Source organism: Amycolatopsis antarctica (assembly GCF_002262875.1).
Lineage (GTDB): Bacteria > Actinomycetota > Actinomycetes > Mycobacteriales > Pseudonocardiaceae > Amycolatopsis > Amycolatopsis antarctica.
Genome location: NZ_NKYE01000003.1, coordinates 111,609 through 167,112, shown reverse-complemented (window position 1 = coordinate 167,112; position 55,504 = coordinate 111,609). Strand labels below are relative to the sequence as shown.

Here is a 55,504-nt window from a genome sequence, read left to right as displayed (position 1 = left end):
ACTGCTACGGTCGAACGGTTTCCAGGTGGAACTGCTGCACGGCCTGCACCACGGCCCGGCAGTGCGCGAACTGGACCGGCGGCACGGCGGGTCGATCATCGACGCGCAGCTCGCGGTCGTCATGGGAAACCTGCCCGGGCAGACCCGCTGGCCGCCGGAGCTGCTGGCCGAGATCACGGCCATCCGCGCGGAGGACTTCACGGTGCACGGCGAGAACCTGGACGAGAGCCTCGACCTGGTGGCCGTGGCGGTGCGTCCGTGAGCGGATCCGAGGGCACCTTCTGCCTGGTGCTGCACAGCCACCTTCCTTGGCTGCCCCATCATGGCCGGTGGCCGGTCGGCGAGGAGTGGCTGTACCAGTCGTGGGCACACTCGTACCTGCCGGTGCTGGACCTGGTGCGCCGCTTCGCCGACGAGGGCCGCCGGGACGTGCTCACCCTCGGGGTGACGCCGGTGCTGGCGGCCCAGCTCGACGATCCGTACTGCCTGCGCGCCTTCCACGACTGGCTCGGCGACTGGCGGCTGCGCGCCGAGCACGCGGCCACGCTGTGGCGGGGCGACGGGGTGCTGCGCTCGCTGGCCGCCGAGGAGCACCGGGCCGCGACGACCGCGCTGACCGATTTCGAAACCCGCTGGCGGCACGGTTTCTCCCCGATTCTGCGTTCCTATGTGGACTCCGGAACGATCGAGCTGCTCGGCGGTCCGCTGACGCACCCGTTCCAGCCGCTGCTCGATCCGCGGGTGCGCTCGTTCGCACTGCGCGGCGGACTGGCCGACACCGCACAGCGGATCGGCAGCCGCCCGGCCGGCATCTGGGCCCCGGAGTGCGGGTACGCCCCGGGAATGGAGACCGCGTACGCCGCCGAGGGTGTCGAGCGTTTCCTGGTGGACGGGCCCGCGCTGCACGGCGACACCTCGGCGGCGCACACCGTCGGGCAGTCCGATGTGGTCTGTTTCGGGCGGGACCTGGAGGTCACCTACCGGGTGTGGTCGCCGAAGGCCGGTTACCCCGGGCACGCGAACTACCGCGACTTCCACACCTGGGCGCACGAGGTCGGGCTGAAGCCGTCCCGGGTCACCGGCCAGCAGGTGGAACCGGCGGACAAGGCACCGTACGAACCCGCGCTGGCGGCGGGCACCCTGCGCACGCACGTGGCGGACTTCGTCGACACCGTCGTCGCGCGGCTGCGCTCGCTGAAGGCCCGGCACGGCCGTGAGTCGCTGGTGGTCGCCGCCTACGACACCGAACTGTTCGGCCACTGGTGGCACGAGGGCCCGGCCTGGCTGGAGGGCATCCTGCGCGCGCTGCCGGAGGCAGGCGTGCGGGTCACCACCCTGCGCGGCGCGCTCGATGCCGGGCACCTCGGCGCACCCGTCGACCTTCCGGCGTCGTCCTGGGGGTCGGGGAAGGACTGGCGGGTCTGGGACGGCGAACAGGTGGCCGACATGGTCACGGCGAACTCGGCGCTGCAGCAACGGCTGCTGGGTGTCGCCGGGCGGGCCGGGCAGCGCGACGCGATGCGCGACCAGGCCGTGAGCGAGGCCCTGCTCGCGCTGTCCAGCGACTGGGCGTTCATGGTCACCAAGGACTCCGCCGCCGACTACGCGCGCAGGCGGGCGCTGGCGCACACGGAACGGTTCGACGAACTGGCCGGGCTGCTCGGCCGCGAGGACCCGGCGGCCACCGCGCGCCTGGCCGAACTGCGCGCCCAGGACAGCCCGTTCGGCCACCTCGACGCCCGCGACCTGTACTTCCCCTGACCCCGGCGACCCACTCCCGCCGCGGCACTCGTGCTGGGCAGGGCGACGGCGTCCACGGAGGGCAGCGCGCTGCACCCGGACGGCGATCCGTGCCGTTCCTGATTCCGCACCGTGCGTGGTTCCGGTCCCGGGGAGAACCGGAACCACGCACGGAAGCCTCCCGGCGCGACCCGGATCAGCGGACGCGCAGGCCCCAGGTTCCCTTCCACTCGTCGCCCGCGGCGATCACGGTCAGCCCGTCGCCGGTGTTGAAACTGTTGGGAGCACAGCTCACCGGTTCCACGGTCAGTCCGGAACGGGGCTCGTGGCCCTGCGGGTCGTCGTCGGTGTAGACCTGCAGGTAGCCGTAGGAGGAATCCAGCCACAGCTCGACGTCCCGGCCGCCGGGGCGGGTGAATCCGACCACGGCCAGGCCGTCCCGGTCGCGGGCGAGGTCACCGAACGCGGTGTCCATCACCGTCGCCCCGATCGGGGTGCGCTCACGGAAGTCGTACTCGGTGCCCTCCACCGGCGCGGTGCCGGTGGGGATCAGGTTGTCGTCGACGAGGTAGTACGTGCTCGCCCCGAGACGCAGGTCCATCGTGTCGATCGTGCCGGCGGCGGCGGCGATGTAGGTGTGGTTGGCGGTGCCGAACGGTGCCGGGCCGGATCCAACGTTGCGCGCGGTCAGCGTGCTGCGAACCCCGTTGCGGTCCAGGGAGAACTCGATCCGGAACACGAGGTGGAACGGGTAGCCGTAGTTGGGGTGCTGCTGCGCCTCCAGCACGACGCTGTCCTTGCGGTGCCGGACCGGCTGCCACTCGACGAAGCTGAGCAGGCCGTGCAGCGCGGTGCCGCGGTCGGGCTCGTTGATCGGTACCTGGTACTCCTCGCCCTCGAAGGTGTACTTGCCGCCCTCGATCCGGTTGGGCCACGGAACGATGGTCTTGCCCTGGTATCCCTCGCCGACGACGTCGGGGGAATGTGTCAGCAGCATTTCCTTGCCGTCGACCTGCCAGTTCAACAGCGTCGCCGACACCCCGGCGACGACGGCGCGCTGGTTGCCGCGCCGCAGTTCGTACAGCCTGCCGACGGCGGTCTGCCGCCGGTTGCCGCCGTGGCCCTCGGTCTCCGGCGTGCCACCGTCCCCGGTTGCGGTGGTCCCCGCGGGGTCGGCTTTGGCGATTCCCGCCATCGCCGTCATCGCGCCCGCGGCGACGGCCGCTCCCAGCGCTCCCCTGCGCGACATCGTTGTCCAGCGCTGCGTTTCGTCCGACACTGGTCGTCCCTTTCTCCGTTGTTGCCCGCTTCATCGCGAACCGGCGGCGATCACCGCGCGGTTGTGTTCGGCGACCGTCGCCGGATCCATCTTCGGCACGCGGCGGTCGTAGGTCCAGAAGCCGTTGACCTCGTTCTCGACGTCGGTGGTCTGGGTGTAGATGGCGCCGGAGAGTCCCTTGTCCCGCACCACGTCCAGCAGGTCCCGGCTCACCTCGATATAGCGCCGGGTGAGTTCTTCCTGGCTGCCGGTCATCTCGTACGCCTGTGGCTCGCCCGGCCACAGATGGCCGTCGACGATCAGGCCGAGCCCGCCGTACTCACCGTCCACCGTCACCCTGTCGCCTGTCGCCTCCGGACGTCCGGGGCCGACGTAGGTGTGGTCGTCGTAGACGTCACCGGCACCGGAGTCGGGATGGGAGTGGCAGCAGTTCACGCCGCTGTCCGCGTTCACCATCCGAGTCGGGTCCGCGGCGGCCGTGTCGGCGGCGATGCGGGCGGTGTCGTACTCGCCCCAGCCTTCGTTGAAGGGCACCCAGCCGACGATGGAGGTGACGCTGCGGAGCTGGTCGATCAGCTCGGCCCATTCGGCCTCGAAGTGCTGTCGCGCCTCGGGAACGGGCGGCGCCTGCGGTCCTGGCGGGTTGTCCAGCAGCACCGCCGGGGACGGCATGTCCTGCCACACCAGCAATCCCAGCCGATCCGTCCAGTAGTACCACCGAGCCGGTTCGACCTTCACGTGCTTGCGGACGAAGTTGAAGCCGAGTTCCTTCGTCTTCTCCAGGTCGAAGCGCAGCGCCTCGTCGGTCGGCGCGGTGAACACGCCGTCCGGCCAGTAGCCCTGGTCGAGCGGTCCGTGCAGGAAGGTGATCCGCCCGTTGAGCGCGATCCGCGGCCTGCCCTGTTCGTCGGAGACGGTGCCGATGGTGCGGAGCCCGGCGTGCCCGCGGACCTCGTCGGCCGCCGCGCCCTCGGCGTCGAGCAGGCGCACGGTGAGCTCGTAGAGGTACGGATCGTCCGGTGTCCACAGATGCGGTCCGGGTATCGGGATCCGCAGCGGTTTTCCCGCAGAACCGTTGACACGGGCCACTTCCGCACCGTCCGGAGTGGACACGATGACCTCGGTGCGCGGGTCACCGCCGGACACCGCCGGGGTGACGGTGAGACTGGTCAGGTCGGGCACGATGTCGAGCTTGGTGATGTGCGCGGCGGGAACGGGTTCGAGCCACACGGTCTGCCAGATTCCGGAGGCGCCGGTGTAGAGGATGCCGCCCGGCTCGTTGCGCTGCTTGCCGACGGGGAAGGTGGCCGTCTCGTTGCGGTCCTCGGCGCGGACCACGATCTCCTGCACACCGGTGGCCCGCAGCGCGCCGGTGATGTCGGCGCCGAAGGCGGTGAACCCGCCCTCGTGGGTGGCGACCTTCCGGCCGTTGATCCACACCGTCGCCGTCTGGTCCACCGCACCGAAGTGGAGCAGCACGTGCTCGCCCGCCCACTCGGGCGGCACCTCGAAGGTCCGGCGATACCACATCAGGTCGTCGTGCCTGCCGATCCCGGACAGCGCCGATTCGGGCGGGTACGGCACCAGGATCCGTTCGGCGTAGCCCTCGGTACCGGGCGGACGTGAGCCGTCGATACCGCGGACGGTGTACTCCCAGAGGCCGTTGAGGTTCTGCCAGCGCGACCGGCGGAGCTGCGGGCGGGGGTAGTCGGGCAGGGCGTTGCCGGGGGTGACCTGGTCGGTCCACGGTGTGGTCATGGCGGCGGGCTGCGCGTGGCGCCGCGGTTCGCCCGCGTCGGCTGAGATCGTCATCGCCGCGATGCTCGCAAGGGACGCGCGTCTACGCGAGGGCACGTCCAGTCCGGTCCGCTTCGCACGGAACTCAACACCATTCAACAAGAGTGACCAGATTCACCCGAATAGTCAATAAGTCACCCAGCGGTACCGGGACCGCCGCGCGCGAACCGCTCACCCGGACGGGCCGAAGCCGACTGGTGAGTAACCTCGGCTCATGCGCGTGCTCATGCTGTCCTGGGAGTACCCGCCGGTCGTGGTCGGCGGGCTGGCCCGGCACGTCCACGCGCTGGCCCGGCATCTGGTCCGGGACGGGCACGAGGTGACCGTGCTGTGCAGGCATGTGGCGGGCACGGACGCCGAGACGCATCCGGCGACGGATCGCGTCGTCGAGGGGGTGCGGATCGTCCGGGTCGCCGAGGATCCGATGCACGTGACGTTCGAGCGCGACCTGGTGGCCTGGACGCTGGCGATGGGGCACGCGATGGTCCGGGCGGGGCAGGGTCTGCTGCGCGCGGGCTGGCGGCCCGATGTGGTGCACGCGCACGACTGGCTGGTGACGCACCCGGCGATCGCGCTGGCCGAACACGCGGAGGTGCCGCTGGTCGGCACGATCCACGCCACCGAGGCGGGCAGGCATTCGGGCTGGTTGTCGCATCCGCTGAACCAGCAGGTGCACTCGGTGGAGTGGTGGCTGGCGAACCGGGTGGACTCGCTCATCACCTGTTCGCAGGCGATGCGGCGGGAGGTGGCGCACCTGTTCGAGGTGTGCGGTGAGGACATCGCCGTCATCCACAACGGCATCGAGGAGCGGGGCTGGCGGGTTCCGGCGGACGAGGTGGCGTCGGCTCGCGCAGCGCACAGTCCGAGTGGTGCGCCGCTACTGCTTTACTTCGGCAGGCTGGAGTGGGAGAAGGGTGTGCAGGACCTGCTGGCGGCGTTGCCCGGGATCCGGCGGGAGCATCCGGGGACGCGCCTGGTCGTGGCGGGCGAGGGCAGGCATCTGGAAGAATTGCTCGAGCAGGCACGGCGGTTGCGTATCCGGCGGGCCGTGGAGTTCGCCGGGCACCTGTCGGACCGGGACCTGCGGGCCGTGCTGGCCGCGGCGGACGCCGTGGTGCTGCCCAGCCGGTACGAGCCGTTCGGGATCGTGGCGCTGGAGGCGGCCGCGGCGAAGGCCCCGCTGGTCGCCTCGACGGCGGGCGGTCTCGGCGAGGTCGTCATCGACGGGGAGACCGGCCTGGCGTTCACTCCGGGGGACGTCGATGCGCTCGGCGCGGCGGTCGGGAGGGTACTGGCCGATCCGGCGTCGGCGACGATTCGTGCCGCGGCCGCCCAGTCCCGGCTGGCTGGCGACTTCGACTGGGGCCGGATCGCCGAGTCCACGGCGGAGGTCTACCGCAGGGCGAAGCCACGCGTGCCGGAGACGCTCGGCAGGCCGAAGATCGCCACCGGCAACACCTTCGACGTCTGACGTTGCGCCTCCGGAACGGCATCGGCAGGGAACGTCGCCCGCTGCGGGGCAGGGCGGTACCCGATTCGGCAATGTTCGCGAATGCGCCGACCCGCGAGGTGTTGCCGTGGCGAGGTCCCTGCCATCCGCGCCATGCGGCGCCACCGTCAGGACCCGTTTTCGGCTGCCCACAACAGGTCCTGACGTTCGCGGCGCCGATTGGCGGGCCGGCGCGGCGGCGTGCGTGCCCGGACGGCCGGGCCTGGTACCGCTCAGAACGGTGGCGACGGGTGGAGTGGTTCGGCCTGACTTCGGTGCCGCTCTCCGGTGGGGGTGGTCACGTGGAGGGTCCCGGTGTCGTCGGTTCCGAAATGCCAGCCGGGTACGTCTTTGAGGCGGTGGTGGCGGCGGCATAGTCCGGTGAGGTTGTCGGCGTTGGTCGGGCCGCCGTGGTGCCATTCCGTGGTGTGATCGATGTCGGATCGGTGTGCTGGCCGGTGGCAGCCTGGCATGCGGCATTCGCGGTCGCGGACTTGGACCAACTCGGCCAACGCTGCGGGTGGGCGGTATCGGGTGCGTCCGACGTCGCGCACGGTTCCGTGGACCGGGTCGGTGACGACTTTGCGCAGTACGGAGTTCGGGCTCTGGGCGAGGTGCCGGACGAGCCAGGCGGGGATGGGTCCGTGGCCGGACAGTTCGGCGGGCCGGTCGTCGGCTCCGGCGAGGGTGGTCGCGGCGACGTGGACGAAGATCTCGGTCCGGGCTTCGCCGGCACGGTGGCCGAGACAGAGTTCGGCGAACACATCGGCACGGAGTTGTTCAAGCGTGCGGGATTCGGCCTTGCCGCGGAGGGTTCTGGCGATGCGGTCCACCCGGGCGTAGATCGCGGTCGCCGCTTCTGCCGGCAGATCGGCGATGAGGGTGCTCATGGCGTCGTCCTGATGCACCAACTGCACACTGCGATCCAGACGCCGTTTCCGCGCACGCTCGGCGTGGCCGTCCGGGTCGACATGCGCGACCTGCCGCGCAACAGCACGACGAAGACCGGACGGGTTCTTACCGTCGAGACGATCGGCCATCGCCGCGTCGACGGCGGCGGCGTGCTCATCCGACAACGGCCCGGTGGCGTCGACGATCTTGGATGCCTTGAAGCTGTCGATGACACCGGATTCCATCGCCGCCAACGTTTCCGGCAGACGGGTCGTCAACGCCCGCGCCATCGCCACCGTCCGCTGCGCACGGTGTTCGGTGGTAGCCAACGTCAAAGCCACCTCCGCGGCCACACCACGCGGCTCCTCGGACAGGGCGGCGAACCGAGCCATGGCCCGCAACTGCACAGCCTCAGCACGAGAACGTGCCGCTTCAGCGTCGCGCATGACACGGAGCAACCCACGCTGAGACAACGAGGACAGCCGAACACCAGTCAACCCGCCATGATCCACGCGCACAGTTTCACGGGATTCGAGATCAAGAATCCCTGCCAACCGAACTTCTACAGATCCCCCACCGATCATGAAACCGTTCTATACAACGATTAGGACAATTCCAATAACACCATCGAGTACGCTCACCGAATGAACGGACCATTCGCACGCAAAGCCAGAGCCGCACGCCCTGAACGCGAACCTCGCAACGACGAAGCACTCATCAACCGCACACGACGGGAACCGGCCCATTCCAACCCGGCCAGAACATCGCACACCATCAAGCAAGAAACCGAAGGACGACCGGACGCAGCAGCAGGGGCACGACGCTGAACTCGACATGCGAAACCGCACGCGACAACCCTCCCGCGCCGAGGAAAACGCAACCGAGAAACCCGTTCCGTGGGGAACTGTCGCTGGTGACCGACAATGAGATCCGCCCCGAGGAGCGGCAGTTCCACACGGCCCGCCGCAGGCGTAGCCTGAAACCCGAGAATGCCACCTCGATCATACGGTGTGCAAATACGACAAACACCCACCAGTCGAGCCACAACACCGCAGCACCCTCGTCCTCGGAATCGACCAACACCGCGATACCGACGTGAGCAGAACCCGCAGGGCGGCGAAGAGTCCGGTCCCGATACTGCGATTCTGCCGACCCGGCGGTCCGCTGACACCCACCAACCGCCTTGCCGTAACCATTATCCGCCATCCGCACCCGCCCATTCGCCGGGCGGAACCCGCCGGAACGCCCGACACGACATGCCGCACCGCGCGACACGGGGTGCCGGAACGCACGACACGACATGCCAGAACGCACGACACGGCGGATCGGGTACTTTCCTGTTACCCGCTATGACCGTTACGTGGTACGACAGGCGGGCCCACGGACGGGGTGACTGCCCGCGCCCTCGAGTCGAGGATCGCCCGCCGCTTCGCCAGCCGGTGTTCCCGGCGGATCTGCGCTTCGCGGTAGCGGCGTTCGTCCTCGGGCGTCTCGGGCAGCACCGGCGGCACGGGCCGGGGCGCGCCGTCGGCGTCGGTGGCGACGAACGCGAGGTACGCGGTCGCCACGCGCACGGGCGGCACGGACTCGTCCCAGCGGTCGGCGAGAACCTGGACGCCGATCTCCATCGACGACCGGCCCGCCCAGTTCACCTGCGAGTTGACGTGCACCACGTCGCCGACCCGCACCGGGACGAGGAAGGCCATCTCGTCCAGCGCGGCGGTGACGGCGGGGCCGTTCGAGTGCCGGGCGGCGACCACGCCGGCCACCGAGTCGACGAGCTTCATCACGACACCACCGTGCACGGTGCCCAGCAGGTTCGTGTCGTGGCTGTCCATGATCTGCGAGAGCGTGACCCGGGCCGCGGAGGTCGGCTTGCCGTCCGGTACTGCGCTGTGATCCACAACCGAACCGTACCCAACGCGGTGGACGCCGGCGGGCCCGGCGCTTCGCCAGACCGAAGCGCCGGGCCCGTTCCCACGCCATCCCACCCGGCGTGCCCGGTCCCCGTAGTCAGGTTGGGAGACCGGGAGTCTCAGCTCACCGCAGGTCGGTCAGGTAGCGCGCGTACGCCCCGGTGGTGAGGAAACTCGGCAGTTTCTCGCCGAGCGCGGTCTCGACGAGGATGGCGCACGCGTCGTCGAGCCGGTTGCCCTCGCCGAGGTCGGCGCGCACCCGCACGATCTCCTCGTCGAGGAAGCCGTGCACCAGTTCGGTGGTGACGGCGGTGCCGTCGTCGAGCTTGGTGCCGTTGTGGATCCACTGCCAGAGCTGGCAGCGGGCGATCTCGGCGGTCGCGGCGTCCTCCATCAGGCCGAAGATCGCCGCCGCGCCGGTGCCGCGCAGCCAGGCGTCGACGTAGCGCAGGCCGACGTTGATGTTGGCGCGCACACCGTTCTCGGTGACCTCGCCACCCGCGGAGGCGAGGTCGAGCAGGTCGGCGGCGGTCACCGAGACCTCGTCGCGCCGCCGGTCCACCTGGTTCGGCCGTTCGCCGAGAATGCCGGTGAAGACCTCCTCACAGACGGGCACCAGGCCGGGATGTGCGACCCAGGAACCGTCGAAACCGTCGGCGGCCTCCCTTTCCTTGTCCTGGCGCACCTTCTCCAGGGCGTTGGCGTTCGCCTCCTGGTCCTTGCTCGGGATGAACGCGGCCATCCCGCCGATCGCGTGCGCACCGCGGCGGTGGCAGGTACGGACGAGGAGTTCGGTGTAGGCGCGCATGAACGGCACGGTCATGGTGACGTCCGCGCGGTCCGGCAGCACGAAGTCGGCGCCGCGCGAGCCGAAGTTCTTGATCACGCTGAAGATGTAGTCCCAGCGGCCCGCGTTCAGTCCGGCGGCGTGCTCACGCAGTTCGTAGAGGATCTCGTCCATCTCGAAGGCCGCGGTGATGGTCTCGATCAGCACGGTCGCGCGGATGCTGCCCTGCGGGATACCGAGTTCCGACTGTGCCAGGCGGAAGACGTCGTTCCACAGCCGCGCCTCAAGGTGGTTCTCCAGCTTGGGCAGGTAGAAGTACGGGCCGCTGCCGCGGGCGAGGAGCTGGCGGGCGTTGTGGAAGAAGTACAGGCCGAAGTCGACCAGGCTCGCCGAGACGGGCCTGCCGTCGATGCGGATGTGCTTCTCGACGAGGTGCCAGCCGCGCGGCCGGGCGACGATCGTGGCCGGGTTTTCCCCGATGCTGTAACGCTTTCCGGCCTCGGTGGTGAAGTCGATGTCGCGGCGGATGGCGTCGTAGAGGTTGCGCTGCCCGCCGATGACGTTGTCCCAGGTCGGCGAGGTGGCGTCCTCGAAGTCGGCCAGCCACACCTTCGCGCCGGAGTTGAGCGCGTTGACGGCCATCTTGCGGTCGACCGGCCCGGTGATCTCCACCCGGCGGTCCTCGAGCCCCTCGGCGGCACCGGCGACCTGCCAGGAGTCGTCCTCCCGGATCGACCGGGTCTCCGGCAGGAAGTCGAGGGTCTCCTCCCCGGTGGCCAGGTTCTCCCTGCGGAGCCTGCGCGCGTCGAGCAGTTCACGGCGGCGTCCGGCGAAGGCGTTGTCCAGTCGTGCCACGAACTCCAGTGCCGCGGGGGTGAGGATCTTCGCGGTCTCCTCGTCCGAGGGGCCTGCGATGTCGATGCGCCCGGTGCGGGTGAAAGCGTTGTCGGACTTGCCAAGCATGTCGGTACCTCCGGGGGCGGAGAAGAAACGGGACGACGGGACGAGTGGACGGCAGTGCCGCGGTTCGTCGACGTATCGCGCAGCGCGATTCCGCGACACGTCGACGAATCGCGTGGGGTTACCGGGTCAGAACTGCGCTTCCTCGGTGGAGCCCTTGAGTGCGGTGGTGGAGCTCTCCGGGTTCAGTGCCGTGGACACCTGGTCGAACCAGCCGGTGCCGACCTCACGCTGGTGCTTGGTCGCGGTGTAGCCGCGCTCCTCGCTGCCGAACTCGCGCTCCTGCAGGTCGACGTAGGCGGTCATGCCCTCGCGGGCGTAACCGTGCGCCAGGTCGAACATCGAGTAGTTCAGCGCGTGGAAACCGGCCAGGGTGATGAACTGGAACTTGTAGCCCATGTGGCCGAGTTCGCGCTGGAACTTCGCGATGGTCGCGTCGTCCAGGTGCTTCTTCCAGTTGAACGACGGCGAGCAGTTGTAGGCGAGCAACTGGTTGGGGTGCTTGGCCTTGATGGCCTCGGCGAACTCGCGGGCGACCTCCAGATCGGGCTCGGAGGTCTCCATCCAGAGCAGGTCGGCGTAGTCGGCGTAGGCGAGCCCGCGCTGGATGCAGGGCTCGATGCCGTTGCGCACCTCGTAGAAGCCCTCGGCGGTCCGGCCGCCGGTGAGGAACTGCTGGTCGCGCTCGTCGACGTCGCTGGTGAGCAGCGTGGCGGCCTGCGCGTCGGTGCGGGCGATGACCACGGACGGGGTGCCCGCGACGTCGGCGGCGAGCCGCGCCGCGTTCAGCGTGCGCTCGTGCTGCTTGGTGGGGATGAGCACCTTGCCGCCGAGGTGACCGCACTTCTTCTCGGACGCGAGCTGGTCCTCCCAGTGCACGCCCGCGGCACCGGCGTTGATCATGCCCTTCATCAGCTCGAACGCGTTGAGCGGACCGCCGAAGCCGGCCTCGGCGTCGGCGACGATCGGCGCGTACCAGTCGATGTCGGTGTTGCCCTCGGCCCAGTTGATCTGGTCGGCGCGACCCAGCGCGTTGTTGATGCGGCGGACGACGGCGGGCACCGAGTTGGCCGGGTAGAGGCTCTGGTCCGGGTAGGTCTGGCCGGAGAGGTTGGCGTCGGCGGCGACCTGCCAGCCGGAGAGGTAGATGGCCTTGAGGCCGGCGCGCACCTGTTGCACGGCCTGGTTGCCGGTGAGGGCACCGAGCGCGTGGATGTAGTCCTCGCTGTTGATGAGGTCCCACAGCTTCTCCGCGCCGCGCTTGGCCAGCGTGTTCTCCTCGACGACGCTGCCGCGAAGCTTGATCACGTCGGCCGCGGTGTAGGAGCGCTGCACGTCCGCCCAGCGGGGGTCGGACTCCCACTGCTTCGTGAGCTCCGCCGCGGCCTGCTCGATCTGCTTGGCATGATCAGTCATCGGGTTCTCCAACTTTGCGAACGTTGCGATTCCTCGCTTGCTGGGACTGACCATGACATGAGCTGCAAAAACAGATCCAGTGCTCCAATTTGCCAATTTGTGCTAACTTTCCCTACGCTTCTGCGAAGACTGCCAACACAGGCTTGGCAATCTCCGGCAATGCCGGGCACTTGATCGGTGCCGAACAGGAAATCTTCCGGAAACAGGCGGTCGAGATGGACAAGACCTTCGCCGGCGCGAAGCTGCGCCACCTGCGTGAGAGTCGTTCGATGAGCCAGGCCGACCTGGCCAGAGTGCTGGAGATCTCACCCAGCTATCTGAACCAGATCGAGCACAACTCCCGCCCGCTGACGGTCTCGGTGCTGCTGCGGATCACCCAGGCGTTCGGCGTGGACACCGAGTTCTTCGCCAACAACGACACCGCCCGCCTGGTCGCCGACGTGCGGGAGGCGCTGCTCGACGAGGTCGTCGGCGCCGAGGTCTCCACCGGCGAACTCAACGACCTGGCCTCCAACCTGCCGTCGGTCGCGCGTGCCCTGGTGCAACTGCACCGCAGCTACCGCAACGCGGTGGAGAACACCGCCGCGCTGGTCGCCGAGAACGGCACCGGGCTGCACGGCAGCGCCGCGGCCTCCCTGCCGCACGAGGAGGTGCGCGACTTCTTCTACGAACGGGAGAACTACGTCGCTGAACTCGACGAACGCGCCGAGCGGATGGCCGCCGAGATGAACCTGCGCCGCGGCGAGGTCCGCGGCGGGCTGCGCGAGCGGCTGATCGAACGCTACGGCGTCGAGGTGATCAGCGAGGGCATCAACGAGGGCGCGGGCGAGCAGCACCGGTTCCAGCCCGGCAACCGCGTGCTGCGGCTGGCGCCGAGCCTGCGCGTCGGCCAGCAGGCGTTCCGGATGGCCTCACAGATCGCGCTGCTGGAGTACGACGACCTGATCACCGAACTCGCCGACTCCTGGGCGTTCTCCGGACCGGCCGCCCGGTCGCTGGCCAGGGTCGGACTGGCGAACTACTTCGCCGGGGCGCTCATCCTCCCGTACCGGTCGTTCCACGAGTGCGCGGAGAACTTCCGTTACGACATCGAACGCCTCTGCGACCACTTCGGCGTCGGCTTCGAGACGGTGTGCCACCGGCTGTCCACCTTGCAGCGCCCCAAACTGCGCGGGATCCCGTTCTCCTTCGTCCGGGTGGACCGCGCGGGAAACATGTCGAAACGTCAGTCCGCGGCCGGTTTCCACTTCTCCCGCGTCGGTGGCTCGTGTCCACTGTGGAACATCTATGACGCCTTCACCGCCCCCGGCAAGATCATCCCGCAGGTGGTGACCATGCCGGACGGCAAGAGCTACTTCTGGATCGCCCGGACGATCTCCCGCAACATCGGCGGTTACGGCAGTCCCGGGAAGATGTTCAGCGTCGGCCTCGGCTGCGAACTGCGGCATGCGCGCAGGCTGGTCTACTCGGCGGGACTCGACCTCGACGACCGGGCGGCCGCGACCCCGATCGGCATGGGGTGCAAGGTGTGCGACCGCCCGGCGTGTCCGCAGCGGGCGTTCCCGACGATCGGCAAGCAGCTCACCGTCGACGAGAACACCAGTACCTTCGTGCCCTATCCGGCCGTCCCGGCCACCGAGTGATCCGCTCCGGGCACCGTCACCGCTCCAGCGTCGTACCGCGGGCGGCCGAGGCGTCGCCGATGTTCGGGCCACGCGGCGGGATCGCGTCGTAGGCAGCGGGATCGAGCTGGTCGACCCGGCCACTGGCGATCGCCGAGAGCATCCCGTCCAGTCCGATGTAGACACTCCTGGTCAGCACGGCCCGGTACTGCTGCCCGAGGGTCTGGGTCTGCCCGCGGACCTCGAACAGCACCGCGCCGCTGCCGTTGAGTGCGAAGGCGCCGAGGCCCGTGCCCGGCAGGTTCGTGTCCTGTGGGTACAGCGTGACGTTGCCGAACAGCGGGCGGTTGTTGGCCGCGCTCTGCAGCGCGTTGTTGACGGCCACGTTGAGCTTCTTGGAGTAGTCGAGGTCGTAGTCCGCGTACTGCTCGTAGCCCGGCGTGGTGGCCGGATCGTCGACGAACCTGCCGGAGATCGACAGCGTGACGAACTCGTCCGGATCGTCCGGCATCACGTAGCAGGCGCCCTGGTGGTGCAGATCGACATAGGTGTCGACCTTGCCGAACTCGGCGGTCAGGCCCCGGTAGACGTCGCGCACGGTCTGCGCCTCGGGGGTGATGTACCAGCCGGTGTCGGCCGAACTGCCGGGGAAGTCCTCGGCACGGGGCACGTAGCCCAGGTCCGGGTGGTAGTCGCGGTTGGTGTCGAAGCCCGGCGTGGCCGCGTAGTCGTCACCCTGCCTGGCGTCGGTGTAGTAGTTCCACGCCTGCGGACTGTTCCGGAGCTGCGGATGACGTGCGGTGACCTCGTTCCAGGTCATGTCGTTTCCGCGGCGGTCGAGTTCGGCGCCGTCGGGGTTCATCTTCGGGATGGCGACGATGGTCAGCTCCTCGCGCCAGCGTTTCGCCTTCGCCGAGTCGCTGGTGCCGACCCAGTCGAGCAGGTCGACGATGGCGTCGGTGCCGGTCTTCTCGTTGCCGTGGATCTCGCTGGTCAGCAGCACCGCCTTGGGCCCGGTGCCGACCCGTGCGGACCACAGCTCCCGGCCGCGGTTGCTGCGGCCGACCTGCTCGACGTCGACCGCTCCCCCGCTGGCGGATTCGATCCGGTCCAGCTCGATACCCAGCTCACGGTGGTCGGTGAACTCGTTCACCGGCAGCTCCCGTGGTTCCTCGCTGCATTCCGGGGCGGAGAGGAAGGCCGCGTCCCCGGGCTGGGCCCGATCGAGCTGTGCCGAGTACGCGGGAAGGTCCGGCCGCGGCTGGGCAACGGCCGGTGTCGCGGTCACGACCAGGGCCAGCGAGCCGGCTCCGGCCAGCCAGGCCACGAGCGGGCGTCTCAATCTGGGCACGGTGACTCCTCGGGGAGAGCGAGTGGTCCACGCCGAAGCGTGGGGTTCGGGGGTGTCACCGGTGATAGTTAGTTATATCAACAAACGAAATTCGGGCACAACGCCCAGCAAGGCCTTCTCACCCGAACAGCCGTCCGTGGCGCGGCACGGCCTCCCTGGAGTGTCCGGGAGGCCGTGCCGATCCCCCACTACCCCTCGCCGGGCGACACCGGCCCGGAGAAGATCACCGCGCCAGCGGCGTCGTAGACGGTCGCCGACACCGGGTCGGCGGGACCGTCCGATGGCGGCAGGCCGGCCGTCTTGGCGAGAACGACCGCGAAGGTCCCGGCCGCGACTTCGGCTTCGACCGGCTCGGCGTCTCCCTCCGTGAGCACCACCCTGGCCGCCTCGGCGGGCACCACTCCGCCGAAGAAGGTGCCGGTGTTGCTCTGCGGACCGCTGAACTCCGGTCTCGTCCCGCGCACGTCGCCGGGTCCTGCCGGGAGAACCGAATCGGGACCGGCCTCCTCCTCAGTTCTTGAGCACATCAGGTATCCGGTCGCGTTCCGGGCGACCACCACGTCCCGTCCCTCGTGGGAAGTCTTGGCACCCGCGACGAAACTGTCCGCGTCGATCACCGGCGAGCTCCCCTGCGCGGCGCACTCACCGAAGAACCTGCCCGCCTCGGACTCCCGTTCCGGAGCCGGCAGGACCGGGCGGTCCACCACGTACAGCGGCTCGGCGGACGGCGGGGGCAGCGGCGCCCCGACCGGGACGACTCCCTCCGGCCCCAGCCCGTCGCCATTCCGGTAGTCCGTCAGCATCGGTGCCACCTCGATCGTGGTCTCGGCGAGTCGTGACCTGGTGGCCTCGAAGAACAGTCCGTCGTGGACCTGCACGTCGGAGCCGAAGCTGCTGTCCTTCTCACGCCCGGACATCTTCATCGCCGGCCAGGCGGGATCGACGACGCCCGCGACGACCCCGTTGCCGCTGAACAGGAGCGAGCCGGTGCGGCTGTCACCGGCGTAGGCCGGCACGGCCTCGGGGTCGGACACGGTCACCGTGGTCACCGTCGTCTCACAGAACAGGGGCTTGCCCGCGACCCTGGCGGCCACCACGACGAGATTGTTGTTCATTCCGTCGCCGCGGTAGCCGTACACCGGCGTCCACAGCGCACGGTCGGGATACCGGTCCTGCGCGCCCTGCGAGCGCACGGCGGCCCAGCACCGGTCGAGCTGCTCGTTCTGTTCCACGGTGCCGATCGGCCCCTGCTCCCCCGGCGGAGTCTGGTTCTCGGGCACCGGTGCGGGCCCGGGTGCGGCCACCCCACCGTCGTTGCCGGTCAGTCCGTCGGTGGCCACGACGGCTCCGGCGAACACGGCAGCGACGGCGGCGGCCACGGCCAGTGGGGTGCGGATCGAACGGCGGCCGCTGCCGGAGGAGGACTCCATGCCCTCGTGCAGGGCCGAGCGGATCCGGTCGCGGACCGGCGACGGCAGATCGCGCCGCGGCGGCAGCCCCAGGTCCTCGTCGCTCATCGATACTCCTTGGGATACGCCTCGGGAATCGTTCTGTGGCCGGGATCCGCCGCTCATGCGGAATCACCGAGCAGGTCCCGCAACCGCGCCCGTGCCCGGGATATCTGCGAGCGCACGGTGGGCTCGGCAACGCCCAGCAGTTCGGCGGCATCGGCCACCGTCAGATCGCCGAGCAGGCACAGTTCGGCCGCCCGGCGCTGCGCGTCCGGGAGTCTGCGCACGGCGTTGACGACGGCCCGCAGCCGCTGTTCCCCGTCGAGCCTCTCGGCGACGCCGTCGGCGTGATCGGGTACGACCGGAGGGTCCGGGACCCGCCGCAGCAACCGCGACCAGCGCCCGCGCCTGCGCCCCTCGGTGCGCGCGAGGTTCGCGATCACGGTGTAGAGCCACGGCAGCGCGCTGTCACGGACCAGGGTGATCTCGGTGCGCCTGCGCCACGCCGTGAGAAACGCCATGGAGGTGAGATCCTCGGCCACACCCCAGGAACCCGTCATCCGGTAGGCGTGATTCCAGACCGCCCGCGCGTGCCGCTCGAAGAGCTGCGAGAACGCGAGATCGTCGCCGTCCGCGGACCGCCGCCAGAGTTCGTGGTCCCCGCTCTCACCGTCGGCGTCCGCCGGGGTCCCGTCCCCCGCCACACGCGCGGATCGTTCCCTGCCTGGTGGCATCAGCGCCGCCGATCTGGGTGTCGATTCGGTAGTCACACCTGGATGTGACCGGCGAGCACCCGGTTGTTGCACCCCGGGCCCGTCGAATCCGCCGGATCAGCTCTCGCCGAGGGTCCGTTGCAGCGCGGAATGCGCCTTGCGGGCCATGTCCTGCACGGCGGCGCGCCGCTCCGCGTCGGCGGCGTAGTCCTCCTGCCGATCGCGAACCACCCGGGCGGGTGAACCTACCGCGATGGCGTAGTCCGGGATGTCGCCCCGCACGACGGCGTGCGCGCCGAGTACACAGCCCCGGCCGACGCGGGTGCCGCGCAGCACCGAGACCTTCGTCCCGATCCAGGTGTCCGGCCCGATACGTACCGGCGACTTCACGATGCCCTGGTCCTTGATGGGCCGGGTGATATCGGCCGTGACGTGGTCGAAGTCGCAGACGTAGACCCAGTCGGCGACCAGCGTGGCCGCGCCGAGTTCGATGTCGAGGTAGCCGTTGAGGACGTTCTGCCTGCCGAAGACGGCCTTGTCGCCGATCCGCAGGGAACCCTCGTGGCAGCGGATCGCGTTGCCGTCGCCGATGTGCACCCAGCGGCCGATCTCCATCCGGCCGTACCCCGGACGGCAGTGGATCTCCACGTTCTTACCGAGGAACAACATGCCGCGGAGGATGATGTGCGGATTGGCGACGCGGAACTTCAGCAGCCGCCAGTAGCGCACGAGATACCAGGGGGTGAAGGCCCTGTTCCGCAGCACCCAGCGCAGCGAGTCCACGGTCAGGAACCGGGCCTGCTTCGGATCGCGGCGCGCCCGCCGCCAGGCACGCACCCGGGAAACGGCGGGCGAACCCCACATCGACGTCATGGCCGGAAACCGTAACCTGTCACCAGGGCCTCACAGCAAGGGAGCGGCATGGCGGCGAAGTTGATCATCGACACCGACCCGGGTGTCGATGATGCGTTCGCGATCGCTCTCGCGGCGGTGAGCGAGGACGTCGACCTGATCGGCGTCACCACCGTCTTCGGCAACGTGCCGCTCGCGGCGACCACCGCCAACGCGCGAAGGGTGCTGGCGCTGTGCGGCCGCGAGGACGTACCGGTCGCGGCCGGTGCCGAGCGGCCACTGGTCCACCCGCACCCGCACCGGGCCCGCTACGCACACGGGGCCGACGGGCTCTCCGGCCGCTCGTCCGCCCTGCCCGAACCGTCCCGCGCGCCGGAGACGGCCGACGCGGTGAGCCTGCTGGCCTCGTTGCTCGACGCCGCCCGGGAACCGGTCACCATCGCCCCGATCGGCCCGCTGACGAACATCGCCGCCCTGCTCGCCGCCCACCCCGGCGTCCGTTCCAAGATCGACCGGCTGGTGATCATGGGTGGCGCGCTCGGGCACGGGAACACCACGGCCGCGGGCGAGTTCAACATCTGGAGTGACCCGGAAGCCGCGCACCGCGTGCTCTCCGGCGGCGACGTACCTGCCGTGCTGGTGCCGATGGACCTCACCTACCGCTGCGCCGTGGACCTCGGCTGGCTCGGCACGCTGGAGAGCTCCGGACCGCTGGGGGCGGCGTTGCGGGCACTGACGCCGGACTACCAGGAGCACTACCGCAAGGCCCTCGGCTGGGACGGGCTGGTGCTGCACGACGCGGTCGCGGTCGCCGAGGCGATCAAACCGGGAATCCTGGTCACGGAAGCGCTGCCCGTACAGGTCGAGTGCGGTTTCGGCCCGGCACGTGGTGCGACCGTGGTCGACAACCGCAGGCCGGAACTGCGCGCGGACACCGAAGGGCAACCCGCCGGAGCGACAGTGGACGTGGCGATGGAAACGGATCTCGACGGGCTCAGGGCCTTCGTGCTCGACCGTCTCGCGATGGGCAGGTCATGAACGAGAACGAGGAAACCGGTACCGAGGGCGTCGAGCGGACGGACGAGGCGGCACCCCCCGCACCTCCCGGTGGGCGCAGGCGGCGACTGCTGGTGATCGGTGTCGCCGCCGCCGTGGTGGTGGGGATCTTCGTGGTGGCGCTGCGGGTCGCGCCGCAGTCCGAACCGGCCACCACCGCCGCCGGCCCGTCCCCGGCCGCGCAGGAGAGTGCCGCACCGCCGGCGGCCCCGTCGAGCGCGCCGCCCGCCGACACGCAGACCCCCGCAGCACAGCAGCCGCCGGACGAGGGGCCGCAGTTCGAGAGCTGGGTCGGCGAGGTGGCGGGCTGGCTGGACATCCCGCAGCGCGCCATGCACGGATACGCGCTCGCCACCGTCACCATCGGTCAGGAGAAGCCCGGCTGTGAGCTGTCCTGGGTCACGCTGGCGGCGCTGGGCAAGGTCACCAGCGACCACGGCCGGGTCGGCGGCTCCGCCATCGGCGACGACGGCACGATGATCCAGCCGCTGGACACGGTCGCGCTCGAGGACTTCTCCGGCGCGTCGATCTCGGTGCCGGGAGCGGCGGGGCCGATGCAGCTCTCGCCCGCGATGTGGGAGACCTTCGCCGCGAACGCCGAGGGCGCCGAACCGCGGAAGCAGAACATCGACGACGCCGCGCTGACCGCCGCCCGCGCACTCTGCGACGAGGACCGCGACCTGGCCGAGGGTGGCGACTGGCTGGACGGCGTCACCACCTTCCAGAAGGCGCCGCTGTTCCAGCACCGGGTTCTCGCCACGGCGAACGTCTACGGCACGGTCGGCCAGGACGCGACGCCGCCGAACCCGGCGGCGTTGCAGGCGGTGAACTTCTCGATCGACAAGATCGGCCTGCCCTACGTCTGGGGCGGCAACGGCGAGGAGAAGGGCGATCTCGGCTTCGACTGCTCGGGTCTGACCACCGCCGCCTACGGCAGCACCGGGATGACGCTGCAGCGCACCGCGGACTGGCAGTTCCGGAGCGTTCCGCTGATCCCGGCGGGCGAGGAACCGAAGCTGGGCGACCTGATCTTCTACGGCGTCCCGGACACGAAGATCCACCACGTCGGCATCTACATCGGCAACCAGCAGATGATCGACGCGCCGACGTTCGGCCAGGCCGTGCAGGTGCACCCGTACCGCACGGACGGCGACGACTACGCCGGAGCCGGCCGCCCGGCCTGACCTTCGGTTCCCGGATACCCGGCAGCCACAGGTATCCGGCATCTTTGGCGTCCCGGACCGCAATACGTCGACATATTGCGGTGTCCGGGGGCAGGGTCAGTGGAAACGGGCGACATAGCGGCGTTGCCAGGGAGTCTCGACGGCGCGGGGGTGGTAGTGCTCGCGCACGTAGGCGACCGCGCGGTCCGCGGGCACGCCGTCGAGGACGGCCAGGCAGGCGAGCGCCGTCCCGGTCCGGCCCCTGCCACCACCGCAGGCCACCTCGACCCGTTCGTCCCCGGCCCGCCGCCAGGCACCGACCAGTGCGGCGCGCGCGTCCGCGTCCTCCCGGGGAAGCCGGAAGTCGGGCCACCGCACCCAGATCGACGACCACGGGACGGCGGGCGGCGGGGTACCCAGCAGGTGTACCGCGAACTCGGGCGAGGGCCTCTCCGGCAACGGCAGGCGCAGACCCCGGCCCCGCACGACGACGCCCGAGGGCAGCCGCATCACCCCGGCACCATTGGCCTCCCATTCCCCGGACATCGCGCCAGTATAGGAACGACGGCGGCCGGGGCAGGCGTTCTCTGCGATGATCGGCTCGACGCGATCGCCACATCCACGCCCTCGTGACACCCGCGGTGGAAAGGACAGCCATGACGCCGGCGCCCGACGACTTCAACGCACGCATCATCGACGAGTTCCGCGCCAACGACGGGAAGGTCGGCGGCCCCTTCGCGGGCGCGCCCTTGTTGCTGCTGCACAACACCGGGGCGCGCAGCGGAAAGGAACACGTCTCGCCGGTGATGTACCTGGCCGACGGCGACCGGTACGTGGTGTTCGCCTCCAAGGCGGGCGCCGACACCAATCCGGCCTGGTACCACAACCTCAGGGCCAATCCCGAGGTGAGCGTGGAGGTCGGCACCGAGACGGTACGAGTGCGCGCCGTCGAGGTCGAGGGCGGGGAACGGGACACGCTGTACGCCCGCCAGGCCGCCCTCTACCCGGGTTTCGCGGAGTACGAGGCGCGGACGACGCGGGTGATCCCAGTGATCGCCCTGGTGCCCGAGACGTCCTGAGGCGCTACCGGCCGCGAGCGGAGATCTGCTGCACCACCCAGCCGTCGCCGTCCGGGTCCTCGAAGTTGAGGAAGCCGACGTTGTCCAGTGCGTCGCCCTCGCGGCGAGTTCCTCGCGGACGTCGCGGACGTCGGGGACGTCGGGGACGACGAGTTGCAGGCCCCGCAACGAACCCGGTGCCATGTCGGCCAGGTCCCGGCTGAGCACGATCGAGCAGCCGGAGCCCGGTGGGGTGAGCTGGACGACGCGGGGCCCGCCGTCGACGGAGGTGTCGTGGTCGAGGTGGAAACCGAGCCTGTCGCGGTAGAACTCCTTGGCACGGTCAACATCCGACACGGACACCGTCACCACTTCGAGCGTCCATCGCATGACGGTCCCCTCTCCTTCGCGGCCGTCGCGTTCAGTACGGCCTCACCGGGCCAGGTGGGCAACCGGATCGTGGAACGGCGGGTGCGCGACAATCCCGTCATGCACACCACGGTCGCCGTCCCGGCCTCTCGCACCGACACGGTCACGTAGCCGTGCTGTTCCTCGTCCTCGGCGTCATCGCGCTGTGCCTGTTCGCCGTGGGCGTCGCCCGGGATCGCAGGCGGCTGGGCAACGGCGTGTACCTGCTGTTCGCCGTGGTGTTCCTCGGACTCTGGGCGCAGGCGGCGACGACGGAGGTCTCCGAGCTGCTCGGGTTCATCGCCGCGATTCCGCTGCTGATCTCACCACTGCTGGTGCTGGCCCTTCCCGGATTCCTGATCGCCAACGGGCTGACGATGCTGCGCAGGGAGGGCCGAAGGCCGGCCAACCTGCTGTCGCTGGCGGCCGGGGTGGGGATCATCGGCCTGTTCGCCCTGCTGATCGTCGCGGTTCTCAGCCGCAGCGCGTGGCTGATCACCGTGGCCGGGTCGCTCTCTCTCGTCGTCGGCTACGTCGCGTTCCTGTTCACCAGTTTCCTGCTGTACTCGTTCGTCTACGGCCGGATGACGCTCCGGAAGGGCATGGACGCCATCGTCGTGCTCGGTTCCGGGCTGGTCGGCGGTTCCCGGGTGCCGCCGCTGCTGGCGAGCAGACTGGACCGTGCCGCCAGGCTGCACGGCGCGGAGAACGGTGCCGGACGCGACCCGCTGGTGATCACCTCCGGCGGGCAGGGACCCGGTGAGGACGTGCCGGAGGCGGTCGCGATGGCCGGTTACCTCGTACAGCGCGGGGTGCCGGAGGAACGGATCGCACGCGAGGACCGCTCCACCACCACCCAGGAGAACCTGCTGTTCAGCAAGGCGCTGCTGGACGATCTGGGCGTGGACTCCCGGATGGTGGTGGTCACCAACAACTTCCACGTGTTGCGGACCGCGGTGCTGACCCGGCGCCTCGGCCTGCGGGCCGAGGTGGTGGGTTCGCCGACGGCGCGCTATTTCCTGCCCAGCGCGATGCTGCGCGAGTTCACCGCGCTGTTCGTGCAGTACCGGACGGTGAATGCGGTGATGTGCACCGGACTGGCAGCCATTCAGCCGCTGGTCCTGCTCGCCGCGCGCTAGGTGTACTCGTGATGACGTTGGTGTCGCCCGGGAATCGCGGACCGGGCGTGCGCGGCCAGGCAGGCAGGGGCCTCAGTCCGCGGGCCGGATCTCCACGCCGACCGGGCCACCCGCCGCGCGGCGGAGTCCGCCGGAGCGGATCAGCCGATGCAAGCGGGTCAGCCCGACGAACCTGAGCAGGGCGGCGAACTCCCGGAACTTCCAGCCGTACTTGGCGGTCATCGCCCGGCGCACCGGGCCGAGTTCGGCGGGCGGGAGCAGCCGGGCGAGCCCCTCGACCGGTTCGCCCGCGCCGGCGTCGACCACACCCCTGCGGTCGCAGGGGACGAGCGTGACGCGCGCGGTGTGCCGCAACCGCCGGACTTTGCCGGAGGCCGCGGGTGTCCACACCACGAGCCGGTCGCCGTCCGGGGCCGCCCACACAGCGGTCGCCACCGGCGTGCCGTCCCGGCGGAACGTGGTCAGCGAGAGGAACTCGGCGTCGGCGAGCGCTTCGGGGAAACCGGCGTTCACGGCCGGCCGCCAGGGTGGGCCTTCGTGTTCACTCTCTTCTCCACCCGGGCACCCTGCCACAGTCCGGTCCTGCGAGTGGCCGGGCGCGGTGGCAGGCGAACCGAACGGCCAGTCACTCGGCCCCCGGAACATCCGCCTGTGAAGCCAACATCCATAGGTCAGCGACTGCTGTATTGTCGTCTGAATGCTGACCTATGAGGACCGGGACGCCGCGGAGACCCGGGAAGCCGCACTCGCCCGGCTGGGCCGCGCCCTCGCCGACCCGACGCGCTGCCGGATCCTGGTCAGCCTGCTCGACGGCCCCGCCTATCCTGGCGCGCTGGCCGGCACACTGGAACTGACCAGGTCGAACGTCTCCAACCATCTCGCCTGCCTGCGCGGGTGCGGACTGGTGGTGGCCACCTACGAGGGCAGGCAGGTTCGGTACGACCTTGCCGACCCGCACCTGCGCACCGCGCTGGAGGAACTGGCGAAGGTCGTGCTCGCCGTCCGTCCGGAAGCCCCCTGCGAGCACGGGGCGTGAACGAGCTCGCGCCGACCAGCGGCGGAACCTGCGACGAGGCCTGCCGCACCGCGCCGCCGTCCGCGGACCGGCCGAGACTGGTGCGCCGGGTGCGGCTGCTGGTGGCCGCGACGATCGCCTACAACCTGGTCGAAGCCGCCGTGGCCCTCACGGCGGGCAACCTGGTCTCGTCGACGGCATTGATCGGTTTCGGCCTCGACTCGGTGATCGAGGTCGCCTCGGCGACGGCCGTGGCCTGGCAGTTCTCCACCGCCGACCACCGCGCACGGGAGCGGACGGCGTTGCGCGTCATCGCCCTCTCCTTCTTCGCGCTCGCCGCCTACGTGGGCACGGAGTCGGTACGGGCACTGGCCGGAGGCGCGGAGGCCGGGCACTCGACGGCGGGGATCGTGCTCGCGGCCGTATCGCTCGCGGTGATGCCCTGGCTCTCACTCGCCCAGCGCCGGGCGGGGCGGGCGCTGAACTCGGCGAGCGCCGTGGCCGATTCGAAGCAGACGATGTTGTGCACCTACCTGTCCGCCGTGCTGCTCGGCGGACTGCTGCTGAACGGCCTTCTCGGCTGGTCGTGGGCCGACCCGCTGGCCGGACTGGTGATCGCGGGCGTCGCGGGCGTCGAGGGCGGGCGGGCCTGGCGCGGTGAGTCCTGCTGCTGAACGCTCCACCGGACGAGACCGGGAGCGAGGGCGAGGAAGCGGCGCCTCGGAGGCGCGAGAGCACTACGCGCCTCCGAGACACCAAGACCTTCCCGGTGACTCCTACCGGGCGTAGTGGATGAGGAACCACCGGGTCGGCCCGTCCGGACGAAACCGAGGCCCCTACCCCGGTACATCGTCGGCAGGCATTCGGCACCGGTGGCCGATAGGTGTGGTCAGGGATCGGCCGTTCACCCGATCGGACCAACGTTAGCCACGGACGGATCTACCTGCCCGCAGAGGGCCGCGTCGAGTTGCGCGCTCCCGAACACGCCGCCAGGGTGAGGAGGCCGGGCGTAGGGACCTCCTGGACCCGACGGCAAAGGAAACATCGCTGCGATGAGCAAAGATGTGTTATTCGACGGAAATCCCGTCCTCGAATTCTCCGACGAACACGACCGGCGCAATTTCATCCGCTGGGCGGGTCTCGTGGGAGCAGGCGTCACCCTGGCCGCCGGCACCGGATTCGGTGCACAGGCATTCGCCGCACCGGCACCGGGCAACGCCACCCAGCGCGACGCCACCGATATCGACATCCTCAACTACGCACTCACCCTCGAATACCTCGAGGCGGACTTCTACACCCACGGAATCAGCGCGGGGATCATCCGCAAAGAGCGTGAGCTGGAACTGCTCACGCCGATCCGTGACCACGAGCAGGGCCACGTCACCGGCATCACCGAGCTGATCACGAGCCTCGGCGGCACCCCCGTCGCGAAGCCGAAGATCACCTACCCCGAGGCGACCTTCCGTTCCAGGCTCAGGTTCCTGCGCCAGGCGTCCGCGTTCGAGGAACTCGGTGTCACGGCCTACCACGGCCAGGTTCCGCTGATCAGCAGCCCGGACGTGCTCGGTGCCGCGGCCTCGATCGCCGGCGTCGAGTCGCGGCACGCCGCGATCGTGGCGACCCTGCGGCTGGCCGACCCGTTCCCGCGGCCGATCGAGGAGAACCGGTCAATGGAGGACGTGGTCGCACAAATCCAGCCATTCATCGGAAGCGGAAAATAGGAGCCGGGCATGAATCGTCTCGACCTGGTCAAGGGACATATGACCGAGATGCCTGGGCAGACCGCGCTCACGGCATTGAACAACCGCTGGCACCTGGCGAAGTCCGGCGATTTCGCCGATGACGTCGAGGTGATGAACTACGCGCTCACCCTCGAATACCTCGAAGCCGAGTTCTACCGGCAGGGCAACTCGGCCCATTTGCTGCACGGTCGCGAATACCTCTACCTGAAGCGGGTGGAGGAGGACGAGAAGTTCCACGTGGACTTCCTGACCAAGGCGATCAAGCAGGTCGGTGGCACTCCGGTGGAGGCCCCGAAGGTCGACTTCGGTGCCGCGTTCGAGAGCCGCGAGACCTACCTGAAGACCAGCCACACCTTCGAGAACGTCGGTGTCGGCGCCTACCTGGGCGCCGCGGGCTTCATCAAGGACAAGACCATCCTGCAGGCCGCCGCCGGCATCTTCGGCGTCGAGGCGCGGCACGCGGCGGTGGTCGGCGACCTGCTCGACCTGCCCGCCGAGGGCGGCGTCTACATGGGCGCCGTCGAGACGCCCAAGACGAAGCAGGAAGTACTCGACCTCGTCGCACCGTTCCTGCCCTGACCGGGCGGAACATCCCCCGACGGCCGGGCCCCGCGGATCAGTCCGCGGGGCCCGTGCCGTTCCCGGGGGCCCCCGTGGCCGGGATCCGTTCGGCCCGGCACAGGTAGGCCACCGGGGATCGTCCGACCCTGGTGAGCACCACCGTCGCCTCCTCGGTGCCACGCGGTTTCATCCGGCGGCGCAGAGCGTCCGGATCGACGTCAAGGCCGCGGATCAGGATCTCCAGCCTGCCCACCTCGTGCCGGCGCAGGATGGATCGCAGGGACTTCTCGCTGTAGGGGCCGTACTCGGCGATCCGGAAGGCGCGTACGCCCGGCGGCGGGGTGTCCCCGGTGAGGTAGGCGATCCGCTCGTCGAGCTGCCAGAGACCGTGCCGCGCAGCGTAGTGCCGTACCAGTCCGGCCCGCACCACGGCGCCGTCCGGATCGACGATCCACTCGCCCGGCGCGGCCGAGGGCACCTCGTCCGGCTCCTCACCGGCGATCGTCCACTGTGTACCGTCCGAACCGAGGACCGTTGCCCTGCGTGCGGTCCCGGCGAGGCCACCCGTCCACAGGCAGGCCTCGCGAACCTGGCCGTCCAGCGACACCAGTTCCACCTCGTCCGCCCACGGCGTCAGCGCCGGGTCGAGTCCGGGCGCGCACTTGACCACCAGATCGCGCCCCCGGTGAACCTCGGCGAGTTCGTCCAGCGGAGGCAGCAGATCGGCCGGCCGCCAGGTCCGCCTGCCGCTGCCGTCCCGCCGGGCCGGATCGGCGACGACGACGGCGCCGGTACTGACCGGGCGCAGGGCGTCCGCACGCAACACGGTCGCCGCGACCTCCGCCCGGCCGCAGTTGTGCCGCGCCATCGCCAGCCGGACGGTGTCCAGGTCGGAACCCACGCACCGCCGGGCGACCCTGGCCAGTTCGACCAGATCGGCACCCACCGAGCAGGTCACGTCGTGCACGTCCCTTCCGGCCAGCCGGGCGGCACGGTGGCGGGCGACCGGGGAGGCACTCGCCTGCTGCAGCGCGTCGCCGGTGAACAGCCAGTCCGCCGAACCATCTATTTTGGACGATGCTTTTCCGCGCAGCACCAACGTTTCCAGTACCGCCGCCGCGTGGCGTTCCCCGGCCACCCCGCGGACGACGGCCACATCGGCGATCCGGTCGCCGGGACGCAGCGACAGTCCCGCGCACGCCCGCAGCGCCGCCACGCCCTCCGCGGAGCGGAGGAAGGCGACGTCGGCGTCGGAGAACGGGTAGGCCAAGGCCTCAGGGCTCGACGGGGGCCGGCGGCTTGGTGCCGGTGATCATCACGTTGTAGAACAGCTCGCGGGGCAGGATCTTCGCCAGCAGCGCCTTGTCCACGGCCGAGAGCCGCAGCCACGCCTTGTAGGCGAACAGCCGCCAGCGCACCGTCAGCTTCTCCTGCGGCACGGCGGCCTCGAAGGTACGGATCGGCCAGCCGACCAGCGCGGCCGCGAACTCCTCGGTCACCGCGCGCACGTCCACCGCGCCCGCGCCCAGTGCGGAGCGTTCCAGTTCGGACGGGTCGAAGGTGTGGATGTCCACCACGGCTTCCAGCGCGGCCGCCCGTGAGGACTCGTCGAGCTCGGCCTGCGGCCTGCGCCAGGAGTTGAGCGCGGGCAGCCTGGTGACGTTGGTGGTGAGCCACCAGGTGAGCTGGCCCAGCTTGCGCGCGTAGGTGTCGCCGATCCTCGTCGGCTCCCCGGCGAAGACGAACCGTCCGCCGGGCTTGAGCACGCGCAGCACCTCGCGGAACGCGGCCCGCACGTCCGGGATGTGGTGCAGTACCGCGTGCCCGACCACGAGGTCGAAGGTGTCGTCCGGATACGGGACGCGCTCCGCGTCGGCCACCCGGCCGTCCACGTCGAGCCCCAGGTTCCCGGCGTTGCGCAGCGCGACCCGCACCATCCCGGGCGACAGGTCGGTGACCGAACCCTTTTTGATCACTCCTCCCTGCATCAGGTTGAGCAGGAAGAAACCGGTGCCACTGCCCAGTTCCATGGCGTGTTGGTACGGCTCGTCCGCCTCCCCGGCGACGGCGTGGAACACCTCGGTGGCGTAGGTGATGCAGCGTTCGTCGTAGGAGATGGACCACTTCTCGTCGTACGTGCCCGCCTCCCAGTCGTGGTAGAGCACGTTGGCGAGCTTCGGGTCGGCGAACGCGGCGCGCACCTCCTCGGCCGTGGCGTGCGGGCGCGGGTCCGGATCGGCCGCGCCACCACCGGGCGCGCCGTCGAGCGTGGTGTCGTCGAGCTGGGACATGTCGATCACTTGCCCTTGAAGGTCGCCTTGCCGGGACCGTTGTCGACGAACGAGCGCATGCCGTTCGCCTGGTCCTCGGTCGCCCACAGCGCGGCGAACAGGTTCGCCTCCAGCTTCAGCCCGTTCGCCAGGTCGACGTCCAGCCCGCCGTCGATCGCGGCCTTCGCGGCCTTGAGCGCGACCGCGGGGCCCTCGGCGAACTGCGCGGCCCACCTGTGTGCCGCGGCGTAGACCTCGTCCGGGGCCACCACCTCGTCCAGGATGCCCAGCGCCAGCGCCTCCTCGGCCTTGACGAACCGGCCGGTGTAGATCAGGTCCTTGGCCTTGCTCGGGCCGATCAGCCTGGCCAGGCGCTGTGTGCCACCCGCGCCGGGGATGATGCCGAGCTGGATCTCCGGCTGGCCGACCTTGACGTTGTCGCCGCCGATGCGGCGGTCCGCGGTCAGAGCCAGTTCCAGGCCGCCACCGAGCGCGTAGCCGGTGATCGCGGCGACGGTCGGCTTGGGGATGGCGGCGAGCGCGCTGAGCGTGTTGGTCAGGTCGGCACCGAACTCGGTCATCTCGACGTAGGTCCGGGCGGCCATCTCCTTGATGTCCGCGCCACCCGCGAAGGTCTTCTCACCGCCGTAGAGGATCACCGCGCGCACGTCGTCCCGGGTGGAGGCCTCCCGCGCCAGCCCGGCCAGTTCGGCCTGCACCTGGTTGTTGAGTGCGTTCACCGGCGGACGCTCCAGCCGGATCGTGCCCACGCCACCCTCGACCTCGAGACGTACGAACTCGCCCACGCCGCGTCCTCCTCGATGACTCTGCCGGCCGGCGCGGTCCGGCCCGCGCCGGCACACGACGTCGCCGGTCGGCGACCTTCCCCGCAGGCTACCGCCCGGTAGAGCCGGGCTCAGCGGCGACGGGCGAAGAACCGTCCGCCCGAGCGTTCCAGCAACAGATCCTGGCCGAAGGTGCGGGACAGGTTCTCCGCGGTGATCACGTCCTCGATCAGACCGGACGCGACGCTGCGCCCGTCGGCCAGCAGCAGGGCATGGGTGAAGCCGGGCGGGATCTCCTCGACGTGATGGGTGACCAGCACCATCGCCGGCGCCTCCGGATCGAGGGCCAGCTCGGACAGGCGGGCGACCAGGTCCTCCCGTCCACCGAGGTCGAGTCCCGCGGCCGGCTCGTCGAGCAGCAGCATCTCCGGGTCCGTCATCAGCGACCTGGCGATCAGCGTCCGCTTACGCTCCCCCTCGGACAAGGTGCCGAAGGTGCGCTCCGCCAGGTGCTTGATGCCGAGCGCGGCCAGCAGCTCGCCGGCGCGCTCGGTGTCCATCGCGTCGTAGGTCTCCCGCCAGCGGCCGAGCACCGCGTAACCGGCGCTGATCACCAGATCGCGCACGGTCTCCTCGGCGGGGACCCTGGCGGCGAGTGCGGCGGAGGTGAACCCGATCCGCGGGCGCAGCTCGAACACGTCGGTACGGCCGAGCTGCTCGGAGAGCACGTGCACGGTGCCCGTGGTCGGGTGCAGTTCGGCCGCGGCCAGCCGCAGGACCGTCGTCTTGCCGGCGCCGTTGGCGCCCAGCACCACCCAGCGCTCGTCGAGTTCCACCGACCAGTGGAGGTCGGCCAGCAGGGTGCTGCCGCCGCGGCGCACGCCGACACCGGACATGTGCACCACGAGGTCGTCAAGGTCTTGCGTCGGCTCGATCACCCTCCCATTGTCGCCATTCCCGGCGGTCGTGTCGCGGGCGGCATGCCGTTGCCGGGCCGTACCAGTGAATGAGACCCCGCACACGCCGACCGCCCGCTGTGGCACCATCGATGACGTGCCCAGGTCAGCCGCTCTCGCCGCACCCGCCATCGCGGGTGTCCTCTGGCGTGACCGCACCGTCGACCTGCTGCTCGTCGCGTCCTGCGGATGTAGCCGCGCGCGGCGGAACTGACGGCACGCCTTTCCGGGAAGCCCCGGCCGTACCGCCCCGCCGCGCGCTCGTGGCCACGTACGCCCGCTTCCGCAGGAGCAACCATGACGCAGTCCCTGATCCGGCCCGACCTCGAGATCCACCCGCGGCTCGCGGCACAGCCCCTCGGCTCGCTGCTGCATCCCGAACGGTCACTGTGGACCGCGGGCGAACTCGCCACGCTGACCTCCACCGTCGCCCGTGACCTCGCCCCCGAACTGCGCGAGGTGCTGCGCTTCGACCCCGACCACCGCTGGTGGGCCCGGCTCGCCCTGACCGGCGGCGTCGAGCTGTGGCTGCTGTCCTGGCTGCCCGGTCAGCACACCGAACCCCACGACCACGGCGGCGCCTCCGGCTCGTTCACCGTGCTGCAGGGCGACCTCGCGGAGGAGTACCGCTACCCGGGCGGGCCGATCCGGGCCCGCAACCACACGGCGGGCCGCACGCTCGGCTTCGGCGCGGGCCGCGCACACCAGGTCACCGGCGCGGGCACCGGACCGGCGGCGAGCGTGCACGCCTACTCCCCGCCGCTGGTCACCACCCGCGAGTACACCTCGCTGCACGAGGTTCCCGCGGAGATCCCCGCGCTGCCGGGACTGGACTCCGGGGCCACGGGATGAGCGCCATCGACGACCTGCTCGCGCAGGCACGGTCCACATTGGACCGAGTCACCCCGGAGGCGGCGGACGCGCTGCGCGGACAGGGCGCGGTGATCGCCGACATCCGGCCGCACGAGAACCGGTCGGCCGAGGGCGAGATCCCAGGATCCGTTGCGGTGGAACGGATCCACCTGGAGTGGCGACTGGACCCCGGCGGCGATCACCGGCTGCCCGGATTCGACGCGGACACCCCCGTTGTCGTGGTGTGCAACGAGGGCTACGCGTCCAGCCTGGCCGCCGCCGACCTGCGCCGCCTCGGCCTGCGCCGGGCGACCGACCTGGTCGGCGGCTTCCGGGCCTGGGCGGCGGCAGGGTTGCCGACCGGGCCGGGGGGCGGCCCGGCCGTCCCGTGATCCGCCCCGCGGGCCGTGCCCCGGGAACGGTCGCCGGACGGCCGGGTCAGGCCAGCACCACCCGGCCGAGTTCGGCCGGACTGGCCAGCAGGTCGTGCCGGGGCAGCACCCGCACGGTGTAGCCCAGCGAACCGGCGTGCGGCAGGCGGAGCGCGGCGGCGAACCGGCCGTCGCCGGCCGGCGACATCGGCACCGTGACCGTGTCGTGCAGCCGGTCGGTGTCGGCGACCGTGCCGACCACCGCCTGAACGTCCACATCGGACTCCGCGAGCCCGGCCAGCTCCACCGAGGCGCGGACGTGGACCTCGTCGCCCACCTGCGGCGAGTCGCCGAGAACCAGTTCCGGCTCCGTCACCCGAACTCGGTCCCACACCGCGTCCAGCCGATTCCGGTAGCTCGCCAGCGAACGTGCCCCGGCGTAGTCGCCGCCGGTGGCCGCGGCGACGTTGCGCGCCGCGGGCAGGTAGAACGACTCGACGTACTCCCGCACCATCCGCGACGCCTGCACCCGCGGCCCCAGCGTCTCCAGCGTGTGCCACACCATCGCCAGCCAGCCACGCGGAACGCCACCGGGATCGCGGTCGTAGAACAGCGGGGCGATCTGCTGGCCGAGCAGGTCGTAGAGCGCCGCGGCCTCCAGGTCGTCCCGGCGCAGCGGGTCGGTCACCCCGTCCGCGGTCGGGATGGCCCAGCCGTTGCTGCCGTCGTAGTACTCGTCCCACCAGCCGTCCCGGATGGACAGGTTCAGCCCGCCGTTGAGCGCCGACTTCATCCCGGACGTCCCGCACGCCTCCAGCGGTCGGGTCGGATTGTTCAGCCACACGTCGCAGCCCCGGTACAGATAGCGGGCGATGGACATGTCGAAGTCGGGCAGGAAGACGATGCGCTGCCGCACCGCGGGATCGTCGACGAAGCGCACGATCTTCTGGATCAGTGCCTTCCCGCCCTCGTCCGCGGGATGGGACTTGCCCGCCACCACCACCTGGATCGGGCGCCGCTCGTCGTGCAGCAGTGCGCGCAGGCGCTCCTGATCGCGCAGCATCAGCGTCAGCCGCTTGTACGTGGGCACCCTGCGGGCGAAGCCGACGGTCAGCACGTCCGGATCGAAGATCCCGTCCGTCCAGCCGAGTTCGAGAGCCGAGGCGCCGCGCTGCATCCACGCCGCCCGCACCCGGCGCCGCACCTCGGTGATCAGCTTCTGCCGCAGGTCCCGGCGCAGCTCCCAGAGCTGGGCGTCGCTGACGCCCTCACGCGGGCCGGTCCGGCCGCCCGCGCCGTCGTGGCCCCACTCCTCGTCGCTGCCGCCGAGCAGCTCTGTCATCTCCCTGGCCACCCAGGTCGGGCCGTGCACGCCGTTGGTGACCGCGGCGATCGGCACCTCGGCGTGGTCGAAACCCGGCCACAGCCGCGCGAACATCCGCCGGGACACCCTACCGTGCAGCGCGGACACCCCGTTCGCCCGCTGCGCGAGCCGCAAACCCATGTGCGCCATGTTGAACATGCCGGGGTTGTCCTCGGCGCCGAGCGCGAGCACCCGGTGGCACTCGACGCCGGGCAGCAGCCTGCCGTCGCCGAAGTAGTGCCGCACCAGGTCCACCGGGAAACGGTCGATGCCCGCGGACACCGGTGTGTGCGTGGTGAACACCGTCCCCGCCCGCACCGCCGAGAGCGTCTCCTCGAAGTCCAGTTCCGCGACGGCCAGAACCTCCCGTGCCCGTTCCAGCCCGAGGAATCCGGCGTGCCCCTCGTTGGTGTGGAACACCTCCGGCTGCGGGTGACCGGTCAGTTCGCAGTACCTCCGGACGGCACGCATCCCGCCGATCCCGGCCAGTATCTCCTGCCGGATCCGGTGGTCGGCGTCCCCGCCGTACAGCCGGTCGGTCACCCCGCGCAGGTCGGCGTCGTTCTCGTCGATGTCGGTGTCCAGCAGCAGCAAGGGGATCCGGCCCACCCGCGCCTGCCACACCTGGGCGTGCAGGTCACGGCCACCGGGCATCGCGACGCACACCCGCACCGCCGGCCCCGCGGGTTCGCGCAGCAGCTCCAGCGGCAGCCCGTCCGGGTCGATCACCGGATAGTGCTCCACCTGCCAGCCGTCGAGCGAGAGTGACTGGCGGAAGTACCCGGCCCGGTAGAGGGGGCCGACGCCGATCACCGGCGCGCCGAGGTCCGAGGCGGCCTTGAGGTGGTCGGCGGCGAGGATGCCCAGCCCACCGGAGTAGTTGGGCAGCGCCTCGGTCACCCCGAACTCCATCGAGAAGTACGCGATCGCCGCGGGCAGGTTCGCTCCCTCCCCTGCCCGGCGCTGGTACCAGCGCGGCTCGGTGAGATAGCGGTCCAGGTCCTCGGTGACCGAACGGGCGTGCGCGAGAAAACCCTCGTCCCGGGACAGTTCGGTGAGACGGTCGGCGGGGACGGTGGTGAGCATCCGCAGCGGATCCTTGATCCGGCGGAACAGCTCGTCGTCGATGGAGGCGAACAGATCACGCGTCGGCGGGTGCCAGGTCCAGCGCAGGTTGGTGGCCAGCGGGCCGAGACCCGTCAGCGGTTCCGGCAGGCTCGGGTGCACGGTGAACCGGCGGACTGCTTTCATGAGGAGCGACCCTAGACGTCCGGCCGGCCCCGCGCGGGCGGCGTCCTGGCGAACACGGCGCCACGACACGGTTCGATGCCGCACAATGGTGCGGTGGGCAGACGAACGCTCGGCGGTGTCGTTGCGATCCTGCTCGTGCTGACCGCGTGCGGCCCGTCCGTCCCCGGCACCGCCGGCCCCAGCCTCGACCTGATCGGCGCCCAGATCCGGCAGAGCACCACCTCGCTGGTCGACCCCGGTTTCGTCGACGGGGCGGGCGAGGGTGAGATCGACCGGCTGGCCGCGACGGTGATCACCGACATCGGCGAGTTCTGGGAAGAGGCCTACCCGGCGACGTTCGGCAGCCGCTGGGAGGAGCCGCGCGGTGGCTTCCACTCCGTCGATCCGTCCGATCCGGCGGCGGGCCCGCCACCCTGCCTCGACGCGGCGTCGCAGGTCGAGGGCAACGCCTACTACTGCCCCGGCGAGGACGTGATCGTCTGGGACCGGGGCGCCCTGCTACCGGTGCTCACCGAACGGTACGGGGCGGGCGCGATGATGATGGTGCTCTCCCACGAGACCGGGCACGCCGTGCAGGAACGGTCCGGGATCGGGCGCGGACGCGGCGGCCTGTACCCGCCGATCGTCATCGAGGCGATGGCCGACTGCTACGCGGGCGCGTTCATCCGCTGGGTACTCGACGGCAACGCCGAGCACCTGCGGCTGCCGGAAAGCGAACTCGACGCCTCGCTGCGGGCGCTGATCACCTTCCGCGACCCGGTGGGCACCGACAACCGCGACTCGGGCGCGCACGGGGACGCCTTCGACCGGGTGTCCGCGTTCCAGGACGGCTTCGACGGCGGGCCCGCACCGTGTGCCGAGATCACCGCACAGAACCGCCAGTTCACCCAGCGGGCCTTCACCAGCGCGGAGGACGAGGCCCGCGGCGGGAACCTGGAACTGCCCGCTCTGCTGGACGCCCTTTCCGCGGACCTGGGCCCGTACTTCACCGAGGCGCTCGGGGCGAAGGGCTCCGGCTGGACGGCACCCCCGGTCGAGCAGGTGGCAGGCGACCCGTCCTGCGGACCGCAGGGCGCGGCGGCGTACTGCCGGGACGAGAACGTGGTCCGGGTGTCGACCAGCGGGACGGTCGCCGACATCCACGCCCGGATCGGCGACTACGGCGCGGGCACCATCGTCGCCAGCCGCTACGCGCTGGGGGCGCTGGGCGCCGCCGCCCTGCCGCTGTCCGGTGAGCAGGCGCAGCGCGGCGCGCTGTGCCTGGCCGGTTCCTACACCGGTTCGCTGCTGGAACCGCGACGGGACTTCACCGTCTCCCCCGGCGACCTGGACGAGGCGGTACTCGTGCTGCTCGGCTACGACTACCCGGCACGCGACATCGACGGTGGCGCGCTCTCCAGCGGTTTCGACCGGGTGGCGGCGTTTCGCGGCGGCGTGGTCGGCGGTGCCGCGGCGTGCGGTCTCGGCTGACCGGCGCACCGGACCCCGATCCCGCACTTCCGCGTACGGCGTGCGGGCACGGTCAGTAGGGTGCGGACGGAGACGGTATCGCCCCGGTTCCCGCTGGGGGCCCTGGAACGAAGCGAGCGAACGATGTTCGGAGGAACGGCCCGGCGCGGACTACCCGCCGTGGCGGCGGGCGTGGCGGTACTCGCGCTGATCGCCGGATGCGGCGGCGGCACACAGGGCGAGGCGCAGACCGTCGGCAACGTCTCCGGTCTGCCGGTGACCCACTTCGACAGCGGGCTCAAGCCGGACGCGCCGAAGCCGGACCTGCCCGTGCAGGATCTCACCGACAGCCCCGAGGACACGATCGCCGTCGCCGCGATCGCCGACGTCAGCGACTACTGGAAGGAGACCCTGCCCGCCTCGTTCGACGGGCAGCCCTTCGAACCGGTGAAGAAGCTGCTCTCCTACGACCCCGACGGCACCCCGGCCGAGGCCTGTGGCACGTCCACCGCGGACGCGGCGATGAACGCCTTCTACTGCCCGCCGGAGGATCTGGTCGCCTGGGACCGTGGCCAGCTTCTGCCGTTCCTGCGCGAACGCTTCGGCGAGATGGCCGTGGTGACCGTCCTCGGTCATGAGTTCGGGCACGCGATCCAGTACCGGCTCGGCGAGAAGGCGGGCGTCGACAAGCAGACGAAGACGATCGTCAAGGAACAGCAGGCCGACTGCTTCACCGGCGGCTACTTCCGCTGGATGGCCGAGGGGCGGAGCAAGTACTTCACCGTCTCGACCTCGGAGGGGCTGAACGAGGTGATGGCCTCGCTGTTCTTCATCCGGGACCAGGCCGGGAAGTCGGCGACGGATCGCGGTGCCCACGGCACGGCGTTCGACCGCACGTTCGCCTTCCAGACCGGGTTCGAGAAGGGCGCCGCCGAATGCGCCTCGATGAGCCTGGACAACATCGAGCCGAGAATCACCGAGCAGCCCTTCGACAAGAAGGACTCCGGCGAGGGCGACGAACGGGTCAGCAGCGAACTTCTCGGCTACCTCAAGGACAGTCTCGACCAGGCCTTCGCCGGAGCCGGCGTACAGGGCCCGGAGATCGTGGAGGGCAGTGGCGCCTGCGCGAACGGGCCGGACACCGCCCCGGCCTCGTACTGCCCGGACGACAACACCGTCAACGTCGATCTGGCGAAGCTGAAGGAACTCGGGCGGCCTGTCGACAAGGAGGCCGAGATCAGCGGCGACGCGGGCGCCCCGCTTGGCGACTTCGCCGCGCTCGCCGAGGTCGCCTCCCGTTACACGCAGGGCGTCCAGAAGGGGGTCGGCGCCTCGCTGGACAACTCCAACGCGGGCCTGCGCACCTCGTGTCTCGTCGGGGCCTGGGCCGCGGCGACCAACACCGAGGGCAACAGGCTGCGGTTGTCCTCCGGGGACCTGGACGAGGCGATCGCGGAGCTGCTGCAGCCGCGCAGCCTGATCGCCGCCGACGTCAACGGCAACCAGGTGCCGAGCGGTTTCGCCAGGGTGGAGTCGCTGCGCAAGGGCTACCTGGAGGGCTCAGGCCCGTGCTCGGAGCAGTACGGCTGAGCCGGTCCGCCCGGCACCCGGTGATCACCGGGTGCCGGGCGGCGGCTCGGTACGACGCCGGTCAGTACAGGGCTGGTCAGTACAGGGCGCTGGCGAGCTGCCTGCGGGCGGAAGCCACCCGATCGTCGGCCGGGTCGAACAGCTCGAACAGACCCACCAGGTGCTCGCGCACCCGGTTGCGCTCGTCGCCCGCGGTGCGGCGTACCGCATCGATCAGCCGGGTGAAAGCACCCTCCACCGATCCCTGCGCGATCTCGAAGTCCGCGGCCGCGAGCTGCGCGTCCAGATCGGCGGGGTCGGCCTCGGCGCGGGCGAGCGCGCCGGCGTCCACCTCTCCCGCCCTGGCGGCGAAGCGCACCTGCACCAGCGCGGCCCGCGCCAGCTCGTTGGCGGGCTCGGCGTCCAGGATCCGCTCGTAGGCGGCCTGGGCGGCGGCGTAGTCGCCACGGTCGAGCGCGTCCTCCGCCTCGGTGAAGCGCGGGTCCTCGACCTCCTCCGGCTCGGCTCCGCCTGCCTGTTCGGCGGCCCGGATGCCGGGAAGCTGATCGCGCAGCGCGTCGAGCAGCTTCGCCAGCCACTCGCGGATCTGCGGTTCCGGCAACGCGCCGGAGAAGGCGTCCACCGGCTGTCCGCCCGCGATGGCCACGATCGTCGGGATGGACTGGACGCCGAAGAGCTGCGAGATACGCGGGTTCGCGTCCACGTCGATCTTCGCCAGCACCCAGGCGCCGTTCGCCTCGGCGGCGAGCTTCTCCAGCAGCGGACTGAGCTGCTTGCACGGTCCGCACCACTCGGCCCACAGATCGACGACGACGAGCGTCTCCATCGACCGGTCGACGACCTCGGCCTGGAAGCTCGCCTCGCTCACCTCGACGACGGAACCTCCCGCCGACTGCCCCTCGCCCCCGCCCCGCGGCGGTGCTCCCGCCGCGGGCTGCTGCCGGGCGGCGTCCGCGCGGGCTTTGAGCCCGGACAGGTCCACTGCGCCCGAGAGGGCCGCGGACATCGCTGCTGAGCTGGCTGCTGATCCCCGTGGATGTGTCACGGCTCCATCCTGCCACCGGTGCGCCGAGAACTCATCGCTGGTGCCCGGCGGCTCGCCGGATTCAGGTCAGGTGCTCCTCGATCCGGGCCACCTTCGCGGCGAGCTGGCCGGTATGCCCCGGCCGGATGTCGGCCTTGAGTACGAGCCCGACCCGCGGCGCGGCGGCCTGCACCGCCTCGGTGGCCCGCTTCACCACGTCCATCACCTCGTCCCAGTCCCCCTCGACGAGGGTGAACATCGAGTTCGTCTCGTTGGGCAGGCCGGAGTCGCGTACCACCCGGACGGCCTCGGCGACCGCCGCCGCCACGCTGTCGGACTGGCCACCCGCCGGGCTGACGCTGAATGCCACGATCACGTTGACTCCTCGCTTCGGACGCTTCGTTCGGCGCTCGGTTCGGCGCCTGGTTCGTCGCCTGGTTCGTCGCCTGGTTCGTCGCTACGGCCGACCCGCGGGACGGCCGGATTCCCGGAAAGCGAAAGGAATCCGGCCCCAGTATGGGACGGCCTCGCCACAGGTCGCGGTACCCACTGGTAACTTCGAGCGTCATGAACGGTCCGCTGCCATTCGACCCGATCGCCCGAGCGGCAGAGATGTGGGAGGAGCGGATCGGCCCGTCCGGCACGATGGCCGCGGTCACCGGGGTGATGCGCGTCCAGCAGATCATCCAGTCCGCCGTGGACGGTGCGCTCAAGCCGCACGGGCTCACCTTCGCCCGCTACGAGGCGCTGATCCTGCTGACCTTCGCCAGGCGCGCCAGCCTGCCGATGCGGGTGATGGGCGAGCGGCTGCAACTGCATCCGACCAGCGTCACCAACATCGTCGACCGGCTGGAGCGCGACGGACTGGTCAAACGTGTCCCGCATCCGACCGACCGGCGCACGACGCTGGTCGAGATCACCCCGGAGGGCCGGGCGCGAAAGGACGAGGCGACCAGCGCGGTCACCGAGATCGACTTCGGCCTGCGCGGGCTCACCGACAAGCAGACCGGTCAGCTCGTCGACCTGCTGAAGAAGGTACGCAAGGCGACCGGCGACTTCGCCGAGTAGGACCCCCGCGGCGCCGCGGTCGCGCCTCCAGCCGCCTCAGACGCCGGCCGGCTCGGCGGAACGCGCGCTGAACAGCGCGGTGCCGCCGTAGGTGAGCCGCTGCGGGCCGTCGAGCTTGCCCGACCGCAGGGCCCACTTCTCGAACGCCCAGGTGAACAGCGGCGGAATGCTGGCCAGCAGCGCGATCACCGTCGTCTTGAGCGTCCAGCGCAGCGGGCGGGCGACGGCGAGCGTCACGAGCACGTAGGCGGCGAAGACCACGCCGTGCACCATGCCGAGCACGGGCACGCCACCCTCGCCGGCCTCCAGGACGTACTTGGCGAACATGCCGGCCAGCAGACCGGCCCAGGAAAGGGCCTCGGCGACTGCGGTCACGCGGAACAGGACAGCGGCCTTGCTGGACACGACTTCCTCCTCAGGAATCACGTACGCACAAAAAAGCGCCCGATGTGGGGTGCCGAACGGAACTACCCATCGACGTCAACCACGGTGTCGGACGTTGTGATTCCATTGTGAGGCGTGACGGGCCTCACCGGAACACCGGGGGCCGTGACAGTTGTCACGAGGGGTTTCTCGCCACACCAGGAGGATCGGACGATCGCGGAAAGTGTTCGCACGGGCGCGATCCGCTCCCGCGGACGAATCTTCCGGCACCGGACCCGCAATTCCACCGCACCATTCCGGCGTGGCCGCGCATTCGACGTGAGCCGCACACCGGAACGAAAAGAATTTCGCCGGATCCGCGCATTCGGCGAACGGATCCGGCGAAACCGTCAAACGTGGTCAGTCCTCCCAGCGGAAGACCCTCGACGCGATGAATCCGACGACAAGGGTGAACGCGATGAGCACACCGGCCGGGAGCAGCAGCGCCTCGACACCCTTGCCGCGCACCATCACGTCCAGCATGCCGTCGTTGAGGTGGCGCATCGGGAAGACCTTCGAGATCCCCTGCAGCCACTGCGGCGTCTGGTCCACCGGGAAGAAGGCTCCGGAGAGGAACGCCATCGGCAGGGTGATCAGGTTCGCCGCCCCGCTCGCCGCCTCCTCCGTCTTGCAGAACGCGCCCACCAGCATGCCGATCGAGAAGAACGCCAGGGTTCCCAGCAGCAGCAACGGGACCGCCAGCCACCACTGCCCGGACAGCCGCAGGCCGAACATCGGCAGCATGGCGATCCCGACGAACAGCACGAACTGCAGCACGGCCACGCCCAGCGACACGACCACGCGCGAACCGAGCACAGTGGACGGCTGCACCGGGGCGAGCTGGAGCCTGCGCAGGACCTGCTTCTTCCGCCAGTTGACGAACGTGAGCGCGGCACCGAAGACGGCGGCGATGGACACCGCCCAGGACAGGATCCCCGGCGCCATGTACTGGATCGGCTTCAGCGAGGAGTCCTCCACCTGTGCCGCGTCCAGGGCGAACCGGGGCGACTGGCCGGTGGCGGCCAGATTGGCCTGGTCGACGACGCCGCGGACCAGGCCGTTCACCGTGCCCGCCTTGGCCGAGTCGCTGGCGGCGAAGCGCAGCGTCACCGCGTCGCCCTGCTGGGCGATGAAGGCGGGCAGGTCACCCGAACCGACCTGCGCCAGCGCCTCGTCGGTGCTGCCGAGCCGGGTCAGCTCCACCGCCCCGGACTGCTCCAGCGCGGCGATCACCGGGCCGTCGCCGACGACGCCGATCTCGGTCTTCGAGGAGGCCTGGTCGCCGAAGATGAGGCCGAAGATGACCAGGAACATCAGCGGGAAGAGGAAGGTGAAGAACAGCGTCGCCTTGTCCCGCAGGAACCCCTTGACCATCGCGACGGACAGCGCCCGGAACGGCGTGGGCGCGAGGGCCCGCCCGGTGGCGGCAGTGCTCTCGCGTGGCTTCTCGGTGATGGTCATGCCCGGTACTCCCTGCCGGTCAGTCCGAGGAACACGTCCTCGAGGGTCGCGGTCCGCACCTGGAGGCCGTCGAGCGTGCCGCGTTCGGCGAGCGCGGAGAGCACCGGTGCGGGCGTGCGGGTGGAGATGGTCAGTGAGACCTCGTCCTCGCTCACCTCGTCGGCGCCGGGCAGTGCCCGCGCCTCGCCGAGCGGGAGCGAGTCACGTTCCAGGATCACGTGGGTGGCGGCGTCCAGATCGCGGACGAGCCTCGCCGGGGCGTCCATGGCGAGGATCCGGCCGCGGTCCATGATGGCCACGCGGTCGCAGAGGACCTCGGCCTCGTCCAGGTAGTGGGTGGTGTAGACGATGGTCTTGCCCCGCGACTTCACCTCGCGCAGCACGTCCCACAGGTTGCGGCGGGCCTGCGGGTCGAGGGCTGCGGTGGGCTCGTCGAGGAAGACGATGTCGGGATCGTGCACCAGAGCGCAGGCGATGGACAGGCGCTGCCGCTGCCCGCCGGACAGTTTCGCCTCGGGGGTGGCGGCCTTGTCGGTGAGCCCGACGAGTTCGAGCATCTCGTCCACCCGCTCGCCGCCGACGCCGTAGAGCGCTCCGAAGGTCTCGAGCTGCTCGCGCGCGGTCAGCTTCTCGAAGAAGGCGGACGCCTGGAGCTGCACACCGATCCGGGGCAGCAGCGCGACGTTGCGCGGCCATGGCTGCTCGCCCAGGAGCCGCACCGAGCCGGACGCCGGCTCGCGCAGGCCCTCGGCGATCTCGAGCGTGGTGGTCTTGCCGGCCCCGTTCGGCCCGAGGATGCCGAAGAACTCACCCTCCGCGACGGAGAACGAGACCCCGTCCACCGCACGCAGTTCCCCGTAAGTCATGTGGATGTCGTCCACGACGAGCGCCGGCGTGTCCCCAGGCGCCTGTGCCGACCAGGCTTCGTTCATGGAGGGACCGTAGCGCCTCGGCCACCGGCCCGGATCCGGGTTTTCCCTGATTGCGAAGGTTGCCCGCCTCCTCGACGAAGGTTGCCCGCGCGCCGACGAAGGTTGCGCCCGGCCCGGCGCGGACCGACAACCTTGTCCACGACGTCCTCGTTCCGCACCCGGACGGCGGTGCCGGATCGCCGCGGCGACCGTCATCATGCGTCACCCGACTGGAAGGAAATCCTTGTCCAGTAACGGTTAGTGAGCAAAGACGAGGATACGACGAACGAACTGTTGACAGGCTATCCCTCGAAGGTGTGAAATCCTCCGCACTATGACAACGTTGTCGCCCGGTGGTGGGCAAGGACGCCGCGCCACCATGAACGATGTCGCCCGCCTCTCCGGCACGAGCATCAAGACGGTGTCGCGGGTGGTCAACGACGAGCCGGGGGTCCACCGGGACACGGCGGACAGGGTGCTCTCCGCGATCGAAACGCTCGGTTTCCGCCGCAACCTCGGTGCCCGGAACCTGCGTCGCGGCTCCACCACCGGCACGGTCGGGCTGATCGTCGAGGACGTCGGCAACCCGTTCTACTCCGAGCTGAACCGCGCGGTCGAGCGGATCGCCACCTCCTTCGACCGGCACCTGCTGACCGGCTCCTCGGACGAGGACCCGGAGCGAGAGCGGGAGCTCGCGCTGGAGTTCTGTGCCCGGCAGGTGGACGGGCTGCTGATCGTGCCCGCCGGAATGCGGCACGGATACCTGATGCCGGAGACCCGCGCAGGCACCCCGGTGGTGTTCATCGACCGTCCGGCGGGGGACGTCGTGGCCGACACCGTGTTGGTGGACAACGTGGGCGGCACGGCCGCGGCCGTCGCCCACCTGGCCGCGCACGGGCACCGCAGGATCGCGTTCCTCGGCGACGATCCCGACATCTTCACCGCCGCCGAGCGGCTGCGCGGCTACCGGGAGGGCTGCGTCGCGGCCGGTATCGCCTACGACGAACGGCTGGTGTCGATGTGCACGCCCACCGAGGCGAGCGTGGCCGACGCCGTCCGCACGCGACTGTCCGGATCGGACGGACACGACGGCGTGGCAGGCGCGGCGGGGGCGACCGCGGTGATCGCGGGCAACAACCGGGTCACGGTGCACGTGCTGCGTGCCCTGGCACACGCCCGGAAACGGCCGGCACTGGTGGGTTTCGACGACTTCGAGCTCGCCGACCTGCTGGACCCACCGGTCACCGTGATCGCGCACGACGTCTCGGCACTCGGCCGGGCCGCCGCGGAACTGCTGTTCGCCCGCATCCAGGGCGACACGTCCGCGCCGAAAAGAGCGGTGCTGCCGGTGCATCTGGTGGCCCGCGGATCGGGGGAAATCGCTCCATGACCGTTCATCTCGGGCCCATCCGGCTGCCCGCGAACCAGCCACCGCAGTTCTACCGCGGTGGCGACGCGATCGCCGCGCTGCGCGGCGTTCCGCCGGTGGCCGCGGTGTCCAATTCGGACACCGGCTTCGGCCCTGAGGACTGGGTCGGCTCCACGACCACGATGTTCGGCCAGGACGTCAACGGACTGTCCTCGTTGCCGGACGGACGCTGGCTGCGGGATGCCGTGCACGCGGATCCGGTGGCCTGGCTCGGCCGCGATCACGCCGACGCACCGGCCGGTTCCACCGGCTTGCTGGTCAAACTGCTCGACGCCGGGCAACGGTTGCCCGTGCACTTCCATCCGTCGGACTCGTTCGCCCGCAGGCATTTCGACTCGCACTTCGGCAAGAGCGAGGCGTGGATCGTGGTCGATACCTACGGCGACGATCCACGGGTACACGCCGGGTTCGCGCGGGCACAGAGCCGGGCCACGATCGACGACTGGGTCCGCGATCAGGACGCCCCGGCGATGCTCGGGGCGCTGAACAGCATGGCGGTGCGCCCCGGCGACACCGTCTACATCCCGGCGGGGTTGCCGCACGCGATCGGCAAGGGGGTGTTCGTCGTGGAGTTGCAGCAGCCGACGGACTTCTCGCTGACGATGGAGTGGCGCGACTTCCTGGAATCACCGGACAAGGGCCACCTCGGCCTCGGATTCGACACGGCACTCGACGCGCTGGACCTGTCCGGCTGGGACGCCGACCGGCTGGGGTCGATCGTGAAACACACCGGTGAGACACCCGATCCCGAGGTGGACCTGCTCGTCGAGGCGGCGTCGCCGTACTTCCGGGCGCAGCGGATCCGTCCGGCACCGGACCTGGTGCTGGCCCCGTCGTTCGCCGTCCTCGTGGTGCTCGACGGAGCCGGAACACTGCGCACGGAGGCGGGCGAACAGCCGCTGGCCAAGGGCGACACGGTGGTCGTCCCCCACTCGGCCGGAGAGTCCACTGTGGATGGCGACCTGACCGTGATCCGCTGCCTGCCACCGCATCCACGGAGGGAAGACCAGAGATGAGCGAGGACGCGATCCTGCTGGACGCGCAGGAGATCACCAAACGGTACGGGTCGGTGGAGGCACTGCGTGGTGCCTCGTTCCAGGCCCGCGCGGGTGAGGTGACCGCGTTGATCGGCGACAACGGCGCCGGCAAGTCGACCCTGGTGAAGTGCCTGTCCGGCGCGGAACAGCCGGACGGTGGGCAGATCCTGCTCGACGGGAAACCGGCGAACCTGGACTCGCCGACGACGGCGCGGCGGCTCGGGATCGAGACCGTCTACCAGGATCTGGCGGTGGCCCCGGATCTCGATCCGGCGGCGAACCTGTTCCTGGGCAGGGAAATTCACCGGCCGGGCATCCTCGGCAAGCTGGGCATGCTGGACAAGCCGGAGATGCGCAGGCAGGCGGTGACGGAGTTCCAGCGACTCGGCGTGACCCTGCAGAGTTCGGACGTGCCGATCGGCGCGCTGTCCGGTGGGCAGCGGCAGAGCGTCGCGGTAGCCCGCTCGGTCGTCTGGGCGAGCAAGGTCGTGTTCATGGACGAGCCGACCGCCGCACTCGGCGTCGTGCAGCGCGAGCGGGTGCTGGAGGTGATCCGCCGGGTCCGGGACGAGGGCATCGCCGTGGTGCTGATCAGCCACAACATGCCGGAGGTGCTGTCCGTCGCCGACCGGGTGGAGGTGTTGCGCCTCGGCAGCAAGGTCGCCACTTTCCGTGCGGCCGAAACGAAACTCGAAGACCTCGTCGGCGCGATGACCGGCGCACTCACCCAGGAGGAGGTGGCCTGACCATGAGCGCTCCCTCAGTCCCCCCGAAGGTCCAGTCCGAAGTGGACGCCGGTTTCGCCAAACGCCCACTGGGCGCGAGGCTGGTCGGCGCGAACACGTTCTGGATCGCACTGGTACTCCTGGCGCTGTGCATCGTGTTCACGATCGCGGCACCCGGCGAGTTCGCCTCGGTGTTCACCTTCCAGACGCTGCTCATCGAGACCTCGGTGCTGCTGGTGCTGTCGGTGGGCATGACCTTCGTGATCGTCACCTCGGGTATCGACCTGTCCGTCGGCTCGGTGCTGATCTTCGCCGGCATGATCGGCGCCAAGACGATGGAGGCGCTCAGCCCCGGTGGCGACTCGACCGCCGCGGGCTGGGACGTCATCTCGGTCGGACTGCTCGCCGCGGTGGTCGCGGGCACGGTGTGGGGCCTGATCAACGGGTTCCTCATCGCGGTGGCCAAGATCCCGCCGCTGATCGTCACGCTGGGCACGATGGGTGCCGCACTCGGCGCCGCCTACCTGCTCAACGACGGCTCGGACGCGCGCAGCGTGCCGACCGAGCTGAACCAGACGCTCGGCTACGGTGCCTGGTTCGGAGTCCCGAACCTGGTGATCGTCGCGGTGGTGATCACGCTGATCGGCGCGTGGTTGCTGCACACCACCAAGTTCGGCCGCTACACCTTCGCCGTCGGTTCCAACGCCGAGGCGGCGCGGCGGTCCGGTATCGCCGTCACGGCCCACCTGCTGAAGGTGTACCTGCTGACCGGTTTCCTGGCCGGGATCGCGGGCTTCATGTCGCTGGCCTACTACGCCTCGACCACGATCTCGGCGCACACCACCGATAATCTCAACGCCATCGCCGCCACGGTGATGGGCGGCACCAGTTTGTTCGGCGGTATCGGTTCGGTGCTCGGCACGGTCATCGGCGTGTTCATCCCGGCGGTGCTGAAGAAGGGTTTCAACATCACCGGGGTGCAGGACTTCTGGCAGATGATCGCCGTCGGTGGCGTCCTCATCGCCGCGGTCTGGTTCGACCAGCGGCGCCGCAGGCTCCGCAACAGCAGGTAGAGAAAAGCCATAGGGCACAACGAAGTGCGGAGGTCGGAAAATGAAGCGCAACCGAAAGACGGCGGCGGTCACCGGTTCGGTGGCGGCACTGCTGGCGCTGGTGACGGCGTGCGGCGGGGGCGGTCAGGTCGGCGGCGGTGACGAGGGCGGTGACCAGGCGGCTCCGGGCAACAAGAAGCTGGTGCTGATTCCCGGTACGCAGGCGGAACCGTTCTACATCTCGATGCAGTGCGGTGCGGAGGCGGAGGCGGGCAAGCTCGGCTACACGCTGGAGACGCAGGCGCCGCAGAAGTTCGACGCGGCCCTGCAGACGGAGAAGGTCAACGCGCTGGGCTCGGCCCCGCCGGCCGGACTGCTCATCGCGCCGACCGACGACCAGGCGATGATCGCGCCGATCCAGCAGGTGAAGAACGGCGGGACCAAGGTCGTCGAGGTGGACACCTCGCTCAAGGACAAGAACGTGGCGGTCTCGTCGATCTCCTCGGACAACGCGGAGGGCGGCAAGCTCGCGGCGCAGACCCTGGCGAAACTGGTCGGGGACAAACCGGGCTCGGTGCTGGTACTGGACACGATCGCCGGTACGTCGACGACGAACGCCAGGGCGAAGGGCTTCGAGGACGAACTCAAGAACTACCCGAACCTGAAGTCGGTCGGCGCTCAGTTCACCCAGAACGAGCCGGACCAGGCGGCGTCGAAGGTGACCGCGGCGCTGTCCTCGACCCCTGACCTGATCGGGATCTTCGCCACCAACCTGAACACCGGTGAGGGTGCGGCGACCGGTCTGCGCAACGCGGGCAAGATCGGCCAGGTCAACCTGGTCGGTTTCGACGCGAGCCCGTCCGAGGTCGAGGGCCTGCGCAAGGGCGAGTACCAGGGCCTCATCGCGCAGGACCCGGCGTCGATCGGCCAGCAGGGCGTGCAGCAGGCCGTTGCGGCGCTGGAGGGCAAGCCGGTGCAGCGCGACATCACCGCCGGACTGCACTCGATCACCAAGGACACGATGGACGCCAACGCGCAGTACTTCTACAAGCAGCAGTGCTGATCCGCCTGAGCTGACACACCGGGGCCCGCGGGCGCACGAACCGCGGGCCCCGGCACGTGTCCGCCACGCGCCTCCCGCCCCTCCCCCACTGCAATACGTCGACATATTGCGAAACATCGTGCACAAGGCATCGCAATACGTCGACATATTGCGGTCCTGGGTGCCGCAATATGTCGACGTATTGCGGTCTCGGGTGCCGCGGTTCACCCGAACGAGGAGTCCGGTTCGCGAGAGGCGCCGGCTACCACTGATAGCGGACGGTCTGCGGGCCGTGCTGACGGAACCCGTCGTAGAGGCGCTTCCCGTCCCAGCCCAGCCGTCCGAGCGCGTAGCTGTAACGGTCGCCGTTGTGGAACTCGTCCATCTCGGGATGCCGGCGGCCGAACTCGCCGTCGGCGGCTTCCCACTCCAGCCGGTAGAACCAGACGCGGATGTGGCCCACGTGGCACCGTTCCCGGTACAGCCGCGCGCCGGCGAGATCCGGCCACGCGACGCCGAACTCCACATCGGGATGCTTGCGCAGGAAGAAGCCGTTCTCGTCGACCTTCACCGTGTCCGGTGGTCGACGTAGCGCCATGCCGACGACGACGGCGAACCCGATCGCCAGCACGCCGAGTACCAGGCCGACGATCTGCTGGGAACCGGTCTGCTCGACCAGGCCCGCGATCGACACGACGATCATCGCGACCCCGGCACCGGTGAAGAGGACCGCACAGACCAGGGCGAGCGTCTTACTCGCCGAATCGAGCCTGACGATAACCTCGCCAGTGGGCGCGGTGTCCATAGCCGGTGACTGTACTCCTGATCACACTTTCCGCGCTCCGATCGTCACCGAAACGCCACCGGCCATGGACGACTTCTCCACGGCGGCATCAGACCGGCAGGGGTGACCGGGTGGTGACGGCGAGCCGGTTCCAGGCGTTGATCACCGTGATGAGCCAGATGACGGCCGAGAGCTGCGCGTCGTCGAAGGTCGCGGCGGCTGCATCGTAGATCTCGTCCGGCACGTCCTGATGCTCGGACAGGCGGGTCATCGACTCCGTGAGGGCGAGTGCCGCTCGTTCCCGCTCGTCGTAGAGCCCGGCCTCCCACCAGCCCGGCAGCACGAAGATGCGCCGTTCGTCCTCGCCGAGCCCGCGGGCGTCGCGCGAGCGGGCGGCACTCGTCCGGCGCGGCCCGCTGGTCATCGAGGACGACTACGACGGCGAGTTCCGCTACGACCGCAAGCTCGTCGGCGCCGTGCAGGCGCTCGCACCGGAACGGGTGGTGTACATCGGCACGGCGAGCAAGACGCTGGCGCCGGCGTTGCGACTGGCCTGGCTGGTACTGCCGCGCGAACTCGTCGATCCGGTGCTGGCCGCCATGACCGCCGCGGGCTGGCGGCCGCCCGTGCTCGACCAGCTCGTACTGGCCGACATGATCGACTCCGGCGCGTACGACCGGCACGCCCGGCGTAGCCGCGCCGCCTACCGCGGCCGCCGCGACCAGCTCCTCGGTGCCCTGCCGGAAGGTCTCCGTCCCGCGGGGATCTCGGCCGGCCTGCACCTGGTACTGCCGTTGCCCGAGGGGGTGAGCGAGCAGCAGGTCGTGGCGGCGGCGCGGCGGCGGTCGCTGACCGTCGACGGGCTCGGCCGGCAGTGGATCCGGGCGGGCGAGGATCGTCCGCAGGGCCTCGTTCTCGGCTACGGCACGCCCGCACGGCATGCCTTCGCGCCCACCGTCGACATCCTGACCCGGACGCTTCGCGACGTCGGCCTACGCTGACCGTCCGGCACGGCGATGCCGGAACGCGCGACACGGCATGCCAGAGCGCCCGACACGGGGGGTCGGGGCGCGCGACACGGGGGTCAGAAAGCGCGACACGGCATGCCAGAGCGCCCGACACGGCATGCCAGAACGCGCGACACGGCGTGGGGTCAGGAGCGGCGGAGTTCCTGGACGAGGGTGTCGGCGGCGGAGTGCGGGTCGGTCCGGCGGTCGACCACCTGCAGGGCGAGGTCGGCGAGCCTGCCGTGACCCTGGACGTCGCCGAGCGCGGCGCTCAGCCTGCGCAGCGCGATCGCCTCGATCTCGTTGCCCGCGCGGCGTTTCCGGCGTTCAACGAGTTCACCGTCCGCGGTGAGCCAGTCGTGATGCCCGGCCAGCGCCGCCAGCACCTCGTCCGCGCCGCGTCCCTCCGAGGCGACGGCGGCGACGATCGGCTGACGCCAGGTACGTCCCCGGATCTCCTTGCGCCCCAAGGAGATCATGTTCTTCAGATCGCGAACCGTGGCCTCGGCACCGTCCCGGTCGGCCTTGTTCACGACGAACACGTCGGCGATCTCCAGCACCCCGGCCTTCGCCGCCTGCACACCGTCGCCCATCCCCGGGGCGAGCAGCACCACGATGGTGTCGGCCAGCCGCACCACGTCCACCTCGGACTGCCCGACGCCGACGGTCTCGATCAGCACGACGTCGAACCCGGCGGCGTCGAGCACGCGCACCGCCTGCGGGGTCGCCCAGGCCAGCCCGCCGAGATGCCCGCGGGTGGCCATCGAGCGGATGAAGACGCCGGGATCGGTGGCGTGCTCGGTCATCCGGATGCGGTCGCCGAGCAGGGCACCACCGGAGAACGGCGAGGACGGGTCGATCGCGAGCACGCCGACCCGCTTGCCGTCCGCGCGCAGCGCCGAGAGCAGCATCGAGGTGGTGGTCGACTTGCCGACGCCGGGCGGCCCGGTGAGCCCGACGACGCGCGCGTTGCCGGTGTGCGGGGTCAGCGCGGCGGCCACCTCCGCGAGCTGTGGATGGTCCTCCTCGACGAGGGAGAGCAGGCGTGCGATGGCCCGGGGTGTTCCCTCGCGGGCCTTCGCGACCAGCTCACCGACGTCGACCGGCACCGGCACTGACGTTCTCCCTGCTCCCCGCCGGAGGGCGGCGGTCGGCGCTACGGAACCCGGATGAGCAGTGCGTCGCCCTGGCCGCCGCCACCACACAGCGCCGCGGCACCGAGACCGCCGCCGCGCCGCCGCAGCTCGTGCACGAGGTGCACCGCCAGCCGGGCGCCGGAGGCGCCGATGGGGTGGCCGAGCGCGATCGCCCCGCCGTTGACGTTGACCTTCCCGGCGTCCATCCCGAGCCGCTCGGTGGAGACCAGGCCGACGGCGGCGAAGGCCTCGTTGATCTCGACCAGGTCCAGATCGCCGACGCCCAGCTTCGCCTTCGCCAGCGCGGCCGTGATCGCGTTCGCGGGCTGCTCGTGCAGGCTCGCGTCCGGTCCGGCGACCACGCCGTGCGCACCGATCTCCGCCAGCGGGGTGATGCCGAGTTCGCGCGCCTTCTCCGGGCTGGCGACGACCACGGCGGCGGCACCATCGGAGATCTGCGAGGCGGAGCCCGCGGTGATCGTGCCGTCGGAGGCGAACGCCGGACGCAGCTTGCCGAGGCCGTCCGCGGTGGTGTCGGCGCGCACGCCCTCGTCCGCGCTGAAGACGACCGGGTCCTTCTTGCGCTGCGGAATCTCGATGTCGACGATCTCCTCGGCGAAGCGTCCCGCCTCGATGGCGGCCGCCGCCCGCTGGTGCGACCGCGCGGAGAACTCGTCCTGCGCCTCGCGGGTCAGCCCGTAGCGAGCGTTGTGCTTTTCGGTGGACGCGCCCATCGCGACCTGGTCGAAGGCGCAGAACAGACCGTCGTGGGCCATGTGGTCGACCAGGGTGGTGTCGCCGTACTTGAACCCGCCGCGCGACTTCGGCAGCAGGTGCGGCGCCTGCGTCATGGACTCCTGGCCACCGGCGACGACCAGGTCGAACTCGCCCGCGCGGATGAGCTGGTCGGCGAGGGCGATGGAGTCGAGGCCGGACAGGCACACCTTGTTGATGGTCAGCGCGGGGACGTCCATCGGAATCCCGCCGTGCACGGCGGCCTGCCGGGCCGGGATCTGCCCGGCGCCCGCGGTGAGCACCTGGCCCATGATCGTGTACTGCACCGCGTCGGGCGAGACGCCCGCGCGCTCGAGCGCCGCCTTGATGGCGAACCCGCCGAGCTGAGCCCCGGAGAAGTCCTTCAGCGAGCCGAGCAGCCTGCCGATCGGGGTACGGGCGGCACCAAGGATCACGGAACCCGACACAACATCCTCCAGATGCGAGTACACGGACAACACGGCGACGATACCGGCCTGAACCGGTTGAGCCGGGTGTGAGCCGACGCACGGCCCGCCCGCCGGCCGCCGGTGCCTATCCTCCGTGCATGAACGACGCGTTGCGCCCCTTCGTCACGACCATCGACCACGTCGGCATCGCGGTCGCCGACCTCGACGCCGCGATCGCCTTCCACGCGGAGACCTTCGGCCTGGTCGCCACCCACACCGAGGTGAACGAGGACCAGGGCGTCCGGGAGGCGATGCTGCACGCCCCCGGCGACGAGCGCGGGACGGCGATCCAGCTACTGGCCCCGCTGCGTGCCGATTCGGCGATCGCGAAGTTCCTCGACCGGAAAGGGCCCGGCCTGCAGCAGCTCGCCTACCGGGTCACCGACGTCGACGACGCGGCGGACGCGTTGCGGGCCAAGGGACTTCGGGTGCTCTACGAGCAGGCGCGCCGCGGCACCGCGGGCAGCAGGGTGAACTTCGTTCATCCCAAGGACGCCGGCGGGGTGCTCGTCGAACTCGTGGAGCCGGCAGGCACCCACTGACCCGGTTTCCATCCGAAGGTGTGACGGAGCGACGGCGGGCCCGGGAACCCGTCAGCGTGGACAGGGCGAACCGGCCGGTTCGCGGGTGTGCGGGTGCCCGTCGTCTCGTACAGTTGTGCAGCCTCGTTACCGACGAGTAATTTCGTCCCGCGAGCCCGCCCGACCCTGGAGGTAGTACGTGGCCCCGTCGACACAGCTCAGTGAGATCCAGCAGGCCATCCTGGCCGGCGAGCGGGCGTCGCTCGGTTCGCTGGAAGTACCCGAGGCCTACCGGGGCGTCACCGTGCGGGCCGAGGAGGTCGGCATGTTCGAGGGAATGGCCAGCCGCGACAAGGATCCCCGCAGCTCGCTGCACCTGGACGAGGTGCCCACCCCCGAACTCGGCCCCGGCGAGGCGCTGGTGGCCGTGATGGCCAGTGCGATCAACTACAACACGGTGTGGACGTCGATCTTCGAGCCGATACCCACGTTCAAGTTCCTCGAGCGCTACGGCAGGCTCTCGCCGTTGTCGAAGCGGCACGACCTGCCGTACCACGTGGTGGGCTCCGACCTGTCCGGCGTCGTGCTGCGGACCGGTGCCGGGGTGCACACCTGGAAGCCGGGCGACGAGGTCGTGGCGCACTGCCTCAATGTCGAGCTGGAGAGCCCGGACGGGCACAACGACACGATGCTCGACACCGAGCAGCGGATCTGGGGCTTCGAGACGAACTTCGGCGGGCTGGCCGAGGTGGCGCTGGTCAAGGCCAACCAGCTCATGCCGAAGCCGGGTCACCTCACCTGGGAGGAGGCCGCCTCCCCCGGCCTGGTCAACTCCACCGCCTATCGGCAACTCGTCTCGCGCAACGGTGCCGACATGAAGCAGGGCGACGTGGTGCTGATCTGGGGCGCCTCCGGCGGGCTCGGCTCGTACGCCACGCAGTACGCGATCAACGGCGGGGCGATCCCGGTGTGCGTCGTGTCCAGCCCGGAGAAGGCGGAGGTCTGCCGCCGGATGGGCGCCGAGCTGGTGATCGACCGCAACGCCGAGGGGTACCGGTTCTGGAAGGACGAACACGAGCAGGATCCCAAGGAGTGGCAGCGGTTCGGGTCCAGGATCCGGGAACTGACCGGCGGCGAGGACCCGGACATCGTGTTCGAGCACCCGGGTCGCGAGACCTTCGGCGCGTCGGTCTTCGCTGCGCGCAAGGGCGGCACGATCGTCACCTGCGCGTCGACCTCCGGCTACCTGCACCAGTTCGACAATCGCTACCTGTGGATGAACCTCAAGCGCATCATCGGGTCCCACTTCGCCAACTACCGGGAGTCCTGGGAGGCCAACCGGCTGATCGCGAAGGGCCACGTGCACCCGACACTGTCCAGGGCCTATCCGCTGGAGGAGACCGGCCAGGCCGCACTGGACGTGCACCGCAACGCGCACCAGGGCAAGGTCGGCGTGCTCTGCCTCGCCCCGGAGGAAGGTCTCGGCGTACGCGACACCGAGTTCCGCGAACGGCACCTGGACGGCATCAATCGCTTTCGCGGCGTCTGAGGGCCGAACAGGGAAAACCATGTCCGGGTTGCGCCACGGCACGGGGCGCACGCCCGGCGAGAGCCACGGGACGGCTACGGTAGGACCATGAGTCTTGGCGAAGAACGGGAGCTCGTACCACTGGGAGCCGGCTTCGACTCGATGAAGCGCGGCTACGACCGGGCCCAGGTCGACGAGCATCTCGAGCGGCTGGACGCCGACCTGCGCATGCTGACGTCCGACCGGGACGCGGCCATCTCCCAGGCCGGCGACCTCGCGCGGCAACTGGAGATCTCCCGCAGCGAGATCGACGACCTGCAGAAACAGGTCGATCGGCTGGCCCAGCCGCCGACCACCCTGGAGGGCCTTTCCGAGCGCCTGCAGCGGATGCTCCGGCTCGCCCAGGATGAGGCGGCCGACACGCGCGCCCGTGCCGAGGCCGAGGCAGGCCACATCCGCGCGACGGCCGAGTCCGACGCCAGCGCCATGCGGGCCCGCTACGAGCAGCTCCTCGGCGAGCTGGCCGAGCGGCGCAAGGAGATGGAAGCCGAGCACCGCGGCGTCCTGGAGACCGCGCGCGCCGAGGCCACCGAGATCACCGGTACCGCGACCGAGGAGCGCGATCGCCTGGACGCCGAGTCCGAGCAGCGGCGCACCCAGGTCGAGGAGGACTTCGAGATCGCGATGGCGACGCGGCGCACCGAAGCGATGCGTGTGCTCGCCGAGCAGGAGGCCACCAGCAAGGCGGAGGCGGAACGCAGGCTGCGCGAGGCCACCGACGAGGCGACGGCCATCCGTACGGCGGTCGCCGAGGAGGAGGCGACCTGCAAGGCGGACGTCGAACGTCGCCGCCGTGAGTCCGTGGAGGACGCGAACCGGCGCAAGCAGGGCTCCATCAGCGAGGCCAACGCCCGGCTGGCGGAGGCGTCCGACGAGGCGCACCGCCGCGTCCGGGAGGCGACCGAGGAAGCCAACCGCCGGATCGGCGACGCCACGGAACGGGTCGAGACCCTGCAGGCACTGCGCGCGCAGATCGCCGACCAGGTGCGCGCTGCCCGCACGATGCTGACGCAGGCCGACGCGGCGCTCGGCACCGTCGGCGGTGCCACGGCGGTGACGGACGACTCGCCGACCCACCAGTTCCGGCCCACGCGGGGCGGCACGCCCGCTCCGGCCCCCTCGCCGACGCCCTCGCCGCGCAAGCCGGGCTCGGAGGAGTCAGGGAAACAGCAGCACGCCACTGCCGGATCCTCGGGCAGCCAGTCCGGACGTTCCGAGCAAAAACCAACTCACGAGTAGGTAACGGGGCTCCGGAGGTTCGCGCCGATGCTCGGGCGGCTATTGTCGCTCCTGCACACGCCGACGACTCACCCCTGCTGGAGGCTCTCCGATGGCCGGTTACAAGACCGTCGTGGTTGGCACCGACGGTTCGGATTCGTCCTTCGCGGCGGTCGACCGAGCGGCCGCCGTCGCCGCGGACGCGAACGCCCAGCTCGTGATCACCTGCGCCTACTATCCCGCCGACAGGCACGAGGTGGAGAAAGCTCAGGAGGCGCTGCGCGAGGAGGCGTACCAGGTCGTGGGATCGGCTCCGGCGGAGGACACCCTGCAGTCCGCGCGGGACCGGGCGGCCCGGCAGGGCGCCGCGAAGATCGACACGGTCGCCGTCGTCGGTGAACCCGTCGCTTCGCTGCGCAAGACCGTCGAGGAGCGTTCGGCGGACCTGCTGGTGGTCGGCAACCGGGGCCTGAACACCATCGCCGGCCGCATCCTCGGCTCGGTGCCCGCCGAGGTGGCCCGCAAGTCGGGTGTCGACGTACTGATCGTGCACACCACGTAG

At 70.4% G+C, this 55,504-nt stretch carries 54 protein-coding genes and 1 pseudogene (1 of these 55 running past the window's edge); 27 read left to right on the top strand and 28 right to left on the bottom strand.

Going from position 1 to position 55,504, the window contains the following annotated elements; all coding sequences use genetic code 11:
* Window positions 1-262, top strand: partial view of a class I SAM-dependent methyltransferase gene (locus CFN78_RS06630; RefSeq protein WP_240519309.1) — the end only. Its footprint begins 515 nt before the window's first position; only the last 262 of its 777 coding nucleotides appear in the window; its start codon lies off the left edge, out of view; the stop codon is at window positions 260-262.
* Window positions 259-1,761, top strand: coding sequence for a 1,4-alpha-glucan branching protein domain-containing protein (locus CFN78_RS06625; RefSeq protein ID WP_094861714.1), 1,503 nt, complete (start codon window positions 259-261; stop codon window positions 1,759-1,761). Before CFN78_RS06630 ends, CFN78_RS06625 begins: the two co-directional genes overlap by 4 nt.
* A gap of 175 nt (window positions 1,762-1,936) precedes the next feature.
* Here CFN78_RS06625 and CFN78_RS06620 read toward each other — a convergent pair whose 3' ends face one another.
* The gene (locus CFN78_RS06620) at window positions 1,937-3,019 is read right to left on the bottom strand and encodes an aldose 1-epimerase family protein (RefSeq protein ID WP_240519308.1); all 1,083 of its coding nucleotides are present in this window, start codon (window positions 3,017-3,019) and stop codon (window positions 1,937-1,939) included.
* Window positions 3,020-3,049: 30 nt separating this feature from the next.
* A complete protein-coding gene (locus CFN78_RS06615; protein ID WP_205660449.1) occupies window positions 3,050-4,831 on the bottom strand; it encodes a glycoside hydrolase family 2 protein in 1,782 nt (593 codons plus the stop codon).
* Between the two features lie 199 nt (window positions 4,832-5,030).
* Here CFN78_RS06615 and CFN78_RS06610 point away from each other — a divergent pair, with 199 nt between their 5' ends.
* Entirely contained in the window at window positions 5,031-6,287 is a 1,257-nt protein-coding gene (locus tag CFN78_RS06610) for a glycosyltransferase family 4 protein (protein ID WP_094861712.1), read from the top strand.
* Between the two features lie 251 nt (window positions 6,288-6,538).
* Here CFN78_RS06610 and CFN78_RS06605 read toward each other — a convergent pair whose 3' ends face one another.
* From CFN78_RS06605 to aceA, 5 genes are all read right to left on the bottom strand, one after another.
* Window positions 6,539-7,780 (bottom strand): HNH endonuclease signature motif containing protein, encoded by a 1,242-nt coding sequence (locus CFN78_RS06605; RefSeq protein WP_240519307.1) that lies wholly within the window; start codon window positions 7,778-7,780, stop codon window positions 6,539-6,541.
* Window positions 7,781-7,970: 190 nt separating this feature from the next.
* The gene (locus CFN78_RS29040; protein WP_165777467.1) at window positions 7,971-8,408 is read right to left on the bottom strand and encodes a hypothetical protein; all 438 of its coding nucleotides are present in this window, start codon (window positions 8,406-8,408) and stop codon (window positions 7,971-7,973) included.
* 128 nt (window positions 8,409-8,536) lie between these two features.
* A complete protein-coding gene (locus CFN78_RS06595; RefSeq protein WP_240519306.1) occupies window positions 8,537-9,100 on the bottom strand; it encodes an acyl-CoA thioesterase in 564 nt (187 codons plus the stop codon).
* A 136-nt stretch (window positions 9,101-9,236) separates the two neighbouring features.
* Complete coding sequence (aceB, locus tag CFN78_RS06590; protein WP_094861709.1) at window positions 9,237-10,862, bottom strand: malate synthase A; 1,626 nt, start codon at window positions 10,860-10,862, stop codon at window positions 9,237-9,239.
* A gap of 126 nt (window positions 10,863-10,988) precedes the next feature.
* The gene (gene aceA, locus CFN78_RS06585; protein ID WP_094861708.1) at window positions 10,989-12,275 is read right to left on the bottom strand and encodes an isocitrate lyase; all 1,287 of its coding nucleotides are present in this window, start codon (window positions 12,273-12,275) and stop codon (window positions 10,989-10,991) included.
* Window positions 12,276-12,490: 215 nt separating this feature from the next.
* Between aceA and CFN78_RS06580 the strand changes: the two genes are divergently transcribed.
* Window positions 12,491-13,918, top strand: a complete 1,428-nt coding sequence (locus CFN78_RS06580) for a short-chain fatty acyl-CoA regulator family protein (protein WP_094861939.1) — start codon at window positions 12,491-12,493, stop codon at window positions 13,916-13,918.
* A gap of 16 nt (window positions 13,919-13,934) precedes the next feature.
* On the opposite strand, the gene CFN78_RS06575 is transcribed toward CFN78_RS06580, so the two are convergent.
* From CFN78_RS06575 to CFN78_RS06560, 4 genes are all read right to left on the bottom strand, one after another.
* Window positions 13,935-15,248, bottom strand: coding sequence for a M14 family zinc carboxypeptidase (locus CFN78_RS06575; RefSeq protein ID WP_094861707.1), 1,314 nt, complete (start codon window positions 15,246-15,248; stop codon window positions 13,935-13,937).
* Between the two features lie 188 nt (window positions 15,249-15,436).
* Window positions 15,437-16,765 carry a hypothetical protein gene (locus tag CFN78_RS06570; protein ID WP_094861706.1) on the bottom strand — a complete coding sequence of 443 codons (1,329 nt, stop codon included), beginning with the start codon at window positions 16,763-16,765 and terminating at the stop codon, window positions 15,437-15,439.
* A 53-nt stretch (window positions 16,766-16,818) separates the two neighbouring features.
* Complete coding sequence (locus tag CFN78_RS06565; RefSeq protein ID WP_094861705.1) at window positions 16,819-17,433, bottom strand: RNA polymerase sigma factor; 615 nt, start codon at window positions 17,431-17,433, stop codon at window positions 16,819-16,821.
* Window positions 17,434-17,529: 96 nt separating this feature from the next.
* Window positions 17,530-18,285, bottom strand: coding sequence for an acyltransferase (locus CFN78_RS06560; RefSeq protein ID WP_094861704.1), 756 nt, complete (start codon window positions 18,283-18,285; stop codon window positions 17,530-17,532).
* Window positions 18,286-18,333: 48 nt separating this feature from the next.
* Between CFN78_RS06560 and CFN78_RS06555 the strand changes: the two genes are divergently transcribed.
* On the top strand, window positions 18,334-19,302 hold the full coding sequence (locus CFN78_RS06555; protein WP_094861703.1) for a nucleoside hydrolase: 969 nt from the start codon (window positions 18,334-18,336) through the stop codon (window positions 19,300-19,302).
* Window positions 19,299-20,504, top strand: coding sequence for a C40 family peptidase (locus CFN78_RS06550; RefSeq protein WP_094861702.1), 1,206 nt, complete (start codon window positions 19,299-19,301; stop codon window positions 20,502-20,504). The genes CFN78_RS06555 and CFN78_RS06550 overlap by 4 nt, the downstream gene beginning before the upstream one ends.
* A 96-nt stretch (window positions 20,505-20,600) precedes the next feature.
* On the opposite strand, the gene CFN78_RS06545 is transcribed toward CFN78_RS06550, so the two are convergent.
* The gene (locus CFN78_RS06545; protein WP_094861701.1) at window positions 20,601-21,029 is read right to left on the bottom strand and encodes a protein-tyrosine phosphatase family protein; all 429 of its coding nucleotides are present in this window, start codon (window positions 21,027-21,029) and stop codon (window positions 20,601-20,603) included.
* A 110-nt stretch (window positions 21,030-21,139) separates the two neighbouring features.
* Here CFN78_RS06545 and CFN78_RS06540 point away from each other — a divergent pair, with 110 nt between their 5' ends.
* Window positions 21,140-21,562 (top strand): nitroreductase family deazaflavin-dependent oxidoreductase, encoded by a 423-nt coding sequence (locus CFN78_RS06540; RefSeq protein WP_094861700.1) that lies wholly within the window; start codon window positions 21,140-21,142, stop codon window positions 21,560-21,562.
* Window positions 21,563-21,715: 153 nt separating this feature from the next.
* Here CFN78_RS06540 and CFN78_RS29725 read toward each other — a convergent pair.
* Window positions 21,716-21,931, bottom strand: a pseudogene (locus tag CFN78_RS29725) (VOC family protein); the annotation flags it as partial.
* 152 nt (window positions 21,932-22,083) lie between these two features.
* Between CFN78_RS29725 and CFN78_RS06530 the strand changes: the two are divergent.
* The gene (locus CFN78_RS06530) at window positions 22,084-23,088 is read left to right on the top strand and encodes a YdcF family protein (protein WP_094861699.1); all 1,005 of its coding nucleotides are present in this window, start codon (window positions 22,084-22,086) and stop codon (window positions 23,086-23,088) included.
* Window positions 23,089-23,160: 72 nt separating this feature from the next.
* Here CFN78_RS06530 and CFN78_RS06525 read toward each other — a convergent pair whose 3' ends face one another.
* Complete coding sequence (locus CFN78_RS06525; protein ID WP_205660448.1) at window positions 23,161-23,601, bottom strand: PPOX class F420-dependent oxidoreductase; 441 nt, start codon at window positions 23,599-23,601, stop codon at window positions 23,161-23,163.
* A gap of 184 nt (window positions 23,602-23,785) precedes the next feature.
* On the opposite strand from CFN78_RS06525, the gene cmtR reads away from it, so the two are divergent.
* From cmtR to CFN78_RS06505, 4 genes are all read left to right on the top strand, one after another.
* Window positions 23,786-24,124, top strand: a complete 339-nt coding sequence (cmtR, locus tag CFN78_RS06520; RefSeq protein ID WP_094861697.1) for a Cd(II)/Pb(II)-sensing metalloregulatory transcriptional regulator CmtR — start codon at window positions 23,786-23,788, stop codon at window positions 24,122-24,124.
* Window positions 24,121-24,777 carry a cation efflux transmembrane domain-containing protein gene (locus CFN78_RS06515; protein WP_205660447.1) on the top strand — a complete coding sequence of 219 codons (657 nt, stop codon included), beginning with the start codon at window positions 24,121-24,123 and terminating at the stop codon, window positions 24,775-24,777. Before cmtR ends, CFN78_RS06515 begins: the two co-directional genes overlap by 4 nt.
* Before the next feature lie 378 nt (window positions 24,778-25,155).
* Window positions 25,156-25,824: a ferritin-like domain-containing protein gene (locus CFN78_RS06510; RefSeq protein WP_094861696.1), complete on the top strand. Its 669-nt coding sequence runs from the start codon at window positions 25,156-25,158 to the stop codon at window positions 25,822-25,824.
* Window positions 25,825-25,833: 9 nt separating this feature from the next.
* Window positions 25,834-26,424 (top strand): ferritin-like domain-containing protein, encoded by a 591-nt coding sequence (locus tag CFN78_RS06505; RefSeq protein WP_094861695.1) that lies wholly within the window; start codon window positions 25,834-25,836, stop codon window positions 26,422-26,424.
* A gap of 37 nt (window positions 26,425-26,461) precedes the next feature.
* Here the strand turns inward: CFN78_RS06505 and CFN78_RS06500 are convergent, their stop codons facing one another.
* The 4 genes from CFN78_RS06500 to CFN78_RS06485 all read right to left on the bottom strand — a co-directional run bounded on the left by CFN78_RS06500 (window position 26,462) and on the right by CFN78_RS06485 (window position 30,399).
* Window positions 26,462-27,676, bottom strand: a complete 1,215-nt coding sequence (locus CFN78_RS06500) for a class I SAM-dependent methyltransferase (protein WP_094861694.1) — start codon at window positions 27,674-27,676, stop codon at window positions 26,462-26,464.
* Between the two features lie 4 nt (window positions 27,677-27,680).
* Window positions 27,681-28,697, bottom strand: a complete 1,017-nt coding sequence (locus CFN78_RS06495; RefSeq protein WP_094861937.1) for a class I SAM-dependent methyltransferase — start codon at window positions 28,695-28,697, stop codon at window positions 27,681-27,683.
* A gap of 5 nt (window positions 28,698-28,702) precedes the next feature.
* Entirely contained in the window at window positions 28,703-29,482 is a 780-nt protein-coding gene (locus CFN78_RS06490) for an enoyl-CoA hydratase/isomerase family protein (protein ID WP_094861693.1), read from the bottom strand.
* 110 nt (window positions 29,483-29,592) lie between these two features.
* Window positions 29,593-30,399: an ABC transporter ATP-binding protein gene (locus tag CFN78_RS06485; protein WP_094861692.1), complete on the bottom strand. Its 807-nt coding sequence runs from the start codon at window positions 30,397-30,399 to the stop codon at window positions 29,593-29,595.
* Window positions 30,400-30,714: 315 nt separating this feature from the next.
* Here CFN78_RS06485 and CFN78_RS06480 point away from each other — a divergent pair, with 315 nt between their 5' ends.
* The gene (locus CFN78_RS06480; RefSeq protein ID WP_094861691.1) at window positions 30,715-31,269 is read left to right on the top strand and encodes a cysteine dioxygenase; all 555 of its coding nucleotides are present in this window, start codon (window positions 30,715-30,717) and stop codon (window positions 31,267-31,269) included.
* Window positions 31,266-31,661: a rhodanese-like domain-containing protein gene (locus CFN78_RS06475; RefSeq protein ID WP_094861690.1), complete on the top strand. Its 396-nt coding sequence runs from the start codon at window positions 31,266-31,268 to the stop codon at window positions 31,659-31,661. The genes CFN78_RS06480 and CFN78_RS06475 overlap by 4 nt, the downstream gene beginning before the upstream one ends.
* A 46-nt stretch (window positions 31,662-31,707) precedes the next feature.
* On the opposite strand, the gene glgP is transcribed toward CFN78_RS06475, so the two are convergent.
* Entirely contained in the window at window positions 31,708-34,254 is a 2,547-nt protein-coding gene (glgP, locus tag CFN78_RS06470; protein ID WP_094861689.1) for an alpha-glucan family phosphorylase, read from the bottom strand.
* 93 nt (window positions 34,255-34,347) lie between these two features.
* Here glgP and CFN78_RS06465 point away from each other — a divergent pair, with 93 nt between their 5' ends.
* Window positions 34,348-35,724: a neutral zinc metallopeptidase gene (locus tag CFN78_RS06465; protein ID WP_240519304.1), complete on the top strand. Its 1,377-nt coding sequence runs from the start codon at window positions 34,348-34,350 to the stop codon at window positions 35,722-35,724.
* A 123-nt stretch (window positions 35,725-35,847) separates the two neighbouring features.
* Window positions 35,848-37,293, top strand: coding sequence for a neutral zinc metallopeptidase (locus CFN78_RS06460; RefSeq protein ID WP_094861687.1), 1,446 nt, complete (start codon window positions 35,848-35,850; stop codon window positions 37,291-37,293).
* A 76-nt stretch (window positions 37,294-37,369) separates the two neighbouring features.
* Here CFN78_RS06460 and CFN78_RS06455 read toward each other — a convergent pair whose 3' ends face one another.
* Both CFN78_RS06455 and CFN78_RS06450 read right to left on the bottom strand, forming a co-directional pair.
* Window positions 37,370-38,338: a tetratricopeptide repeat protein gene (locus CFN78_RS06455; protein WP_094861686.1), complete on the bottom strand. Its 969-nt coding sequence runs from the start codon at window positions 38,336-38,338 to the stop codon at window positions 37,370-37,372.
* A gap of 61 nt (window positions 38,339-38,399) precedes the next feature.
* The gene (locus CFN78_RS06450; RefSeq protein ID WP_094861685.1) at window positions 38,400-38,693 is read right to left on the bottom strand and encodes an MTH1187 family thiamine-binding protein; all 294 of its coding nucleotides are present in this window, start codon (window positions 38,691-38,693) and stop codon (window positions 38,400-38,402) included.
* A 191-nt stretch (window positions 38,694-38,884) separates the two neighbouring features.
* On the opposite strand from CFN78_RS06450, the gene CFN78_RS06445 reads away from it, so the two are divergent.
* Window positions 38,885-39,385, top strand: coding sequence for a MarR family winged helix-turn-helix transcriptional regulator (locus CFN78_RS06445; RefSeq protein ID WP_094861684.1), 501 nt, complete (start codon window positions 38,885-38,887; stop codon window positions 39,383-39,385).
* A 36-nt stretch (window positions 39,386-39,421) separates the two neighbouring features.
* Here CFN78_RS06445 and CFN78_RS06440 read toward each other — a convergent pair whose 3' ends face one another.
* The 3 genes from CFN78_RS06440 to CFN78_RS06430 form a co-directional block, all read right to left on the bottom strand.
* On the bottom strand, window positions 39,422-39,790 hold the full coding sequence (locus CFN78_RS06440; protein ID WP_094861683.1) for a DUF3817 domain-containing protein: 369 nt from the start codon (window positions 39,788-39,790) through the stop codon (window positions 39,422-39,424).
* Window positions 39,791-40,168: 378 nt separating this feature from the next.
* Window positions 40,169-41,269 carry an ABC transporter permease gene (locus CFN78_RS06435; RefSeq protein ID WP_094861682.1) on the bottom strand — a complete coding sequence of 367 codons (1,101 nt, stop codon included), beginning with the start codon at window positions 41,267-41,269 and terminating at the stop codon, window positions 40,169-40,171.
* Window positions 41,266-42,201, bottom strand: a complete 936-nt coding sequence (locus CFN78_RS06430; protein WP_094861681.1) for an ABC transporter ATP-binding protein — start codon at window positions 42,199-42,201, stop codon at window positions 41,266-41,268. The genes CFN78_RS06435 and CFN78_RS06430 overlap by 4 nt, the downstream gene beginning before the upstream one ends.
* A gap of 358 nt (window positions 42,202-42,559) precedes the next feature.
* On the opposite strand from CFN78_RS06430, the gene CFN78_RS06425 reads away from it, so the two are divergent.
* Genes CFN78_RS06425 through CFN78_RS06405 form a run of 5 tightly spaced genes read left to right on the top strand, consistent with a single transcriptional unit; the run spans window position 42,560 to window position 47,486 of the window.
* Window positions 42,560-43,570: a LacI family DNA-binding transcriptional regulator gene (locus CFN78_RS06425; RefSeq protein WP_094861680.1), complete on the top strand. Its 1,011-nt coding sequence runs from the start codon at window positions 42,560-42,562 to the stop codon at window positions 43,568-43,570.
* Window positions 43,567-44,625: a class I mannose-6-phosphate isomerase gene (locus CFN78_RS06420; RefSeq protein ID WP_094861679.1), complete on the top strand. Its 1,059-nt coding sequence runs from the start codon at window positions 43,567-43,569 to the stop codon at window positions 44,623-44,625. The genes CFN78_RS06425 and CFN78_RS06420 overlap by 4 nt, the downstream gene beginning before the upstream one ends.
* On the top strand, window positions 44,622-45,392 hold the full coding sequence (locus CFN78_RS06415) for an ATP-binding cassette domain-containing protein (RefSeq protein ID WP_094861678.1): 771 nt from the start codon (window positions 44,622-44,624) through the stop codon (window positions 45,390-45,392). The genes CFN78_RS06420 and CFN78_RS06415 overlap by 4 nt, the downstream gene beginning before the upstream one ends.
* A 2-nt stretch (window positions 45,393-45,394) precedes the next feature.
* Window positions 45,395-46,444: an ABC transporter permease gene (locus CFN78_RS06410; protein ID WP_094861677.1), complete on the top strand. Its 1,050-nt coding sequence runs from the start codon at window positions 45,395-45,397 to the stop codon at window positions 46,442-46,444.
* Window positions 46,445-46,484: 40 nt separating this feature from the next.
* A complete protein-coding gene (locus CFN78_RS06405) occupies window positions 46,485-47,486 on the top strand; it encodes an ABC transporter substrate-binding protein (protein WP_094861676.1) in 1,002 nt (333 codons plus the stop codon).
* Window positions 47,487-47,727: 241 nt separating this feature from the next.
* On the opposite strand, the gene CFN78_RS06400 is transcribed toward CFN78_RS06405, so the two are convergent.
* Both CFN78_RS06400 and CFN78_RS06395 read right to left on the bottom strand, forming a co-directional pair.
* On the bottom strand, window positions 47,728-48,270 hold the full coding sequence (locus CFN78_RS06400; RefSeq protein WP_094861675.1) for a hypothetical protein: 543 nt from the start codon (window positions 48,268-48,270) through the stop codon (window positions 47,728-47,730).
* An 88-nt stretch (window positions 48,271-48,358) separates the two neighbouring features.
* A complete protein-coding gene (locus tag CFN78_RS06395; RefSeq protein WP_133116292.1) occupies window positions 48,359-48,592 on the bottom strand; it encodes a carboxymuconolactone decarboxylase family protein in 234 nt (77 codons plus the stop codon).
* A 4-nt stretch (window positions 48,593-48,596) separates the two neighbouring features.
* Between CFN78_RS06395 and CFN78_RS06390 the strand changes: the two genes are divergently transcribed.
* Window positions 48,597-49,250 (top strand): aminotransferase-like domain-containing protein, encoded by a 654-nt coding sequence (locus CFN78_RS06390; protein WP_094861673.1) that lies wholly within the window; start codon window positions 48,597-48,599, stop codon window positions 49,248-49,250.
* 152 nt (window positions 49,251-49,402) lie between these two features.
* Here CFN78_RS06390 and meaB read toward each other — a convergent pair whose 3' ends face one another.
* Both meaB and CFN78_RS06380 read right to left on the bottom strand, forming a co-directional pair.
* Window positions 49,403-50,371, bottom strand: coding sequence for a methylmalonyl Co-A mutase-associated GTPase MeaB (meaB, locus tag CFN78_RS06385; protein WP_094861672.1), 969 nt, complete (start codon window positions 50,369-50,371; stop codon window positions 49,403-49,405).
* Between the two features lie 41 nt (window positions 50,372-50,412).
* Window positions 50,413-51,594 carry an acetyl-CoA C-acetyltransferase gene (locus tag CFN78_RS06380; protein ID WP_094861671.1) on the bottom strand — a complete coding sequence of 394 codons (1,182 nt, stop codon included), beginning with the start codon at window positions 51,592-51,594 and terminating at the stop codon, window positions 50,413-50,415.
* A 119-nt stretch (window positions 51,595-51,713) separates the two neighbouring features.
* On the opposite strand from CFN78_RS06380, the gene mce reads away from it, so the two are divergent.
* From mce to CFN78_RS06360, 4 genes are all read left to right on the top strand, one after another.
* Window positions 51,714-52,157 (top strand): methylmalonyl-CoA epimerase, encoded by a 444-nt coding sequence (mce, locus tag CFN78_RS06375; protein ID WP_094861670.1) that lies wholly within the window; start codon window positions 51,714-51,716, stop codon window positions 52,155-52,157.
* A gap of 178 nt (window positions 52,158-52,335) precedes the next feature.
* Complete coding sequence (ccrA, locus tag CFN78_RS06370) at window positions 52,336-53,685, top strand: crotonyl-CoA carboxylase/reductase (RefSeq protein WP_094861669.1); 1,350 nt, start codon at window positions 52,336-52,338, stop codon at window positions 53,683-53,685.
* Window positions 53,686-53,772: 87 nt separating this feature from the next.
* On the top strand, window positions 53,773-54,963 hold the full coding sequence (locus CFN78_RS06365) for a coiled-coil domain-containing protein (protein WP_094861668.1): 1,191 nt from the start codon (window positions 53,773-53,775) through the stop codon (window positions 54,961-54,963).
* 91 nt (window positions 54,964-55,054) lie between these two features.
* Window positions 55,055-55,504: a universal stress protein gene (locus CFN78_RS06360; RefSeq protein WP_094861667.1), complete on the top strand. Its 450-nt coding sequence runs from the start codon at window positions 55,055-55,057 to the stop codon at window positions 55,502-55,504.

Coding starts and splice junctions, on each gene's coding strand:
- CFN78_RS06390 (WP_094861673.1), top strand. CDS start 48,597: ATGCGCCGTTCGTCCTCGCCGAGCCCGCGGGCGTCGCGCGAGCGGGCG.
- CFN78_RS06615 (WP_205660449.1), bottom strand. CDS start 4,831: ATGACGATCTCAGCCGACGCGGGCGAACCGCGGCGCCACGCGCAGCCC.
- mce (WP_094861670.1), top strand. CDS start 51,714: ATGAACGACGCGTTGCGCCCCTTCGTCACGACCATCGACCACGTCGGC.
- CFN78_RS06475 (WP_094861690.1), top strand. CDS start 31,266: ATGAGCGCCATCGACGACCTGCTCGCGCAGGCACGGTCCACATTGGAC.
- CFN78_RS06565 (WP_094861705.1), bottom strand. CDS start 17,433: ATGCCACCAGGCAGGGAACGATCCGCGCGTGTGGCGGGGGACGGGACC.
- CFN78_RS06410 (WP_094861677.1), top strand. CDS start 45,395: ATGAGCGCTCCCTCAGTCCCCCCGAAGGTCCAGTCCGAAGTGGACGCC.
- CFN78_RS06495 (WP_094861937.1), bottom strand. CDS start 28,697: ATGTCCCAGCTCGACGACACCACGCTCGACGGCGCGCCCGGTGGTGGC.
- CFN78_RS06580 (WP_094861939.1), top strand. CDS start 12,491: ATGGACAAGACCTTCGCCGGCGCGAAGCTGCGCCACCTGCGTGAGAGT.
- CFN78_RS06610 (WP_094861712.1), top strand. CDS start 5,031: ATGCGCGTGCTCATGCTGTCCTGGGAGTACCCGCCGGTCGTGGTCGGC.
- CFN78_RS06555 (WP_094861703.1), top strand. CDS start 18,334: ATGGCGGCGAAGTTGATCATCGACACCGACCCGGGTGTCGATGATGCG.
- CFN78_RS06360 (WP_094861667.1), top strand. CDS start 55,055: ATGGCCGGTTACAAGACCGTCGTGGTTGGCACCGACGGTTCGGATTCG.
- CFN78_RS06445 (WP_094861684.1), top strand. CDS start 38,885: ATGAACGGTCCGCTGCCATTCGACCCGATCGCCCGAGCGGCAGAGATG.
- CFN78_RS06365 (WP_094861668.1), top strand. CDS start 53,773: ATGAGTCTTGGCGAAGAACGGGAGCTCGTACCACTGGGAGCCGGCTTC.
- cmtR (WP_094861697.1), top strand. CDS start 23,786: ATGCTGACCTATGAGGACCGGGACGCCGCGGAGACCCGGGAAGCCGCA.
- aceA (WP_094861708.1), bottom strand. CDS start 12,275: ATGACTGATCATGCCAAGCAGATCGAGCAGGCCGCGGCGGAGCTCACG.
- CFN78_RS06430 (WP_094861681.1), bottom strand. CDS start 42,201: ATGAACGAAGCCTGGTCGGCACAGGCGCCTGGGGACACGCCGGCGCTC.
- aceB (WP_094861709.1), bottom strand. CDS start 10,862: ATGCTTGGCAAGTCCGACAACGCTTTCACCCGCACCGGGCGCATCGAC.
- CFN78_RS06605 (WP_240519307.1), bottom strand. CDS start 7,780: ATGATCGGTGGGGGATCTGTAGAAGTTCGGTTGGCAGGGATTCTTGAT.
- CFN78_RS06560 (WP_094861704.1), bottom strand. CDS start 18,285: ATGACGTCGATGTGGGGTTCGCCCGCCGTTTCCCGGGTGCGTGCCTGG.
- CFN78_RS06540 (WP_094861700.1), top strand. CDS start 21,140: ATGACGCCGGCGCCCGACGACTTCAACGCACGCATCATCGACGAGTTC.
- CFN78_RS06550 (WP_094861702.1), top strand. CDS start 19,299: ATGAACGAGAACGAGGAAACCGGTACCGAGGGCGTCGAGCGGACGGAC.
- CFN78_RS06415 (WP_094861678.1), top strand. CDS start 44,622: ATGAGCGAGGACGCGATCCTGCTGGACGCGCAGGAGATCACCAAACGG.
- CFN78_RS06545 (WP_094861701.1), bottom strand. CDS start 21,029: ATGTCCGGGGAATGGGAGGCCAATGGTGCCGGGGTGATGCGGCTGCCC.
- CFN78_RS06400 (WP_094861675.1), bottom strand. CDS start 48,270: ATGGACACCGCGCCCACTGGCGAGGTTATCGTCAGGCTCGATTCGGCG.
- CFN78_RS06405 (WP_094861676.1), top strand. CDS start 46,485: ATGAAGCGCAACCGAAAGACGGCGGCGGTCACCGGTTCGGTGGCGGCA.
- CFN78_RS06425 (WP_094861680.1), top strand. CDS start 42,560: ATGAACGATGTCGCCCGCCTCTCCGGCACGAGCATCAAGACGGTGTCG.
- CFN78_RS06480 (WP_094861691.1), top strand. CDS start 30,715: ATGACGCAGTCCCTGATCCGGCCCGACCTCGAGATCCACCCGCGGCTC.
- CFN78_RS06510 (WP_094861696.1), top strand. CDS start 25,156: ATGAGCAAAGATGTGTTATTCGACGGAAATCCCGTCCTCGAATTCTCC.
- CFN78_RS06460 (WP_094861687.1), top strand. CDS start 35,848: ATGTTCGGAGGAACGGCCCGGCGCGGACTACCCGCCGTGGCGGCGGGC.
- CFN78_RS06570 (WP_094861706.1), bottom strand. CDS start 16,765: ATGAGCGACGAGGACCTGGGGCTGCCGCCGCGGCGCGATCTGCCGTCG.
- CFN78_RS06505 (WP_094861695.1), top strand. CDS start 25,834: ATGAATCGTCTCGACCTGGTCAAGGGACATATGACCGAGATGCCTGGG.
- CFN78_RS06435 (WP_094861682.1), bottom strand. CDS start 41,269: ATGACCATCACCGAGAAGCCACGCGAGAGCACTGCCGCCACCGGGCGG.
- CFN78_RS06420 (WP_094861679.1), top strand. CDS start 43,567: ATGACCGTTCATCTCGGGCCCATCCGGCTGCCCGCGAACCAGCCACCG.
- glgP (WP_094861689.1), bottom strand. CDS start 34,254: ATGAAAGCAGTCCGCCGGTTCACCGTGCACCCGAGCCTGCCGGAACCG.